Source organism: Actinomadura meyerae (assembly GCF_900188445.1).
In the GTDB taxonomy this organism is placed as follows: domain Bacteria; phylum Actinomycetota; class Actinomycetes; order Streptosporangiales; family Streptosporangiaceae; genus Spirillospora; species Spirillospora meyerae.
Genome location: NZ_FZOR01000028.1, coordinates 55,962 through 110,104 on the forward strand (window position 1 = coordinate 55,962; position 54,143 = coordinate 110,104).

Sequence of the window (54,143 nt, forward strand, 5' to 3'; positions counted from 1 at the left end):
TCCCGCTGATCGATCACGCCTTCAGTCTGCCCGGCGTGCGTCGCCGCCGGACCCCCTCAGACGGGGGATCGCGGCGCGGGCGGATCCCCGCGTCCGCGGGATGGGGCGGGCGCGGCCGGGCGGCGAGGCTCGGCGGCATGGACATCGCGATCATCGGGGCGGGCGCGGCGGCCGTCGCGCTGCTGGACGCCCTCGATCCCTCGGACGTGCGTACCGTCACCGTGTTGGACCCCTCGGACGCGCCGTGGCGGGGCCGCCCCTACCGGCCCGACCTGGACTCCGTCCTCGTCAACGCCCCGCCGCCGATCATGTCGATCCGGGCGGGGGACCCGCACCACTACGCGCGCTGGCTGGACGGCCGACCGGCGAGCTACCTCGACGAGCGGCTCGGCAGCCCGATCCCGCCACGCGCCGCCTACGGGCGGTACCTGGCGGACACCGCCGAGGCGGCACTCGCCCGCTTCACCGAGGCGGAGGTCGTCCCGTCGGCGGTGACCGGTGTGTCCCTGGCCGGCCGGCCGTCCACACGGCGGACGGCCGGACCCGAACGGCCGACCAGGTCGTGCTGTGCGTCGGAGGCGGCACGCCCCGCGACCTCTACGGGCTGGCGGGCGCACCCGGCTTCACCGCCGACCCCTACCCGCTGGAACGGACCCTCGAAGGCGTCCCCTCCGAATGCGACGTGGCCGTCATCGGCGGCGGCCTCACCGCCGTCGACATCGTGGTCTCCCTCGCCGCGCGCGGGCACACCGGCCGGATGAGCCTGGTGTCGCGGAGCGGCGCGCTCCCGTTCGTCTGGCAGCGTCCGACCGAGACGGGCCTCCGGCACCTGGCGCCCGAGCGGCTGCGGTCCCTCGGCGGCCCGGTCACCCTCTCCGGATTCGCCGACCTGATCCGCGCGGAGCTGGCGGAGCGCGGCGAGAGCTGGGACGAGCTGGCCGCCTGGATCACCGCGGCGATGCGCCGGGACCCGGCCGCGAACCTGCGCGAGCAGCTCGCCATGGTGGACGCCCCGCAGCTCGGCCGCCGCATCGTGCAGGAGGCCGCGCACACCGCCGGCCCGATCGCCTGGCGGCTGCTTCCCCCGAGCGACCGGGAGCGGCTCCGCACCCGCCATCTCCGGACGGTCACGAGCCTGGCCTCACCGATGGTGCCCCGCAACGCCGCAGTGCTCCTGGAGCTGTTCGAGGCGGGGACGCTGGAGGCGCTGCCGGGGCTGGAGAAGATCGAGCCCGGCCGCCGGTTCCGGATCACCCACGCGGCGGGCGTCCGCACGGCCGGCGCCGTGATCAACGCGGTCAACCCGCCGCCGCACGCGATCCCGCGGGCTGCGGAGGCGCTCGCCACGTCCCTCCTGGCCCAGGGCGCCGCGCAGGATTCGGACGGCGGCCTCGCGACCGATCCCGGCACGGGCCGGCTCCTCATCGAGGGCCGCCCCGATCAGCGTCTGCACGTCGTCGGGGACCTGGCCGGCGGAGGGCCGTTCCTGGTCTCGGGGATTCCGGGCGTGGCCGCCCAGGCGCACCGGGCGGCCCGCTCGATCAGGAGCCGTTGAGGACGTCCGAGGCCGTGGGGCTGCTGTCGCGCAGGAACGTCTTGCAGCGCTCGGCCTCGTCCTCCTCGCCGATCGCCGCGGCGGCGCGGCCGAGGGCGTGCAGGGCGCGGAGGAAGCCGCGGTTGGCCTCGTGCTCCCACGGGACGGGCCCGTGGCCCTTCCAGCCGGCCCGGCGGAGCTGGTCCAGGCCGCGGTGGTAGCCGGTGCGGGCGAAGGCGTAGGAGTCGATGACGGAGCCGTTGGCGAAGGCACGGTCGGCCAGCTCGGCCCACGCGCCGGGGTAGTCCGGGTGGCGCGCGGCGACTTCGAACGGGTCGACGCCGTTCTCCAGGGCCGTCCGGGCTTCGGGATTGTCCGGGAGTTCGGTCGGAGGAGGGCCGCCGAGCAGGTTCTGGGTCATGCGGGCCATCGTAAGCAGGCCCGTCGCGCGCCCGGCAAGCAGGGGCGGGCGCCCCGGGGAACCGGAGCGCCCGCACGTGAGCCGTCGGTTACTTGCGGGCCTGGAAGAGGCGGGCGACCTGGTCGCTCAGCTTCGGCGCCTCAGTGGCACGCGCCTGGGTCCGCATGGCGGGGAACAGCTCGGTGTAGCTCTTGCTCGCCAGGTACATCTGGAAGTTCGCGGCGTTGCCCCCGGACGCCGACGGCAGCCCGGAGCGGAAGTCGACGAGCCAGCCGAGCCAGCCGCAGCTGCTCGCGGGCACCGAGAACGTCGTGTCGTTCATCTTCATGGCGATGGCGTTGTCGAACCACTCGACCGAGTCGTTGTCGCCGACGAGGTTGAGCGACACCGGCGCCTTCTTGGAGCCGATGTAGCAGTCGTCGCCGAGCAGGTCGTTCTTGAGCTTGATCCTCATGTCCATGGTGGAGGCGTACTGGCCCTGCTCCGTGGTGAAGAGCCGGAAATTGCCGACGTACTTCGTCTTGACCTTGAGGTCGAGCAGGGGGATGCCCTCCGATCCGGGGATGCCGAGCGCGCCTCCCGGCACGGTCATCGCCTTGGACTTCATGCTCACGAAGTTGTTGATGGGGTCGCCGACCGCGGGGTCGTAGCCGCTCTGCACGGTGATCGTGATCGGCTCGGTGATCTCCTGGGTCATCGAGCCGAGCTTCATGGTGCCGCTGCCGAGGACGATGATCGCGCACTGCCAGTTGGCGGGGTTCGCGCCCACCGGCAGCTGGTCGGGGCAGTCGCTGTAGTCGAAGGTGACGGGCGCGTTCTCGCCGGGAGCCGCCGCCGCGGGAGCGGCGCCGAGGCCGACGACGGCCGGCACGGCCAGGGCGAGGGCGGACAGCAGGCGGGCGGAGCGCCGCAGGGGCCGCATCAGGGCACGGGGTGAGGATGTCACGAGGTGGGGTGCCTTTCTTCTCGCAAGCGCCCGAGCGGCGCGTGAGAACGTTCCAGTAGGCACTGTAAAGATCCACTCGCCCGTGCTCAAGATCCTTTTTGTCACGGAGAGATGAAGCTACTGACCGGTACCGGCCGCGCGCCGGGATGCCGTCAGACCATGGCGGGGCCGGGGAGCGGCAGGCTGAAGTGCGCCGACTCGCCGTCCAGCCGGGAGCGGGCTGCCGGCCAGCCCCGGTGGACGAACGAGATCCCCTGCCGGTTCGTCAGGATGACGTCCGCGTCGAACCCGGTGATGCCGCGCCGCGCCGCGAGCTGGGCGAGGTAGCCGACCAGGGCGCTGCCGAGCCCGCGGTGCTGCCAGGGGTCGGCGACGAGGACGGCGACGTCCGCCCGCCAGGGCCGCTCGGCGTCGCGGACGTACTCGGCGATGCCCGCGATCTCGTCGCCGTCCAGGCCGACCATGGCCTCGCGGTCCCAGTGGTCGAGGCGGTCGAGCATGCCCACGTAGTACTCGGGGATGCGCGGCGTGCCGGAGAAGAAGCGCGTGTAGAGGCTGGCGGACGAGAGCCGGTCCGACATCCGCCGCACGCGCGGGCCGTCGGTGACCCCGTACGGCCGGATCCGCACGTCGGCGAGGCCGCGCGCATCGAGTTTCTTCATGCAACTCATTGGACCGCAGAAGGTTGCGTGAAGCAACCCAAAAGTTCGTCAGGCGGCCGGACCCGGCCGGGGATCAACGTCGGACGGACCGAGGCGCGCGCCGCAGGAGTCGCAGGTGAAGTCGGGGGTCAGCCGGCCGTCGCAGCCGCGATGGCCGATGATCAGCGGTGGTCCGTCCGGCGCGTAGTGGCGGTCGCCCCACATCAGCAGCGTCATGACCGCGGGCCACAGCTCCACGCCCTTGCGGGTGAGCCGGTACTCGAACCGTTCCGGCCGCTGCTGGTAGGGAACGCGGCGCATGATGCCCTCGTCGCACAGCCGGTTCAGCCGGTCGGTGAGGACGTTGCGGGCCACGCCGAGCACGTCCTGGAAGTCGTCGAAGCGCCGGACGCCCTGGAAGGCGCTGCGGATCACCAGCATCGTCCACCGGTCGCCGACGACCTCCAGCGACCGGGCGACGGAGCAGTTCTGCGACTCGTACGTCCGAGGTAGTGCCACATGCCGGACACTACCCGAGTTTCATGAAACAACGCGGCCCCAGGGGCGTCCCCTGGGGCCGTCGTTGCGGCTTCTTTACTTGAGCTTCTTGCCGGCGGACTGGAGGTGCTCGGCGGCCTCGGTGACGCGGGCGGCCATGGCGGCCTCCGCGGCCTTGCCCCACGAGCGCGGGTCGTACTGCTTCTTGTTGCCGACCTCGCCGTCGACCTTCAGCACGCCGTCGTAGTTGCGGAACATGTGCTCGGCGACCGGGCGGGTGAACGCGTACTGCGTGTCGGTGTCGATGTTCATCTTCACGACGCCGTAGGAGACGGCCTCGCGGATCTCCTCCAGCGACGAGCCGGAACCGCCGTGGAAGACCAGGTCGAACGGCTTGTCCTTGCCGTACTTGGCGCCGACCGCGTCCTGGATCTCCTTGAGCACCTCGGGGCGCAGCTTGACGGAGCCCGGCTTGTAGACGCCGTGCACGTTGCCGAACGTCGCCGCGAGGATGTAGCGGCCCTTGTCGCCCACGCCGACGGCCTCGGCGGTCGCGAGCGCGTCGCCCGGCGTCGTGTAGAGCTTCTCGTTGATCTCGTTGGCGACGCCGTCCTCCTCGCCGCCGACGACGCCGATCTCCATCTCCATGATGATGCGGGCCTTGGCGCACTGCTCCAGCAGCTCGGCGGCGATCTGCAGGTTCTCGTGCAGCTCGACGGCGGACCCGTCCCACATGTGCGACTGGAACAGCGGCTCCTCGCCGCGGGCGACCCGCTCCTGGGAGATCTTGATGAGCGGGCGCATGAACCCGTCCAGCTTGTCCTTCGGGCAGTGGTCGGTGTGCAGGGCGATGTTCACCGGGTACTTGGCGGCCACGACCCGGGCGTACTCGGCCAGCGCGGTCGCGCCGGTGACCATGTCCTTCACCGTGGAGCCGGACAGGTACTCGGCTCCGCCGGTGGACACCTGCACGATCCCGTCGCTCTCGGCCTCGGCGAAGCCGCGCAGCGCGGCGTTCAGCGTCTGGCTGGACGTCACGTTGATCGCGGGGAAGGCGAAGCCGTCCTGCTTCGCACGGTCGAGCATCTCCGCGTAGACCTCGGGCGTTGCGATGGGCATTGTCAGCGTCCTTTCATACGCAGCGGTGCCGCCGGGCGTCCCGCCGGGCGGTAGCACCCGGTCCTCCGCGTACCCGGGCGAGCGCCCTGGTCACGCGTTTTCCGGGTCGGGCATGCCGTCCACCCCCAGTATCCCGCCTCTACGGAGCGGGTTGAAAGGTACGCTCGCCGTGTGGATCTCACGACCCTTCCCCTGAACATCACAGAGTGGCTGCACCCCACCGCATGGTTGCAGCTCTTCGGCACCTTCGCGACGATCGGCGTGCTCGCCATCATCTTCGCGGAGACCGGACTGCTCTTCGGCTGCATCCTTCCGGGCGACTCGCTGCTCTTCACGGCGGGGATCCTCACGGCGGTCTCGACCGTCAACGGGCAGGAGTTCCAGCCCCTGTCGCTGCCCTGGCTGCTGGTCGGCGGCCCGGTCGCGGCGGTCGCCGGCGCCCAGCTCGGCCACTGGCTCGGCGCGAGATACGGCCGCAAGCTGTTCGACCGGCCCGACTCCCGCATCTTCAAGCAGGAGTGGGTGGAGAAGGCCGAGCACTACTTCAACCGGTTCGGCCCCGCGAAGGCGGTGGTGCTGGCGCGGTTCATCCCGATCGTCCGCACGTTCCTGAACCCGCTCGCCGGCATGCTCGGCATGGACGCCAAGCGGTTCTTCATCTGGAACGTCGTCGGCGGCGTGCTCTGGACGGACGCCCTGTTCCTGCTCGGCCACTTCCTCGGTTCCGAGGTCCCGGACATCGAGAAGTACATCCTTCCGGGCGTCGCGGTGATCCTCATCCTGTCGGTGATCCCGATCATCCGGGAGGTGCTGAAGGGGCGTAAAGCGGACCACGGTCCAGATAAGAATGGTCCCGAAGAGTCACGTCCGTCGCTCAGCGGTGACAGTTATCGCTAACCTCCCCATGTGGGACGTCATCGGTCGGACCCTAGGGGTCTCGCGCGCATACTGATCGCGGCATTGGCCGTGGTGGCCGCCTTGGCCCTTCTCGTGGTCGGCGGCATGGCCCTGGTCAATGCGATCACGGGCGAACCCGACCAGACCGGGCCGTCGACGGCGGCCTCGCCGTCGAGCGGCAAGGCGACCCCGAGCCCCGACGAGAAGACGACGCCCGCGTCCGACGTCCCCCTGGTCATCAGCGTGACGGGCCAGCCCACCAACGTCGTGGTCCGCGTCGCCGACACCGGCGGCAAGGTGCTGACGAACACCACGCTCAACACCGGGGACACGCTCAAGTACGAGCAGGCGCCCCTTCAGGTCGTCGCCGGCAACGGCGGCTCCCTGAAGGTCGTCATCTACGGCGAGGTGCAGCCGCGCAAGGCCGCCGGCCAGCGCGGCCAGTGGTTCGTCAAGGCGAAGAACTGACCCCTCAGCCCAAGCCGAGGTCCGCGACGTCGTAAGGGTGGCGGTAGACGAGCCCCTCCTCGGCGATCCGCCCGGCCGCGCCGCGCTCCAGGATCGTCGCGACCGCCACGACCTCCGCGCCCGCCTCCCGCAGCGCCTCCACCGCGGTCAGCACGGACCCGCCCGTGGTGGAGGTGTCCTCGACCGCGAGGACGCGCCGCCCGGCGACGTCCGGCCCTTCGATGCGGCGCTGCAGCCCGTGCGCCTTGCCCGCCTTGCGGACGACGAACGCGTCCAGCGCCCGCCCCCGCGCCGCCGCCGCGTGCAGCATCGCGGTCGCCACGGGGTCCGCGCCGAGCGTGAGCCCGCCGACGGCGTCGTACTCGAGGTCGGCGGTCTCGTCCAGCATGACCCGCCCCACCAGCGGCGCCGCGGTGCCGTCCAGCGTCACCCGGCGCAGGTCCACGTACCAGGACGCCCGCTTGCCCGACGACAGCACGAAGTCGCCGTGCACCACGGCCTTGTCCTTGATCTTCTGCAGCAGCTCGTCACGATCGCTCACGCTCAGAGCCTATTGACCTGTACCCGCGCCCTGGCGCCGCGGTCCTCCCGCGCGCGTGTAGGTTCGGCGGCGTGACTCCCGGAACCGTCGTCCTGCTGCACGCCCCGCACGCCACCGCGGCCTCCTGGGGCGATCTGCCGGAGATGCTCCGCTCCTACGGCCTGGACGTGGTGGCGCCGGACGTCCCGGACGAGACGGGCCCCCGCTACATCGCCCGCGTCTCCCTGATCATCACCGCGACGGCCCCGACCCCGCCGCTCGCGCTCGTCGCCCACGGCGCCGCGGGCCCCCTGTTGCCCGGCATCGCTCTGGCGCAGCGAGCCGCCCACCGCCCCGTAGCGGGCTACGTCTTCGTGGACGCCGACCTCCCCCGCCGCGGCCAGCACGACCACGCCGACCCCTCAAACGACCTCCCGCTGGCCCCAGATTGGCCTGAGGCGCCCTGCGGCTACCTCCAGACCCATTCGGACCGCACAGCCTCCCCCAACCACGCGGAAGCCCTCAGAGAGGCGCACCTACGCGGCTGGCGCACAACAACCCCCGAACCCCCCACCACAGTCGCCCAGTCCCTAAGCGAACTGATAACCGAGCTCTAACACCCAGACCAACAACCCCAGCCCCCATCACGGGCAGGCGCGCGGAGTGAGCGCTAGCGAGCGCAGCGGGCATGCCCGCCGAGCCGGGCGACCGCAGCGACACGTCGGGAACTCGCACGGTCGTAGCAAGCCGCACCGTGGCGTGAGGATCGACCGGCTCGCAACGGGGGTTCCAGGGGGTCGCCCCCCTGGGCCAGCAACGGGCAGGCACGCGGAGTGAGCGCTAGCGAGCGCAGCGGGCATGCCCGTCGAGCCGGGCGACCGCAGCGACACGGTCACAACCCGCACGGTCACAGCAAGCCGCACCGTGGCGTGAGGATCGACCGGCTCGTGACGGGGGTTCCAGGGGGTCGCCCCCTGGGCCAACACAGTCACGCGTTTTTTAGTAGATCATCCAGCAGTGCGTCGTAGTCGTCCTCGCTTCTGCCGAGGTCCACGCGGGCGCGGTAGCGGAGGCGGAGGAGGGCTTCGAGGCTGTCTTCGGCGATGGCGGCGTCGTCGGGGCCGGGGGTGAGGGTGTCGGCGTCGGGGGCGGGGGCTTCGTCGGGGCCGCCGCCCATGCCGGTGCCGACGGCGCGGTCGCGGATGGCGAGGACGACGTCGGCGCCGCTGGTGGCCCATTCGTGGGCGCCGGTGGCGTCGCCCTGGGCGTAGAGCACTTCGGCGACGGCGCGGTACACCTCGGGGTCGCGGGGGCTGTCGGCGCGGATCTGGTCGAGGAGGGTGCGGGCCTCGTCGGCGCGGCCCAGTTCGAAGAGCGCGTCGGCGAGGTAGGCGCGGGGGTCGCCGTAGGTCTCGCCGCCGTCCTCCATGGCCCTGCGGTACAGCTCGGCGGCTTTGGCGTGGTCGCCGGCGTGCTGCCACTGCTCGCCGGCCCGCAGCAGGACGTTGGCGCGTGACACCCCACCGGAGACCGACTCGGCCAGCTCGGACAGCCGGCGTGCCGCCGAGATGTGATCGCCGGTGCGCAGGGTGTCGAACTCCAGGTCGTCGAGATCGTCTTCCGTCACATGCGTCACGCTTCAACGCTACCCGGCGCCGCACGGCCGAAGCGGGCGAATCGACGATGATCGTCGAATACCGCCGCGTACCTGTCAGCTCACCTGCGGGAACGTTCTAGCGCGTCCCAGAATCCGCGGCGCAGGGCGTGCCGGACCTCGTCGTGCAGGAGGAAGTCGATCGGCAGGGAGGAGCCCTGGAGGAGCCGCGCCTCGAGGTCGGACGGCATGCGCGGTTTGCGGGCGAGGACGGCTTCGAGCCACAGCGCGGGCGCGTCGCGGGCGACGGATTCGCCGAAGTCCTGGCCTTCCTGGTGGGCGGACTTCACGGCGTCGGCGAGGGTCGGGGTGCTCTGCGCCGGGACGGGGAGTTGCTGCGGCCCGGTGTAGGGGCCGTGCTGGCCGGTCGGCTGCTGCGACGGAAGCGTCTGCGGCGGAGGAGGCGGGGACGGCGCGGGGATGGGCGACGAGGAGTACTGCGGCCCGGTGTTCGGCGGCGGCGCGGGTGAGGGCGCGGGCGGTGCGGAGGGGGCCGGGGCGGAGGGGGCCGGTGCCGAGGGCGCCTGGGTGGAGGACGGCCCGGACAGGGGGGACGGGCCGGTGGTGGAGGCGGGCTGAAGCGGGGCCTGCTGGCCGCCGGTGCCGTAGGACGATCCGCCGAGGCCGCCGCCGGAGCCGCCGGGCAGCGACATCGGGCCGGTGGTGCCGCCGCCGGAGCCGCCGCTCAACCCGCCGGTCATGGCGGGGCCGAGGTCGCGGACGGACGGCATGGGCGGCGCGGAGGAACTCGGGACGGGCGGCCCGGTGACGGGTGACGAGGGCGGTGGTCCGCTGTGCGCGGCCGGGGCCAGGGGGCCGAGGGAGCCGCCGTGGCCGTTCCCGCCGCCGCCGTGCCCGTTGGACAGGGGGCCGGACCCGAGGGAGGAGCCGGACGTGCCGTCCATGCCGGCGAGCAGGTTGACGTAGGGGCGCAGGTGGCCGGACCCGATCTCGATGAGGTCGTCGCACTCCTGCCGCAGCACCCGGGAGATCGTCCAGTTGCCGTCGACGGCGACGTGCACGACGGTGACGCGGACGCCGAGGTCCTGGGCGTCGGTGACGATCTGCGCGAGGTCCTCGTCGCCGCTGACCAGGACGGCGTCGGCGAGCGCGCCGTTGCGGGCGAGGGTCATCAGGTCGCGGTGGATCTCGGTGTCGACGCCCTCGCGGCGGCCGGGCCGGACGCGGCCGAGGCGCAGCTTGAGGCCGGGGAGGTCGGCGAGCGCGTCGTGCTCGGGCGTGCGGCGGCCCTCGACGGTCGCCTCGTACCAGTAGCAGCGCAGCAGCGGCATGCCCGTGCGTTCCCTGGCGAGGTTGCCGAGGAGTTGCAGGAGGCCGCCGAAGTCCCAGGAGACCGTTTCGCGATGGCGCGTGCCGTGCACGGCCATGGCACCGTCCGCCAGCAGATAGCCGGCGTCAACGAACAGCGCGCAACGATCCATGCGGCACCGTCCTTCCTCAACACGGGAGCCCGCAGCGTGCCCACTCGGCGTAGCGACCCCGGGCGCTTATAGCGTAGTGAAGCCCTGCAGCCCAGTAGGCCAATACGGCGATTCGCCACTCTTTCATGACGACCCGCCCGTTGGCGACTCCCCGGTAACTATGAAATGGGAGCCGCGGCCGGACGCTACCAGCCGTTTCGCGCCGGCCCGGCGCTTCCGGCGGATCTTTACGGGAAGAAGCAGCTCACGGGTTCGAAACCGGTATCCGAACCCTACTCGAAACCTTTCCGGAACTCGCGCGTTGTGGTCGCTTGACCACAGACGGTCATACATTTCGGACGCGTTTTCCTTTTGCCAGGCCGCGGGCGGGCGGCGGGCGTGTCAGGTGATGCGGGCGCGGCCCATCTCGCTGAGGCGGCCGTCGTCGTGCGGACTCTCCCAGCGCACGTTGCAGTCGCGCCCCGACACTTCGACCGTCGCGATGGCGTTGTGGAACCAGGGGCCCTCGGTCATCCGCCACCGCAGGGGCGGGGCGGGCACCTTCGCGAGCTTCGCCAGCAGCCGGAACGGGGCGCCCGCCGCCCGCGAGTACGCGATGCGGTTCGCCCACCTGAACCTGCCCTGCAGCGGGTTCCGCAGCGGCGAGCAGACGATCTGGGACACCTTCGACTGCGTGCCCGGCTCGGTGACCCGCGCCAGGTAGGAGTAGTGGATGTCGCCGGACAGGAAGGAGATGCTCGCCGGCGCCGGGCCGCGCTCGCCGCGTCCGACGGCGACGACGTCGGCGGCCACGTCGCGGAACGACTCCTCGAACGCGGCCCAGTGCTCCAGGTCGGCGGCCTGCCTGATCTTCTCGCCGACCGCGGCGCCGCGCTTGCCCCAGGCGCCGCCGGCGACGGCCTCGTTCCACGACTCGGCGTGGTGGATCGCCCTGGGCAGCAGGTAGGGCAGGGAACTGGCGATGAGCAGGTGGTCCATGCCGCCCTGGCACTGGCCGTCCAGCCAGTCGAACTCCTCGTCGTCGAGCATCCCGCGCCGGTCGGCGGTGAGCAGCCGCGAGCACCGGCTGTCGACGACGATGAGGCGGGTGCCGCCCCAGTCGTGGGCGTAGCTCCAGCGCATGCTGGCGGGTTCCTTGTCGGCCCGCTCCGCGAACTCGTCCAGCACGGCCCCGGCGTCGCCCGTCGTGTCGGACGCCTCGCGCAGCGCCGCGAACAGCGGGTCGGACGCCCGGTCACGCGGCGACATGTTCCCGAGGTGCTGGTAGATCCAGTACGAGCCGATCCCGCCGGTGATGCGGTCCTTCCACCAGGGCTGCGACCACATCTCCCGGCGCCAGGCGTAGGAGGTGTTCCAGTCGTCCCGGATGTCGTGGTCGTCGAAGATCGTGAGGGTCGGGACGGTCGACAGCAGCCACCGGACGGCCGGGTCGCCGTGCCAGGCGAGCTGGTAGAGCTGCGTGTAGTCCTCGAAGTCGGCGGCCTCGTCGGCGGGCTGGTCGTCGGGGCCGCGCCGGCCGCCGATGAACGCGCGCATCTCGTCGCTCAGCTCGTCGGCGTACACCTGGTCGCCGACCATGAGCAGGATGTCGGGCCAGGCGACCGCGTCGCCGCCGGTCCGCAGCCGCTCGGCGAACGCGGCGAGCGCGTCGTGCCCGAACTCCGCCACGGTGCCGGGCGAGCGGCGGCAGGACCCGAACGAGATCCGCAGCCGGCCGCTCTCGTCCAGCGTCCGGAGCTGGGAGGGCGGGAAGCCGTCGTCCTCGGGCCAGACGGTCTCGCCGTCGGTGCGCACCTCGTAGGGGATGCGCGAGCCCGCCGGGAGCCCGTCGACCTCGACGAGCGCGTAGTGGTGGCCGTGGGCGGTGAACGTCCGGGCGGACGCGTCGACGCCGTGCACCTCGTTGACGACCCGGACCTCGCAGGGCCGCTCGGTCTCCACCCAGATGGTCGCGGTGTGGTGACTCACATGCCGGAGATGTGGCCCGAGTACCAATGCGCTCATAGGACGTCTCTCTAGCGGACGGGACCCTGTCGCGTCCACCCGGTGCCGAGCGTCTCGGCCTCCTTCTCGGGCGCCAGGCCCACCACTGGACGGTCCGGGCGCTGCGGTGCGCTTCCGCCTATCGACTGGAGCCAGTCCCAGGTGTCGGCGACCGTCTCCTGGACGGGCTTGCAGCGCAGCCCGGCGGCGAGGGCCTTGTCGACGTTGGCTTTGTGCAGGGTGTCGTGGGCTTCGCCGGGCGGAAGCCAGATGGGAAGGTCCGTCCATGGCTCGATGCCCGCGTCCAGGATGGTCTCGGGGGGCGTCCAGACGAGGTTGGCCTTGGAGCCCGTTACGCGGATGCAGGCTTCGAGCAGCTCCTCCATCGTCGTGTGGGCCGGTGGGCTGACCAGGTTGTAGGGGCCGCCCAAGCCTCGCTCTGCGGCGTCCAAGGTCCAGGTGGCCAGGTCGCGTACGTCGCTGTACTGCAAGCCCAGGTCGCGTGGGCCTGGAGCCAGGACGTCACCGCCTCGGGCTATGCGGTTCAGCCACCACGGCAGGCGCCCGATGTTCTCGTACGGCCCCAGGATGAGACCGGCCCGCACCAGCAGCGCCTTGTCACCGAAGGCGTCGAGTGCAGCGAGTTCGCCGCCTCGCTTCGCGGCGGCGTAGTCGACGTCACCGGCGTCCGGAGAGCCGTCCACCACGGCCGCCTCCTCGGTGAGGCCGGGCGCCGTGGGGAACCGGTAGACGGAACGGCTGGATATGTAGGCATACCGCTCGACCCGATCCGCGAGCAGGCGAGCGGCGTCGCGCACGGCGGACGGTGCGCCCGACCAGGTGTCGACCACCGCGTCCCACTCGCCGTCCGCCAGGGCCTTGAGGCCGCCGCCGGCGGTGCGGTCGCCGTGCAGCGACCGCGTCCCGGCGGGCGGGTCGTGGCGTCCGCGGTGGAAGACGGTCACGTCCCAGCCGCGCGCGAGGGCGTCCTCGGTGATGGCCCGCCCTACGAACTCTGTCCCGCCCAGCATCAGAAGCCTCATGCGGAGAACTTTGCCTTCTGTACGTTCCGTACGGAATGCCCTCACGCTCACAGCGGAACCGCCCCGCCCCCGAGGAGTCGTGCCGGTCCCCGCGGGGTCGTGCCGGGCGGTTGCGGGTGGGACGGAATCGGCCCGGACGGGCAGGCCGATTCTGCCGCGACGTCGTGAAAACGGGCCTGACCATTCTGCATACGCGACGGTATTCATACCCCGATCGGGGGATGTCGACTTAATTCGACTAATAGGTGTTGCAGGGTGGAAAGTTGTCGCTACGGTCGAGTTCCTGCAACTCTCATTCGGTGGGGGAATGAGTGCGGATCGACGACTGCCTTGCCATGATGATGACGATTCCGGGGGCCCGGCGGGTGACGCTGGTGGACTGCGCCAGCGGGCTCGCCGTGGCGGCGGCGGGCCGCGAGGACATCGTCGACCAGCACGAGGACGCGGCCGGCACGACCGACGTGGTGCGCGCGGTGCTGGAGTCGCCGGCGCTCAGCGCCACCGCGGCGGGCGACGAGGTCCAGGAGATCATCGTGTGCGGCGCGGCCGGATATCACCTCTTGGTCCTCTCGGGAGCCGACCTGGACGGGCATCTCTTCGTCCATTTGCTGCTCGACCGGGAGAACGGCAATCTCGCGCTCGCGCGGCTGCGCATGCAGAGCCTCGTCGGCGAAATGGCGGCCGGGTGACATGGGCGGCGACATTCGCTCCGTGCTCGGCGCGCTGGAGCGGGAAAGGCGCACCGGCGTGCTGCGGGTGGGCGGCGACGGCGCGTTCCATCTCGCCGCCGGGGCCGTCGTCCGCGCCGAGAGCAGGCACGTGCCCGGCGCCGGCGAGCTGCCCGGCGGGCCCGACCCCGGGCTGCCGGCGCTGCTCGCGCTGTTCGACGCCGCCTACTTCCTGCTCGCCTCGCCGGCCGAGCCGGAGTTCGCGGAGGAACCGGCGCGGCGGGCGGACGGCGCGCCGCGGATCGGCGTGGCGACGCTCGTGCACGAGCAGCGGCGGCGCCGCGCCCGGCTCGACGCGGCCTGGCCGGGCGGGGACGTCGATACGGCGCCCGTCGTGCCGGTCCGCCGGGTGCGGCGGCAGCGCGTCATCCTCACCGGCGTCCAGGCGGAGATCCTGCTCAACGCCGACGGGCGCCGCACGCCCGCGCGGCTGGCCCGCGACCTCGGGCGGACGGCGTTCGGCTGCCTGCTCGCCGTCCGCGGCCTGGCCGCGGCGTCGCTGGTCGAGACGGCGCCGGTGGAGTCGCCGCCCATGGAGCCGGCGCGATCCGTGAACACGTCCCCGCGGGGCTGGGAGGACGGGCCGGTCGAGTGGGCCGCGCCCGATCACGCGCTGCTCGACCGGTTGCGGGCGGCGCTGGTGGAGCTCGGCTGACCGGACGACCGGTGAGACGACTGATCGAAAGGCTGGCGAAGGTGGCGAAACGAGCGGGGACGGGGACCGCGGCGCGGGTCCCCGAGGCCGAGGTGGCGGCGGAGCTGCGCGCGCTGCGGGCGCGCGTCCCGCAGCTCACGGGCAGCCTGGTCGCGTCGGCGGACGGGCTGCTCGTCGCGCACGACCTGGCCGCGGACGTGGAACCGACCGGGATGGCGGCGGTGACGGCGACGGGCCTGTCGCTGGCGCACCGGATCGCGCTGACCGCGCACGGCGGCGCGTTCCACGAGGTGGTGATCCGCGGGGTGGACGGCTACGTGGTGATCTACGCGGCCGGCCCGACCGCGTCCCTCACCGTCCTCGCGGAACCGACCGTCAACGTGGGGCGGCTGCATCTGGAGTCGCGCCCGGTCGCGCGCGCCATCGCCGCCCATCTCTCGACCCCGCGCCGAAGGCCATGACACCGGCCCGACGACAGGCACCACAGGCACGACAGGCACGACGACAGCAACGACGAAGGGATAGCACGTGTCCAACCTCGACCTCTCGCTGAAGGACATGATGACGATCGACGGGGCGATCGGCGCCGCCGTCGTCGACTACAACAGCGGTATGGCGCTCGGGCACCTGGGCAGCTCCAAGGCCCTCGACCTGCAGGTCGCCGCCGCCGGGAACACCGAGGTGGTGCGGGCCAAGCTGCGCACCATGGAGCAGCTCGGCCTCAAGGAGGAGATCGAGGACATCCTCATCAGCATCTCCAGCCAGTACCACGTCATCCGCCCGGTGACCGGCCGCAAGGGCAAGGGCCTGTTCCTCTACGCGGCCCTCGACAGGTCCCGCGCGAACCTGGCCCTGGCCAGGCACCGGCTCCGCGAGATCGAGGAGAACCTGGAGGTCTGACGCAGACGGGCCCGTCCACCGGCGCACACCCGGTGGACGGGCCACCCCGTCATGGGCAGGGGTCGTCAGGCGTTGAGGAGGCGCAGCATCTGGCTGATCTCCGCGCTGCGCGACTCCACGACGCGCTTGGCGAACGCCTTGGCTTCGGGGTTCGCGCCCTTGCTCTGCTCCGTCCGGGCCATCTCCACGGCGCTGCCCTGGTGGCCGATGAACAGGTTGAGGAAGGCGGGCTCGAAGCCGCCGCCCTTCGTCTTCCGCAGGGTGCTGATCTCCTTGGCCCCGGTGGCGGGTGCGGCGCCGTGGTGCAGGTGCGTCTGCGCCGCCGCCTTGGACGTGGTCGGCTTCGACCACTTGCCGAGCCACGCCTTCATGAGCTTCAGCTCCTCCGACTGCGTCGCGTCGACGGCGGCGGCGAGCGTCCGGACCTCCTTGCGCGGGGCGCGCTCGGCGGCAAGGCGCACCATCTCCAGGCCCTGCTGGTGGTGGGCCACCATCATCTGCAGGAAGACCACGTCCTCGTCGTTGTAGCCGGAGGCCGGGGCGCTGGAGGCCGCGCTCGCCGCCTTCGTCTTCGCGGGCTCGCCGTTGCACGCCGTCAGCAGGACGGGTGCGGCGAGGGCCGCGGCCAGCAGGAGCGCGCGGCGACCCGCCGTCACAGCGGCAGCCACAGGGCGAGGGTGAACTGCGACGGCTCCCAGCCCTGGAGCGCCGTGTGGCCCTGGCGGCAGCGGAACCGGGCGCCGTTGAAGGACACGACGTCGCCCGTCTTGTACGTTTCGCCCGCGCGCCACGTCCCGCCGGCGGTGGGCTCACCGGTCGCCGCGGGCGGGCGGCTGCTCGGCGGCGGCGCCGGTGCGGTCGGCGCCTGCGTCGTCGGGCTCGGCGCCGGTTCCGGCTCCGTGGTGGGCTCCGGCTGCGAACCGCCGCCGCCACCGTCGCCCCCGCCGCCGCCCACGTTGAGGTCTATGCAGCTGTAGAACGCGTTCGGGGTGTCGCCGATGTTCCACACGGCGAGGACGGTGCGCTTGCCCGGGAACTTGCTGAGGTCGACCTTGTGCGTGACGACGGCGTCGGGCTGCTGGTTGCCGCCGTCGAACGTGGCGACCTTGGTGTTTCCGATGAAGTACTCCCAGTTGGACGTGCGGTGCCGCGCCGTGAACACCCACCGGAAGTCGACGCTGGTGCCGACGGACGCGGCGGGCCAGTTCCGGCTCTCGTCGGCGAGGACGGCGAACTGGCTCAGCCCGCCGTCGCAGCTCTTGAGCCCCTTCGGGCCCTCGACGCTCTGCGGTTCGAACTGGATGGGGCCGCAGTCGGGGACGGCGCCCGTCGCGCACAGCGCCTGCCGGCTCGGGGGAGCCGAGACGTAGCCGTGCGCCGAGGCGGGGGCGGCGACGAGCACCGGCGCCGCGACGGCCGCCGCGGCGGCGAGGGGGTAGGCGACGGACCTGCGCATGAGGAACTCCTCCAACGGTCGTCCGCGGCCGCCGGATTTCGGCGTGCCGCAATGCCGTCGGACGCTAGCGGGGGAATCCCTAAAGAAACTTTAATAATTCTCGAAGGGACCGTGAAGGTGCCTCCCACCGCAGGTCACGGGCCCGCACGCTGGAGACGCGAACGGGCCGGCGCGGTGTGCGCCGGCCCGTCGAGACCCGTGCCCGGGGGAGTGACCGTTACTTGGTGAGGCTCAGACCGCTCTTCGGCGCGACCGTCAGGCGGTCCGCGGCCTCGTCCAGATCCACCATGATCTCGTCGCCGTCGCGGATCTCGCCGGACAGCAGCTCCCGGGCGAGCTGGTCGCCGATCGCCGTCTGCACGAGGCGGCGCAGCGGCCGCGCCCCGTACAGCGGGTCGTAGCCGGTCAGCGCCAGCCACTCGCGGGCCGCCGGGCTGACGTGGAGGGTCAGCTGCCGGTCGGCGAGCCGCTCGGCCAGCCTCTCGACCTGCAGGTCCACGATGCGGGTCAGCTCGCTCATCGACAGCGCGTCGAACAGGATCACGTCGTCGAGGCGGTTCAGGAACTCCGGCTTGAACGAGTTCCGGACGGCGTTCCACACCGACTCCCGCTTCGCCCCGTTCTCCAGCGTCGGGTCGACGAGGAACTGCGACCCGATGTTGGACGTGAGGATCAGGATCGTGTTGCGGAAGTCGACCGTGCGGCCCTGCCCGTCGGTCAGCCGGCCGTCGTCCAGCACCTGGAGGAGGATGTCGAACACCTCGGGGTGCGCCTTCTCCACCTCGTCCAGCAGGACCGCCGAGTACGGGCGCCGCCGGACGGCCTCGGTGAGCTGCCCGCCCTCCTCGTAGCCGACGTACCCGGGCGGCGCGCCGACCAGCCGGGCGACGCTGTGCTTCTCGGAGTACTCGCTCATGTCGATGCGGGTCATCGCCCGCTCGTCGTCGAACAGGAACTCCGCGAGCGCCTTCGCCAGCTCGGTCTTGCCGACGCCGGTCGGGCCGAGGAACAGGAACGAGCCGGTCGGGCGGTCCGGGTCGGAGATGCCCGCGCGGGCGCGGCGGACCGCGTCCGACACCGTGCGGACCGCGTTCTCCTGCCCGATCAGGCGGCGGCCCAGCTCGTCCTCCATGCGGAGCAGCTTCGCCGTCTCGCCCTCCAGCAGCCGGCCGGCGGGGATGCCCGTCCAGGACGCGACCACGTCGGCGACGTCGTCCGGGCCGACCTCCTCCTTGACCATCGCGTCGCGGTTCTCGGCCGCCTCCGACGCCTCCTCCAGCCGCTTCTCCAGCGCCGGGATCTCGCCGTAGGTGAGCCGCGCGGACGTCTCCAGGTCGCCGTCGCGCTGGGCGCGCTCCGCCTCGCCGCGCAGCTGGTCGATCCGCTCCTTGATCTCGCCGACCTGGTTCAGGCTCGCCTTCTCCTTGTCCCAGCGGGCGACGAGCCCGGTGAGGTGCTCCTGCTTGTCGGCGAGGTCCCTGCGCAGCCGCTCCAGCCGCTGCCGGGACGCCTCGTCGGTCTCCTTGGCGAGGTTCAGCTCCTCCATCTTCAGCCGGTCCACCGCGCGCTGCAGCTCGTCGATCTCCACCGGACGGGAGTCGATCTCCATGCGCAGCCGGGACGCGGCCTCGTCCACCAGGTCGATCGCCTTGTCCGGCAGGTACCGGGAGGTGATGTAGCGGTCCGACAGCGTCGCCGCCGCGACCAGCGCCGAGTCGTTGATCTGCACCTTGTGGTGCGCCTCGTAGCGGCCCTTCAGCCCGCGCAGGATCGCGATCGAGTCCTCCACGGTGGGCTCGCCGACGAAGATCTGCTGGAAGCGGCGCTCCAGCGCCGGGTCCTTCTCGATGCGCTCGCGGTACTCGTCCAGCGTCGTCGCGCCGATCATGCGCAGCTCGCCGCGCGCCAGCATCGGCTTCAGCATGTTGCCGGCGTCCATCGCGCCCTCGGCGGCGCCCGCCCCGACGACGGTGTGCAGCTCGTCGATGAAGGTGACGATCTGCCCCTCGGACTCCTTGATCTCGTTCAGCACGGCCTTCAGCCGCTCCTCGAACTCGCCGCGGTACTTCGCGCCCGCGACCATCGCGCCGAGGTCCAGCGAGACGAGCCTCTTGCCGCGCAGCGACTCGGGCACGTCGCCCGCGATGATGCGCTGCGCGAGGCCCTCCACCACGGCCGTCTTGCCGACGCCGGGCTCACCGATCAGCACCGGGTTGTTCTTCGTGCGGCGCGACAGCACCTGCACGACCCGGCGGATCTCCGCGTCCCGGCCGATGACCGGGTCGAGCCGCCCGTCGCGGGCCGCCGCCGTCAGGTCGACGCCGTACTTCTCCAGCGACTGGTACGTGCCCTCCGGGTTCTCGCTGGTGACGCGGGCGTGCCCGCGCACCTTTTCGAACGCGTCCAGCAGCGCCTGCGGCGTCGCCCCGAACTCCTTCAGCAGGCCCGCCGCCGGGCCGCCGTCCGCGGCGAGGCCGACCAGCAGGTGCTCGGTCGAGACGTACTCGTCCTCGAGCTGCTGCGCGCGGTTCGCCGCCGTGTTGATCGACCGCTGGAGCAGCCCCGACAGCCGCGGGGACGACACCGTCGACCCCTGCGCCTTCGGCAGCGCGGCGAGCTGCTCCTCGGCCCGCCGCCGGATCGCCTGCCAGTCGGCGCCGACCGCTTCCAGCAGCGGTACCGCCGTCCCGTCCTGCAGCGCGATCAGCGCCACCAGCAGATGCTGCGGCTCGACCTCGGGATGCCCCTCGGCCGCCGCCCTGCGGACCGCGACCGACACCGCCTCCTGGCTCTTCTGCGTCAGCTTGTAGTCCATCGTCCCCAGTCCCCGTGGAAAGAAGTCCTCATTCGGAGTTGCGCTCGCGCCAGACCACGACGCTCGTGTGCCTGATCGGCACCAGGTCGGAGCCGGGCGCGCCCGGCTCCCCGTGCCGCCGCTGCTGCGCCAGCCGCGCCGCGACGGACCGGGTCGATTCCAGTTCGTTCGCGAGCTCCTCCAGCGCCGCGTGCGCCTTCGCGAGCTCCTCCCGGAGCCGCACGTTGTCGCGCTGCAGCTCCAGGATGTGCTTGATGCCGGACAGGTTGATGCCCTCCTCCTGGGAGAGCCGCTGGATCTCGCGCAGCAGCACGATGTCGCGCATCGAGTAGCGGCGCCCCCGGCCGGCCGTGCGGCCGGGGGACACCAGCCCCATCCGGTCGTAGGTGCGCAGCGTCTGCGGGTGCAGCCCCGACAGCTGCGCCGCCACCGAGATCACGTAGACCGGAGTGTCGTCACCGAACGGGTCCATCGCTTCACTCCTGTCTGGCCTGCTGCAGGATGTCGGCGCGGAGCTCCTCGCCGCCGCCCGCCTCCCGGAGCTTGGCCAGCGCCTCGCGGGACTGCTCGTCCAGCTTCTGCGGGACGTGCACGTCGACGGTGACGAGCAGGTCGCCCTTCGTGCCGTCGCGGCGGGTCGCGCCGCGGCCCTTCACGCGGAACTTGCGGCCGTTGGGCGTGCCCTCCGGCAGCTTCAGCGTGACGGGCTGGCCCTGGAACGTCGGGACGCGGATCTCGCCGCCCAGCGCCGCCTCGGGGAACGTCACCGGGATCGTCAGGGTGAGGTTGTCGCCGCTGCGGCCGAACACCGGGTGCGGGAGCACCTTGATGTTCACGTACAGGTCGCCGGCCGGGCCGCCGTTCTCGCCCGGGGCGCCCTTGCCCTTCAGCCGGATCTTCTGGCCGTCGGCGACGCCCGCCGGGATGCGGGCCTGGATCGTCCGGGTGCCGGTCGCGCGGCCGCTGCCGTGGCAGACCGGGCACGGGTCGTCGACGACGAGGCCCCGGCCGCGGCACTCGTGGCACGGCTCCTGGAAGCCGAAGTTGCCGAGGTTGCGGGTCTCGTGCCCGGTGCCCTCGCAGTTCGGGCACACCCGCGGCACGGTGCCGGCCTTGGCGCCCGTGCCCCGGCACGCCTCGCAGCCCGCCTCGCTGGTCAGCTTGATCGGGACGGTCACGCCGTTCATCGCGCGGCCGAACGACAGCGTCACCTCGGTCTCCACGTCCGCGCCGCGCCGCGCGCGCCGCGTCGTCCCCCCCGTGGTGCGGGTGCCGCCGCCGCGGCCGAACAGGCCGCCGAACAGGTCCCCGATGCGCTCGCCGGCGCCGCCCTGCGTCCCGGTGCCGCCCTGGCCGAACAGGTCGCCGAGGTCGAACCCGAACCCGCCGCCCTGCTGGCCGCCGCGGAACCCGCCCGGCATCGACCGGACGGCGTCGTACTCCTTGCGGCGCTTCGTGTCCGAGAGCACGTCGTAGGCCTCGGAGACCTCCTTGAAGCGCTCCTCGGCCTCCGCGTCGCCCTTGTTGGCGTCCGGGTGGTACTTGCGCGCCAGCTTCCGGTATGACTTCTTGATCTCCTCCTGCGAGGCCGTCTTCGCCACACCGAGGACCTTGTAGTAGTCCTTCTCCAGGTAGTCCTTGGTGCTCACGGCGCCCCGCCTTCCGCTATCGCCACTTGCCACATGTCCTCACGCCCCGGCCGGGCCCGCCCCCCGGAGGAGGCGGGCCCGCGCGGGCTCATTCGCCGTCGTCGCCCGGCCGCTCGCCGGACTCGCCGGTGCCGGCGTCCGGGCCGGCGTCCGGGTCGGGGTCGGCCACCGCGACCCGCGCCGGGCGCAGGATCCGCTCGCCGATCCGGTACCCGGGCTGGAGGACGTCGACGACGCTCGTCTCGGTCACCTCCGCCGAGAGCGAGTGCATCAGCGCCTCGTGCACGGTCGGGTCGAAGGGCTCGCCCTTCTCCCCGTACCGCTCCAGGCCGAGCTTGCCCGTGACCGCCTCCAGGCTCTCCGCGACGGACTTGAACCCGCCGGTGAGCTCGTCGTGGTCGCGGGCGCGGCCGATGTCGTCCAGCACGGGGAGCAGCTCGGACAGCACCTGCCCGAGGGCCTGCTCGCGGACCGCGACCCGGTCGCGCTCGACCCGCTTGCGGTAGTTGTCGTACTCCGCCTTCAGCCGCTGCAGGTCGGCGAGCCGCTCCGCGAGCTGGGTCTTGACCGAGGACAGCTCCTCGTCGGAGACCTTTCCAGCGCCCCCGTCGGCCGCGGCCTCGGGGGCGGGCTGGTTCTCCGCCCGCTCCCGGACCTCGCCCGTCTCGGGGTCGATGCGCCGCTTGTCGCGGATCACCGGGCCCTCCTTCTCCTCGTCCTCACCGGGGGAGGACGTCACGATGCATCACCCTTCTTGTCCTCGTCCACGATCTCGGCGTCGACGACCTCGTCGTCCTGCGGGCCCTGCGCGTCGGCCGTCGGGCCGTGGTCCTCGGCGCCGGGCTGGCCGCCCTCCGGGTTCTGCGCGTACATCGCCGCGCCCATCTTCTGGGAGACCTGCGCGAGCTTCTCGGCGCTGCCCTTGATCGCCTCGACGTCGGTGCCCTCCAGGGCCTTCTTGACCTCGGCGACCGCGTCGTTGACCTCGGTCTTCAGGTCCGCGGGGACCTTGTCGTCGTTCTCCCGCAGGAACTTCTCGGTCGAGTACGCGAGGGTGTCGGCCTGGTTGCGGACCTCGGCCTCCTCCTTGCGCTTGCGGTCCTCCTCGGCGTACTGCTCGGCGTCCCGGACCATCTGCTCGATGTCCTCCTTCGGCAGCGCGCTGCCGCCGGTGATGACCATCGACTGCTCGCGTCCGGTGCCCTGGTCCTTCGCGCTGACGTTCACGATGCCGTTCGCGTCGATGTCGAAGGTGACCTCGATCTGCGGGACGCCGCGCGGCGCCGGGGGCAGACCGGTGAGCTGGAAGGTGCCGAGCTTCTTGTTGCGCGCGGCGATCTCGCGCTCGCCCTGGTAGACCTGGATCTCCACGGACGGCTGGTTGTCGTCGGCGGTGGTGAACGTCTCCGACCGCTTGGTCGGGATCGTGGTGTTCCGCTCGATGATCTTGGTGAAGATGCCGCCCTTGGTCTCGATGCCGAGGCTCAGCGGGGTCACGTCCAGCAGCAGGACGTCCTTGACCTCGCCCTTGAGCACGCCGGCCTGGAGGCTGGCGCCGATCGCGACGACCTCGTCCGGGTTGACGCCCTTGTTCGGCTCCTTGCCGCCGGTCAGCTCCTTGACCAGCTCGGACACCGCGGGCATCCGGGTCGACCCGCCGACCAGCACCACCTGGTCGATCTTGTCGACGGTGATGCCGGCGTCCTTCAGCACCGACTGGAACGGCGCCTTGGTCCGGTCGAGCAGGTCGGAGGTCATCCGCTGGAACTCGGCCCGGGTGAGCTTCTCGTCCAGGTGCAGCGGGCCCTCGGCCGACGCGGTGATGTACGGCAGGTTGATCTGCGTCTCGGACGAGCCGGACAGCTCGATCTTCGCCTTCTCCGCGGCCTCGCGGAGCCGCTGGAGCGCCATCTTGTCCTTGGACAGGTCGACGCCGTTGGCGTTCTTGAACTTCTCGACCAGCCAGTCGACGACCTTGTTGTCCCAGTCGTCGCCGCCGAGGTGGTTGTCACCGCTGGTGGCCTTGACCTCGACCACGCCGTCGCCGACCTCCAGCAGGGAGACGTCGAAGGTGCCGCCACCGAGGTCGAAGACCAGGATGGTGGCCTCCTTCTCCTTCTCCAGGTGGTAGGCCAGCGCCGCCGAGGTCGGCTCGTTGATGATCCGCAGGACGTTCAGGCCCGCGATCTGGCCGGCCTCCTTGGTGGCCTGCCGCTGGTGGTCGGAGAAGTACGCGGGCACCGTGATGACCGCGTCGGTCACGGTCTCGCCCAGGTACGCCTCGGCGTCCCGCTTCAGCTTCTGCAGCACGAACGCGCTGATCTGCTGCGGGTTGAAGTCCTTGTCGTCGATCTTGGTCTTCCAGTCGGTGCCCATCTCGCGCTTGACCGACCGGATGGTCCGGTCCACGTTGGTCACCGCCTGGCGCTTGGCGACCTCGCCGACCAGCACCTCTCCGTTCTTGGCGAAGGCGACGACGGACGGCGTGGTCCGCGACCCCTCCGCGTTCGCGATGACGGTGGGCTCGCCGCCCTCCAGGATCGCGACGACCGAGTTGGTCGTCCCGAGGTCGATGCCGACCGCACGTGCCATGTTCTCGTCCTCCGTCGTTTCCGGTGTCAATCGCAGCCCCGGTCGCCCCCAGGGCGCGGCCGGTTCGTCTTTCCGTCGCCAGGTTGCCCGGACCGGCGCCCCCGTGTCAAATGACTTGAGTCGGCCCGGCTCAACTTTGCTGACGACCTCTACAACAGGACGAGTGAGCCGCCTATTCCGGTTCCCGGCACGGCTTCCGGGATGCGAAGTTCGCCCGGCCGGAGGAGGGCCGGGCGGGACCCGTCCTCCGCGAGAAGGACGTGCCGTGCACCGCTCAGAGGGGGTCGGGGCGGCGGCCCGGGACGACGATGCCGTGCTCGTAGGCCAGCACGACGGCCTGGACGCGGTCGCGGAGGTGGAGCTTGGCGAACACGCTGCCGATGTGGCTCTTCACCGTGGCCTCGGTGACGACCAGCCGCGCGGCGATCTCCTGGTTCGACAGGCCCTGCGCGACGAGCAGGAGCATCTCGCGCTCGCGGGGGGTCAGTGCGGCCAGCAGGTCCGGCGCGGGCCGGACGGGGTCGGCGCGGCCCGCGTAGTCCTCGATCAGGCGGCGGGTGATCGACGGGGACAGCAGCGCCTCGCCCTCGTGGACGACGCGGATCGCCTCCAGCAACCGCTCGCGCGGCGCGTCCTTCAGCAGGAATCCCGACGCCCCGGCCCGCAGCGCGCCGAACACGTACTCGTCGAGGTCGTAGGTGGTGAGGATCAGCACGCGCGGCGCCCCGTCGGCGGAGGTGAGGCGGGCGGTGGCCTCTATGCCGTCCATGCGGGGCATCCGGACGTCCATCAGCACGACGTCGGGCCGCAGCTCGGCCGCCCGCGCGACGGCCTCGCGGCCGTCCGCCGCCTCGCCGACGACCTCCAGTTCGGGACGCGTCTGGAGGAACAGCCGGAAGCCGATCCGGATCAGCTCCTGGTCGTCGGCGATCAGCACGCGGATCGTCATGCCCGCTCCCCGACCGGGAGCCGCGCCGCGACGCGGAACCCGCCGCCGGGGGCCAGGCCCGCCTCCAGCTCGCCGCCGAGCACCGCGACCCGCTCCCGCATCCCCACCAGGCCGTGCCCACCGGGGCCTGCGGGCCCACCGGGGCCCGCGGGCTCGCCGGGCCCCTTCCCATCGTCGTGCACCCGCACCTCCAGATCGGCTCCGCCGTAGCTCAGCTCCACCGTGACCCTCGTCGCCTCGGCGTGCTTCAGCGCGTTGGTCAACGCCTCCTCGATGATCCGGTACGCGGACAGCTCCACCCCGCCCGGCAGCTCCGGCCGCTCCCCGGCGACCTCCAGCCGGACCGGCAGCCCCGCCGCGCGGTAGTCCGCGACCAGCTCGTCCAGGTCCGCGAGCGAGGGCTGCGGGCGCGTCTCCGCCGGGTCCTGCCCGCGCAGCACGACGAGGATCCGGCGCAGCTCCGCCAGGCTCTGCTCGGCGGTGGTCTCCACCCGCTCCAGGGTCCGCGCGGCCGCTCGCGGCTCGGTCTCCAGGACGTCGCGGGCGCCGCGGACCCCGATCAGCATCACCGTCACCGAGTGGGCGACGATGTCGTGCAGCTCGCGGGCGATCGCGCCGCGCTCCCGCTGCGCCGCGATCAGGTCGAGCTGCTCCCGTTCGCGTTCGAGGGTGGCGGCACGCTCCTCCACCGCCCGCACGTAGCGGCGGCGCGTCTGCAGGTAGGCGCCCAGCATCCACGCCCCGACCGGCGCCGGCGGGGCGCTGATGCTGGCGGCGGCCAGGAACAGCACCACGGGCACCAGCACCGTCAGCGAGACCCGCCGCTCGCGTGTTTCAGCGAGTGACCACAGCGCGACCACGACCGGCGCTCCGCCGGGCGAGTACCCGTCGGCGGCCAGCGCGGCGGCCGACGCGACCGCCACGGCGACCACGGCGACCCCGAACCGGCGGCGGGCGAGCAGCGCCGCGCCGGTCAGGGCGGTCACCGCGATCGGCAGCGGCACGGCGCCGGTGCCGTCGTTGAACAGCAGGCTCACTTCCACGACCGTCGTGGTCAGCGCGAGCGCGATGTCGAACAGCACCGGGCGGTGCGCGGCCCGCAGGCCCCGCACCGCCCGGATCCTCCCCGCGACGTTCACGCCAGGTCGCGCCTTCGCTCGCACACGACCGCGACGAGGACCGCGAGGACCGTCCAGACCGCGAGCACCGCGCCCGCCTCCGTGGCCGTGAGCGTCGTGTTGTGGGTTCCGCCCGTCATGACGTTCGCCGCTCCGAACGGTGAGAGGTTCGCCTCCCGCTCCCACGCCCCGGCCACCACGGGCTGCACCACCAGGGCCAGGATCAGCATCGTCGCCGCCCCGGTGACCGGGCTGCGGATCAGCGCGCCGCACGCCGCGCCCAGCAGCGCCGACAGCACGAGCGCGGCGACGTTGCCCGCCACGACCTCGGCCACCTGGCCGGACGTGAGGTCCGGGCCGGGCTGGTCCGCGAGAAGCGGCAGCGCCACGCCGACCAGGACGGCGTTGACCAGCAGCGCCAGCCCGAGCCCGGTCAGCCCGTACGCCGCGATCCGCACCGCCAGGACGGTCCCGCGGCCGCGCCGGGCCACCAGCGCCGCGGGCGCGGCGGTCCGGTGCCGGTACTCGCCCGCCGCGCCGACCAGCCCCCACAGCAGGAGCAGGACGGGGAGCGCCGACAGCGCCTCCTTCTTCTCCGCCACCTCGTCGAGCGTGCCGGACGCCTCGGCGATGAGCACGGCGTACAGGGCGGAGAAGGCCGCCCCACCGGCCGCGAACCCCCACACGGCGCGGGTCGTCACCGACTTGAGCAGTTCCGCGCGAAGCAGGCCGGTCATCGCTCCATCCCTCCGGTGAGCCGCAGGAACACGTCCTCCAGCGACTCGACCTCGCCGATCGGCCCCTGGTGCACCAGCCTGCCACGGTCGATGACGACCACGTCGTCCACCGTCTGCGCCGCCTCCGCGAGCAGGTGGCTGGACAGCAGCACCGTGCCGCCCTTCGCGGCGCGCTCGCGCAGCATCGTCCGCAGCCAGCGGATGCCCTGCGGGTCGAGGCCGTTGGCGGGCTCGTCCAGCACGAGGATCTCCGGGTCGCCGAGCAGCGCGGCGGCGAGCCCGAGCCGCTGGCGCATGCCCAGCGAGTAGGCGCCGACCCGGCGGCCCGCCGCCCCGGCCAGCTCGGTGATCTCCAGGACCTCGTCGACGCGGCGGCGCGGCAGGCCCGCCGCCAGCGCCAGCACCCGCAGGTGCGCGCGGGCCGACCGGCCGGGGTGCGCGCCGCACGGCTCGATGTGGACGCCGATCCGGCGCGCGTCCGGCACCATCCCGGCGACCGGCGCGCCCAGTACCGACACCGTGCCCGCCGACGGCCGCGCCAGCCCCACGAGCGCCTTCATCGCCGTCGTCTTGCCGGCGCCGTTCGGGCCGAAGAAGCCCGTCACCGCGCCCGGCCGGACGGTGAACGTCAGATCGTCGACCACCGTGCGGCGCCCGTACCGCTTCGTCAGCCCCTCCACCCGGATGGCCGGGGCGGTTTCCGTCTGTGCAGTCATGGCGCCCAGCCTCGGCCGCCCGCGCCTCCCGGTCATCAGACCACGGTCGAGACCCGGTCTCCGACCGCGGCATGACATCCGGCGCGACGGCCCGCCGTGAACCCGATCGGCCGCTGCGGGTGATCAACATCGACCGTCCCGGTGCGGGACGGCGACGCAGAGGAGACTCGATGACGCACAGACGCCGGAGCCGGGCACTGCTCGGCCTGCTGCTCGCGGCCGGGACACTGGCCGCGATCCCACCGGCCGCGCATGGCGCGCCTCCCCCGGCGGGCGGCCTGGACCCGGGCAAGGCATGGAAGGTCACCCTGCTGACCGGGGACGCCGTGAGCGTCCGGACGGTCAAGGGCAGGCCCCCGCTCGTGTCGGTGACCCCCGCCCCCGGCCGGGAGAAGCGCTCGTTCCGCAAGGAGATCCGGCCGGACGGGCACGTCGTCGTCACCCCGGTCGACGTCGCCGGGCTGGTCGGGCGCGTCCTCGACCCCGGGCTATTCGACGTCACCGCGCTGATCGCGCAGGGCTACGACGACGCGCGCAGCAAGGACCTGCCGCTGATCGTGCAGCGGGACGAGGGCGCCCGTTCCCTTTCGGCGCTAGTCGGGACGCTCGGCGAGGCCAGGGACCTGCCGAGCATCGGCGCCGTGGCCGTGAAGCAGCCCAAGGACGGCGCGTCCGGCCTCGGCGAGAGCCTGGCGGCGATGCACGGCCCGTCCCCGAAGGCGACGGGCGGCATCCGGCACATCTGGCTGGACGGAAAGGTCAAGGCGAGCTTCGCCCCGTCCGCCCCCGGAACCCAGCGGATGGACCGGAACCTGCGGCAGGTCGGAGCCCCGGCGGCGTGGCGGGCCGGATACACGGGGAAGGGCGCGAAGGTCGCCGTCCTCGACACCGGCATCGACGCCGGGCACCCCGACCTCAAGGGCCGGGTCGCGGAGACGGAGAACTTCTCCGAGGCTCCCGACGCCGTCGACCGGTTCGGGCACGGCACGCACGTCGCCTCGACCATCGCCGGGACCGGTGCCGCCTCCGGAGGGGCGCGCAGGGGCGTCGCGCCGGACGCGGACCTGCTCATCGGCAAGGTCCTCGACGACGACGGGTACGGCACCGACTCCAGCGTGATCGCCGGGATGCAGTGGGCCGCGCCGCGCGCCGACATCGTCAACATGAGCCTCGGTGGCGCCCCCTCCGACGGCGACGACCCCCTCTCCGTGGCGCTGGCGAACCTCACCGCCGAGCACGGGACGCTGTTCGTCGTCGCCGCGGGCAACGAGGGCGTGTTCGCGTCGGTCGGCTCGCCCGGCACGGCCGAGGCCGCGCTCACGGTCGGCGCGGTCGACGCCCGCGACCGGCTGGCGGAGTTCTCCAGCCGCGGCCCGGTCGGCGTCACCGCCAAGCCGGAGATCGTCGCGCCGGGCGTCGACATCGAGGCCGCCCGCGCCGCGGGCACCGCGGAGGGCACCCCGACCGGGGCGCACTACACGCGGATGTCGGGCACGTCGATGGCCGCGCCGCACGTCGCGGGCGCGGCGGCGCTGCTCGCCGCGAAGCACCCCGATTGGACGCCCGCACGGATCAAGGCGGCCCTCGTCGGCACCGCCGACCCCGCCACCGGCGGCGACGCTTACCAGCTCGGCGCCGGACGGCTCGACATCGGCGAGACCGTGAGCAGCCCCGTCCTCACGGCGGGCGGCATCGTCGGGCTCGGGACCTCGAAGTTCCCGGATCATCCCCGGCTGTCCGCGGAGATCGGCTGGACGTCCAACACCGGGCGTCCCGTCGACCTGCGGCTCAGCGTCAAGGTCACCGATCGGGACGGGCGTGCCGCCGACGGCGTCGCGACCGTCCCGGACGGCGTCCGCGTTCCGGCGGGCGGCACCGCGAAGGTGCCGCTGACGGTGGAGGCGTCGCGTGTCGCCGACCGTCCCGGCCTCTACACGGCCGTGGTCACGGCGAAGGGAGGCGGCGCGACCCTGGAAACGCCCGTGACGTTCTATGTCGAGCCCCCGACGCACACCCTGACGGTCAAGGCCACGCCGCTGCCGGACACCGATCCCGCGAACTTCTCCGCCTCCGCCACCGTGGTCAACCTCGATGACCACTCGCTGTACTACGAGTGGGTCGAGGCCGGCCCCGAGGGCGACGCGAAGCTCCGCGTGCCCGCCGGCCGCTACGCGGTGCTCGGCAACGTGGACGACTTCGGCACCTGGCGCTCGGCCCTCGCCGGCGACCCCGAGGTGACCGTCGACCGGGACGCGACCGTGACGCTCGACGGCGCCGCCGCCGCGAAGGTCGAGGCGAGCGTCGAGGGCGTCGAGACCGCGACGGCGATGGCGGCCGCGGACATGGTGCAGGACGCCGGCGACGGGCTCTGGTACTACTCGGTGTTCGCCTTCGACCCCGCGAACGCGCCCGTCTACGTCCAGCCGATGGACGGTGTGACGAAGGGGACGTTCAAGGCGTCCACCCAGCTCCGGCTGACCGCGCCCGGCACCGTGTACGACATCGTCCACCCGCTGGGCGACGGGATCCCGGCGAACCCGGCGCACACCGTCACCGCCGCCGAACTCGGGCGCATGGCCCGCGTCGACCAGAAGTTCGCCGCGTTCGACGGCGACACGGCCGCGCCCATGAGCGAGAAGCGGTACGGCATGACCCGGGAGGGCCTGCTCACCTTCGAGGCGGACGCCGCCGTCGAGCCCGGCACGTCCCGGACCGACTACGTCTCGGCCGGCTCCGGCATGCTCTGGGGCGACCTGGCGTTCGTCCGGTTCGGTGAGGAGGACTGGGTCGACCAGGGGGCCTTCACGGAGTTGAAGCCGGGCGAGCGGACCGCGCACCGCTGGGGCCGCCAGCCGCTGCGGCCCGGCCCCTACTCCGGTACCGGCGTCACGCCCAGCACCTGCGCCCGCTACCCCACGGCCCGCACCGGGCAGAACATGCGGATCTCGCTCGTCGACCTCCAGGCCCGCCCGGACGGCTTCGACTGCGCGATCCACCCGGTGAAGGGGCACATGGAACTGTTCGCGGACGATCGCAAGCTCGGCGAGAAGGACGGCCCGTTCGGCGACTTCACCGTCCCGTCCGGCCCGGCCGAGTACCGGCTGACGTACGAGAACGACGCGTCGGCCGTCCTCCCGGTGTCGACCCGCACCTCCACGTCCTGGACGTTCCGTTCCCGGGCACCGCGCGGGAACGGAACCGCGAACCTCCCGCTGCTGCTCGTCGACTACGACCTGAACCTCGACATGCGCAACCAGCCCGCCGGTGAGCCCGCCGTGCTGACCGTCGCGCGGGAGGCGGGCTCAGGCGAGGCGAAGGTCACCGGGCTGCGATTCTGGACGTCCCTGGACGACGGCAAGACCTGGCAGCCCGCCGACGTCACCGACCTCGGCGGCGGCCGGTACAGTGCCCCGCTGCCGCCGCCCGTGAAGGGCCAGGCCGTGTCGCTGCGGGTCAGCGCGCAGGACGCGGGCGGCAGCCGCATCGACCAGAGCATCATCCGCGCCTACCGGGTCCTGCGCTAGATATGGCAAGGCGTGAAGGCGAACCGGGGCATCGGTTGAGAACGGGGTGACCGAGCAATCGAGCACTCCCCCCAAGCGAGGATCACCCTCATGGCCCACCACCATCCGCCGGACCCCGGCGGGGACGCCCCGGACGTTCCGGACGTTCCGGACGCCTCGGACGCGGCGGCGATCGTGCGCTCGCGGCACGATCCCGCCGCGTTCGCGGAGATCTTCCACCGGCACTTCGCCGCGATCCACGGCTACGCGGCGCGGCGGCTCGGCGCGGACGCGGCGGACGACGTCGCCGCCGAGACGTTCCTCGCCGCGTTCCGCAAGCGGGACCGGTTCGACCCGGAGCGCGGGACCGTCCGCCCCTGGCTGTTCGGCATCGCGACCCGGCTGATCGGATCGCACCGGCGCGCGGAGGGCCGCCGCTTCCGGGCGCTCGCGCGCACCCCGGCTGAGCACGCCCACGACGGCCACGAGGACCTCGTCACGTCCCGCGTCACCGCCGGCGGCGCGGGCACGGCCCTCGCCGGCGCGCTGGCCCGGCTGCCGCGCGGGGACCGGGACGTCCTGCTGCTGGTGGCGCTGGCCGACCTGTCCTACGAGGAGGTCGGGCAGGCGCTCGGCCTCAAGACCGGCACCGTGGCGTCCCGCCTGCACCGTGCCCGCCGCCGCCTGAGGGAGTCGCTCGGCGGAACCAACCCCGCGCTGATCGTTGAGGAGACGCCCGCATGAACATGAACGAGATGGACCGGGTCCGGGACCTGCTGAGCGAACCCCCGCCCCCGTCGGCGACGACCACGGCGAAGGCGCTGGCCCGGCTGGAGGACGAGATGGCGGGCCGCCCCGCCCGGACGGGACGGCGGCGGTCGCGGTTCGGCCTCGGCTGGCCCGCGGGGCTGGGAGCGGGGCTGGTCGCCGCCGGTGCCGCCGCGGCCGTCGCCGTCGCCCTCACCGGCCAGGGGACGCCGGCCACGCCGGACGCGCCCGGCGGCGTCGACCTCGACAAGCAGGCGGTGCTCGCCGCGGCCGCCAAGGTCGAACTGACCCCGACCGGCAAGTACTGGTACACCGACCGCATCGACGGGCAGTCGTACATCATCCGGGCGAAGACCGGCACGTACGCGATCGTCGGCGCGGCGAGCGAGTCGTTCAACTGGACCGGCATGAAGAAGGGCACCGGCGAGGCGTACTACGGGCGCGACCTGCCCGCCCGCCCGCTCACGGCACAGGACGAGGCGCTCTGGAAGAAGGCCGGGTCGCCGTCGGAGTTCCGGGTCTGGTCGAACGACCACTACTACACCTACGCCGCCAAGGCCACGAAGTGGCGGTCGGACGGCCCCGAGGTCGGCATCGAGCCGGACGGCGGCGGCGAGTTCCTTGGCAAGCCTGCCGAGGAGTGGCAGAACCTCCCGACCGACCCGGCCGCGCTCGCCGAGAAGTTCCTGAGCGCCGAGGAGGCGCGCCGGGCGATGGGGGCCCCCGCGGAGAAGGGCACCGGGAGGCCGACCGAGGCGCAGGCCGCCTCCGCCGGGATCTGGCGGACGTCGTCGATCCTCGGCGGCACCCCCGTCCCGCCGAAGGTCCGGGCGGGCCTGATGCGGGCGCTGGCGTCCCAGCCGGGCATCACGGCGATCGGCCGCGTCGCCGACCCGCTGGGCCGCGGCGGCGTCGCGCTCGCCGCCCCCGAGCGCACCGCGACGATCACCGGCGAGTACGGCGGCCCGAAGGCCGAGCGGGGCTCCTACGGCCACCGCCTGGTGATCGTCTTCGACGGGAAGACCGGCGGCGTGCTGGCCGTCCAGGACACGCTGACCAAGCCGGGCGGCCCGTACGCGGAGATGAAGCCGGGCTTCATCATCAACTACGTGGCCGTCCGGTCGTCCGGCTGGACCGACACGAAGCCGAAGCCGCCCGCGGAACTGCCGTTCTGATCCCTCCGACTGGGGGTGAGCGCTGCCGTTATCCCTTGGCGTGACCGCCCCCCCGCCGATGCCCTCCGCCCGCCGTCCGGGCGGAGGGCATCGTGTCAGGCGGTGAGGATCGTGTCAGGCGCTGAGGTCGGACGGGACGGTGCCGGTTTTGGTGAGGGGGAGGGCGAGGGCCGCGCGTTCGGTGAGCCAGGCGCTCGGACGGTAGCGGGGGTCGCCGGTGCTCCCGTGGAGGCCCCGCAGGATCCGCAGGACGCGGTCGGCGCCCTCGTGCTCGCCCCACTCCAGCGGGCCGCGCGGGTAGCCGAGGCCGAGGCGGACGGCGGTGTCGATGTCCCGCGGGCGGGCGAGGCGCTGCTCCGCGATCCCGCAGCCGACGTTGACGATCGAGGCGAGGAGCCGCTGCGCGACCGGGGCCGGGGCGTCGCGCACGACCGTGACGGGACGTCCCGTGGCGGCGAGCGCGGCGAGCGCGGCCCGGCCCGCGTCCTTGTCGAGGCCCGGGTGCACTGCCACGGTCAGCCGGGTGAAGAACTCGCCGAGCGGATCGACGCCCAGGGTCCGCTCTACGGGCAACCCCTGGGCGGCGGCGACCGTGCTCTGCCCGAGGGGCGCGACCAGGGCGACGGCCCTGTCGGACGGCTCGTCGCCTGACTCGACCTCCACCCCGGACGCGGTGAGCAACGCGCCGAGCCCGTCACGAACGTCTCCGTGCACCCAGACTGGGCACGGCTCCACCGCAGGGACGGTGACCTCCGGCGGCTCCTGCTTGGCGCCGTCCACGTACTTATAGAAGCCCTCGCCCGTCTTGCGGCCGTGCAGACCGGCCTCCAGGCGCGCCCGTCCGAGTCTGGACGGACGGAACCGCGGCTCGGTGTAGAAGCCCGTCCAGATGGACTCCATCACCGGGTGCGACACGTCCATCCCGGTGAGGTCGAGCAGCTCGCAGGGCCCCATCTTCAGGCCCAGGACGTCCCGCGCGATGCGGTCGATGTCGACGGGCTCGGCAACCCCTTCGGACAGGATCTGCAGGGCCTCCGTCACCAGGCCGCGTCCAGCGTGGTTGACGAGGAACCCCGGCGCGTCCGGCGCGAGCACGGGTTCGTGACCCAGGCGCCGCACGAGATCGGCGAGCGCGCCCGGGATCCAGTCCGCCGTACGCGCACCCGGGATGACCTCGACGAGACGCATCAGCGGCACCGGGTTGAAGAAGTGCAGACCCGCCACCCTGGACGGATCCTCCAGAGCCGCCGCGATCGCCGTGACGGGCAGCGAACTGGTGTTGGTCACCAGGACCGTGTGCTCCGGGCAGACCTTCTCCAGGGACGCGAACAGCTCGCGCTTGGTGTCCATGTCCTCCCGGACGGCCTCCACCACGAGGTCGCAGTCCTGGAACGGGGTGAGCGGCTCCCCGACCGGCCGGAGCCGCTCCTTGGCCGCCGCGGCCTCCTCGGCGGTCATCCGCCCCTTGCCGGCGAGCTTGTCGAACATGCCGCCGATGTACTCGGCCGCGCCGACCACGGCCTCCATGCGGATGTCGGCCAGCTCCACGGTCAGCCCGCCCGCCGCCGCGAGCTGCGCGATCCCGCGCCCCATCGCCCCGGTGCCGATCACGCGGATCGTCGTGACCCGCCGCGCCCAGTCCTCCACCGTCGCCTCCTCGCTCGTCCGCCTCCACCGCATCCGGCTACACCGCATCCGGCTTCCCCGCATTCAACCCTCCCGCGCCCGCGGGCCCGAACGCCGCCCTCACGGACGGAGGCCGTAGCCTGCCGGGTACCCGGTACCCCAGCCTGGAGGAGCCACCATGCGCGACGCGGTGATCTGCGAGCCGCTGCGGACCCCGATCGGCCGGTTCGGCGGGGCGCTGAAGGCCGTCCCGCCCGCGGAACTCGCCGCCACCGTCATCCGCGCCCTGGTCGAGCGCACCGGGCTGCCCGGCGACGCGATCGACGAGGTGATCCTCGGCAACTGCTACCCGACCGCCGACGCCCCCGCCATCGGCCGCGTCGCCGCGCTCGACGCGGGCCTGCCGATCTCGGTCGGCGGCTCGCAGGTCGACCGGCGGTGCGGGTCCGGGCTCCAGGCGGTGCTGGACGCGGCCATGCAGATCCAGACCGGCGTCAGCGACGTGGTCATCGCGGGCGGCGCCGAGAGCATGAGCAGCGCACCCTTCTATACGACGAGCGCGCGGTGGGGCGTGCGCGGGCCGTCCCTCGAACTGCACGACGCGCTCGCGCAGGGCCGCGTCACCGCCGGGGGCGTCAACCACCCGGTGCCCGGCGGCATGCTGGAGACCGCCGAGAACCTGCGCCGCGAGTACGGCATCGGGCGCGAGGAGCAGGACGAGCTGGCCGTCCGCTCCCACCGGCGCGCCGTCGCCGCCCAGCGGTCGGGAGTGTTCGCGGAGGAGATCGTCCCGGTGACCGTCGCGTCCCGGAAGGGGGACACGGTCGTCGACACCGACGAGCACCCGCGGCCCGACACCACGATGGAGAGCCTGGCGAAGCTGCGTCCCGTCCTCGGGAAGAAGGACGCCGAGGCCACCGTGACCGCCGGCAACGCCAGCGGCCAGAACGACGCGGCCGCCGCCTGCGTCGTCACCACCCCCGAGCGCGCCGCCGAGCTCGGGCTGCGGCCGCTCGTCCGGCTCGTCGCGTGGGGACGCGCCGGGGTGCCGCCGCGGACGATGGGCATCGGCCCCGTCCCCGCCACCGCGAAGGCCCTCGCCGCCGCCGGGCTCACCCTCGCCGACATCGACCTCATCGAGCTGAACGAGGCGTTCGCCGCGCAGGTCCTCGCCGTCACGCGCGAATGGGACCTGAAGGACGCCGACTGGGACCGCGTCAACGTGCACGGCTCCGGCATCTCCCTCGGCCACCCCGTCGGCGCGACCGGCGCCCGCATCCTCGCCACGCTCGCCCGCGAGATGCACCGCCGCGACGCCCGCTACGGCCTGGAGACGATGTGCATCGGCGGCGGCCAGGGCCTCGCCGCCGTCTTCGAACGCGTCTGATCCCCCGGCCCGCGCGGGCTAGGTCAGCGTCGGCGCGGCGCCGGGGGCGGCGAGCAGCACCAGCCCGAAGACGATCATCGCGGCGCCGACCGGCCGGCTCAGCGCCTCCCCGTGCCGCCAGACCTTCTCCGCGAGGATCACCGCGGCGACGACCCCCATCCAGACCAGGCTCATGACCCCCGCGGCGAGCAGCACGGCCATCAGCGCCCAGCAGCAGCCGAGGCAGAAGGCCCCGTGGTGCAGGCCCGCGATCACCGCGCCGCGGGGCCCGGCCGCGATCCGCTCGCCGTGCCGGACGACGACGGCGAGGGGCGAGCGGCACAGCCGCAGGCACGCCCGTTTCAGCGGGCTGAGCTGGTAGGCGCCCGCGAACAGCAGCACCACGGCGCCCGCCCGCACGGCGACCGCCGCGTCGCCCGCCGCCGCCAGCGGCTGGAGGACCAGGAACAGCCCGTATGCCGCCACCCCGGCCGCTCCCCACACGGCCAGGTAGCCCGCCGCGAGCAAATAGGCGGTCGTCGCCCGCCCGCCGCGCCGCCGCATCATCCGGTCGATCCGGACGATCACCGGCGCCACCGCGGGCAGCATCATCGCGGCCATCATCACCAGCCAGGTGCCGAGGAACAGGCCGGCGCCGACGGACGGCTCCATCGGCATGCCCGCCATCCCGTCCCCGGAGCGCTCGGCGCCGCCGGTCAGGATCCCGGCCTCCATGTCGGGCATGGCCAGCCAGTGGACCGCCAGCCAGGCGAGGGCGGCCAGCGCGAGGAGGACGAGGACGAACACGCCTTCCCGAAGCCGCCCGCGGGCACCGGGCGCGGCACCGGTCGGGGAATGGGGCGCGGGCTCGGCCGCGGGTGTGCGCCGTCGCGCCGGGCCGTGGCCGAAGTGGCGCGGATGAGTCAGCATCGCCGGCCCCCTCAGTCGGGTCCGCTCCAGTCGAACGGGATGTGCTTGCTGGAACGGCCGTCCCACTCCCAGGTGAACCCGTAGGCGTCGACCCGGTCAGTAAGGGCGCGGCCCCAGGTGGCGACCTGGCCGGGACCGGTCTCCGCACCCGGCGGGTTGAGCGTCTGCACGCGCGCGCCCTCGGGCGTCGTGGGCCCGGTCAGCGCCTCGGCCCGCGCCACGACCCGGCCGGGCACCTCCGCGCTCCAGGTGGCGAGGTCGTCGTCGACCGAGATCGCGACGGGCGAGAACTCGATGCCGCGCACCTCGGGGGCGAGCATCCCCACCAACTGGGCCGGCCATCCGCCGGCCTCCCCGCCGAAGATCTTCCCGAGCGCCGCGCGCTGCGCGTCGTCGGCGCGCTCGTCCAGGAAGACGGCCGCGTAGGCGTCGGAGTGCTCGCCCCACACGTTCCCCACGAACGAGCCGAGCATCAGGACGTTGAGGCCGTCGAGCACGACGTCTCCGTACCGTCCTTCACGGATGCGCCACGCCAGCACGCCGTCGCAGTCGCCGTACGAGGGGGGCTGCGCGAAGGTGCACGGGCACGGGACGTCGCATTTGCAGACGTCGAACCAGTCGCCGGTGACGTGCCAGCGCGGTATCTCGGTGGTCTCGGTCATGATCCCCCCTTGGATCGGGACCGGACGCACCCTCCCCACAATCCTCACGCAACGCCTGATCAGCGGCCAGGCAGCGGAGGTAAAACCTGGGACCCGCCGGGGCGGCGGTGTCAGGCGCGGCGGTGTCAGGCGCGGCCGGGGGGCGTCCAGGACGGGTCGCGGCCGGTCATGGAGATGAGCCGGTCGAGACCCGACGCGCCGTCCCGCATCGGCACGGCGGGGCCGAAGAGGCCGGGGACGCCCTTGCCGCCGCTCTGCTCGACGGTCGGGGAGACGAAGGCGAGGCACGACTCGATCTCCTCCGCGCCGGCCTCGTAGGGCTGGCCGCTGGCGCACGCGATGTCCCAGCCGTGGACGACCAGCTCGTTCATCGCGACGTTTCCGGCGTCCGCGCCCGGCATCGTGATCCCGCCCGCCTCGGTCATGCCGCTCCAGGCGGCGGGGGAGCGCCAGGCGGCGGCGAGCGCGTCGAGCCGCTCGGGGATGCGGGCCCGCCAGTCCGGAGGAAGGTCCGGCGCGTCGGACGGCGGCTGCGACCCGCCCTCCGGGAAGTTCTTCTCGGCGGCCCGGGTGAAGGCGAGGACCAGCCCGTCCACGTGCCCGATCAGGGCGCCGAGCGTGGTGCCCTCGCACGGCGTCGGGGCGGTGAGCTGGGAGTCGCGGACGCCGGCGAGCAGCCGGGCCATCCGTCGGGTGGCGGGTGTGAGGTCTGGCGTGGCGGTCATGAAGGCTCCGTTCGGCATACCGGTGGTTGGGAATCGCCCTGGACGGACGGCCCGTACTGGTATGGACTCGGGAACCCGCCGATACTCATCGGCGCACGGGATCTCTAAGGTGGACGGGCGGCACGGCCGCGGGTCGTGACGCTTCCGGGCGCCGGGAAGGGGCCGGGAGCGTCCTGACCAGCGCAGGTGACGCATAAGCTACTACCGAGTAGTATTCGGGCCCCGGGTGAAGAGCAGTCTGTCGCGAGCCCTACGCTGACTGCCAGCACCCGTACCCCAGGAGGACGGAACAGTGTTCTGGATCACGTTGGTCATCGGGCTCGCCGGTACGGCGGTCGCTTTGGCGCTCGCCGCGCGGCGGGTGCTGTTCCTGTACACCATCGCCAAGAGCGGGCAGCCCGACCCTGAGCGGACGCTGCAGCTCAAGCGGGAGCCGAAGAAGGCCGTCGAAGGCCAGGCGGTGGAGGTCCTGGGGCAGCGCAAGCTGCTGAAGTGGACCGTGGCCGGCGCCGCGCACTTCGCGGTCATGTGGGCGTTCTTCCTGCTCGCGACGGTCTACCTGGAGGCGGCCGTCCAGCTGCTGTTCGGGCTGGAGGCGCACATCCCGGGCCTGCAGACCTGGGGGCCGATCGGGTTCGTGCAGGACACCATCGCGCTGGCGTGCCTCGCCGGCCTGATCGTGTTCACCGCGATCCGGGTGAAGAACTCGCCGAAGCGGATCGGCCGCAAGTCGCGGTTCAAGGGCTCGCACCTGTCCGGCGCGTGGATCACGCTGTTCATGATCTTCAACGTGATCTGGACGATGTTCTTCTTCCGGGGCGTCGAGGTCGCGCGCGACAACTTCGGCTACGGCAAGGCCGGGTACTTCTCCTACCTGGTCGGGCAGCTGTTCGGCGACGGCATCAGCGACGGCACCCTGGAGGTGCTGGAGTCGGTCGGCCTGCTGCTGCACATCGGCGTCGCGCTGGTCTTCCTGGTGTTCGTCGTCCACTCCAAGCACCTGCACATCTTCCTGGCCCCGCTGAACGTCATGTTCAAGCGGCAGCCGGACGGCCTGGGCGCCGCGCAGCCGATGATGTCGGGCGGCAAGCCGCTCGACTTCGAGGAGGCCGACCCCGACGAGGACGTCTTCGGCCGCGGCAAGATCGAGGACTTCACCTGGAAGGGCTTCCTCGACATGGCGACCTGCACCGAGTGCGGTCGCTGCCAGTCCCAGTGCCCCGCCTGGAACACCGGCAAGCCGCTGTCGCCGAAGATGGTCATCCTGGAGCTGCGCGACCACGCGCTGGCCAAGGCCCCCTACTTCACCGCCTCCGAGGAGCAGCGGGAGAAGTTCACCGACGAGCAGAAGCTCGCCATGGAGGTCGACAAGGCGCTCGTCGGCGACGACGGCGTCATCCACCCCGACGTGCTGTGGTCGTGCACCAACTGCGGCGCCTGCGTGGAGCAGTGCCCGGTCGACATCGAGCACATCGACCACATCCTGGACATGCGCCGCTTCCAGGTCATGATCGAGTCCTCGTTCCCCTCCGAGGCCGGCGTGATGCTGAAGAACCTGGAGAACAAGGGCAACCCGTGGGGCATGTCGGAGATGAAGCGCCTCGAGTGGATCGAGGAGCTGGACTTCGAGGTCGAGGTCGTCGACGACAAGGTCTCCGAGGACACCGAGTACCTGTTCTGGGTCGGCTGCGCCGGCGCGCTGGAGGACCGGGCCAAGAAGACCACCAAGGCCGTCGCCGAGCTGCTGCACATCGCGGGCGTGAAGTTCGCGGTGCTCGGGCCGATGGAGGCGTGCACCGGTGACCCGGCCCGCCGCCTGGGCATGGAGTTCGTCTTCCAGATGCTCGGCCAGCAGAACGTGGAGACCCTCAACGACGCGGGGGTGAAGAAGATCGTGGCGACCTGCCCGCACTGCTTCAACACCCTGGCCAACGAGTACCCGCAGATCGGCGGGAACTACGAGGTCGTCCACCACACCCAGCTGCTGGCGCACCTGGTCGAGTCGGGCAAGCTCACCCCGGTCACCCCGATCGAGGAGAACATCACCTACCACGACCCCTGCTTCCTGGGCCGCCACAACAAGGTCTACAAGCAGCCGCGCGACATCATGGCGACCGTCCCGGGCGTCAAGACCCAGGAGATGCACCGGCACAAGGACCGCGGCTTCTGCTGCGGCGCCGGCGGCGCGCGGATGTGGATGGAAGAGCGCATCGGCAAGCGCATCAACACCGAGCGCGTGGACGAGGCCCTGGAGACCAACCCCGACACCGTCTCCACCGCCTGCCCGTTCTGCCTGGTGATGCTCGGCGACGCCATCAACGAGAAGAAGAACGAGGGCGCCGCCAAGGAGTCGCTGGAGGTCGTCGACGTCTCCCAGCTCCTCATCCGCTCCATCAAGGGCGACGACGGCGGCAGGGCCGCCGAGGAGAAGGAGCCCGTCGCCGCCGAGTAGGGCGCGCGCACGAAGCACCGGGAAGGACCCCGGGCCCCGCAGGGCTCGGGGTCCTTCCCGTCTTCGGGGTCAGGGGCCGGGGGCGGGCTCCACGGGCGAGGACGGCGCCGGCTCTGGGGAGGCGGCGTCCCGCGCCCCGGCCGCGCCGGCCGCGTCGGCGGCGTTCGGGACGGCGATGAGCATGTCGCGCAGGGCGTGCACCACCTGGTAGGGGAGGATGTCCCGGGTCGCGAGGTCGTCCACCGAGACCAGCGGGCCGTGCGCCGCCCGCGCCAGCACGATCAGCTTCGCGTGGTGCGGGTCCACGCCGGGCAGCGCGGCGAGCAGGTGCTCGGGCGCCGAGTTCACGTCGACCAGACCGCCGTCGTCGAACGTCCGGGGCCGGTCGGGGCGCCCGATGCCGAGAGCGCGGGCGATCGCCGGGTGGTGCGCGGCCAGCGACCTGGCCTGCTCCCTGCGGACCCGCCGCTCGACCAGCCGGACGTCCCGCATGGGCGCGCCGCCCGGGTACGCGTACGGGTCGACCGTGAGGATCACCATGTGGACGGCGCCGCCGAACATCGTGATGAGCATCGCGAGGAAGATCGGGCCGTCCCACGGGGTCGGCTCCTCCGCGTTGGTGCTCATGATGCAGATGAAGGCGAGACCGGACAGCGCCAGGTAGCCGGTCGCCGTCAGCGCCAGTGCGCGGCTGCGCCGCCGCGCCGCGTAGTAGGCGACCAGGGCGAAGGTCACCATACCGAAGGTGACCACCGGCAGGGCCGCGAGGACGGTCCGCAGCGGCCAGGGCATCCGCCGTACGGGCGGCGGCGCCCAGAAGGCGTGCGCCGCCCCGAGATGGTGGCCGGGGGCGGCGCCGAGGGCGGCATGCGCGTCGGCGTGCGGTAAGTGCGGGGGAGGGTCCGCGACCGGCACGGACGGGATCACCTCCAGCGCGGGCGGCGGAGGGGAGGCGAGCGGCGGATCGGGCGGGACGAAGGCCGGCGCGATCACGTCGCCGCGCGCCGCGCCAGAACGCGCCGATTCGGAGGTAGCCCGTTCGGAACGAGCCGGTTCGTCGCGCGTCGGCTGCTCGCCGGCGGCGGCAGGGGCCGGGGCGGCCAGGGAGGGGTCGGAGCGCAGGATGCCGAGATGCAGGTTCTGGAGGCGCTCGCCGGGCTCGACTCCGAACTCGGCCGCGAAGAAGTCGCGCGCGTCCCGGTAGGCGGCGAGGGCCTCGGCCTGCCGGCCGCACCGGTAGAGCGCCAGCATCAGCAGGTACCGGAACCCCTCCCGGAGCGGGAACTCGGCGACCAGCCGGAGCAGCTCGGGGACGAGCCGGGCGTGCTCCCCCGCCTCCAGCCCGGCCTCGGCGCACGCCTCCAGCGCCGCCGCGCGCGTCTCCTCCAGGCGGTCGCGCGTCGCCTCGAAGTACGGGCCGTTCAGGTCGGCGAGCGCCGGGCCCCGCCACATCGCGAGCGCCTCGCGCAGCATCGCCTCGGCCCCGGCCGCGTCGCCCTCGTCCCGCACGGACCGGGCCGCCTTCACGCGGTCCTGGAAGACCTCGGCGTCCAGGCCGTCCGGCGGGACGTGCAGCGCGTATCCGGCGCCGGTCAGCACGAGCAGCCGTCCCGGAGCGCGCGGCGAACGGTAGGGCTCCAGCACGCGGCGCAATCCGGCCACGTACTTCTGCACGACGTTCGCGCCGTTGTCGGGAGGCTCGTCCCCCCACACCGCGCGCACGATCGACGCCGTCGGTACCGGCCGTCCGGGCGCGAGCAGCAGGACGGCGAGGACCGCGCGCTGCTTGCCCGGCCCGAGGTCGAGTTCCCGCCCGTCCCGCCACGCGGACGTCCGGCCGAGGATCTCGAAGCGCAGTGACGGTGCCTCGTCCGGCAGCGCGACCACCTCCACTCACCCGCCCGGGGCGCGCCGCGGCAGCCGTTCGGCAGCCCGGACGCAGTGACCGCAGCATAACGACAGTGATCCGGCATGCGCCTCGAACAGGCTCGTTGTGGACATCGGGGGCGATGTCCCACGAAGCGTGTGAGAGAGAGGGGGCCAGGGATGTCGCATCACCGACTGCGGGCCGGCCGGATGTCGGCCGTGCTCGTCCTGGCGATCGCGTCCGGAACGGCGGCCTGCGGGCCGGCGGAGGAGACCGGCACGACGGAGAAGGCGGCGGCGACGGCGAAGAGCTCCACGGCGACCGGCGCCGCCACCGGTCCCGCGGCGGCGCCGGCCAACGGGGTGGAGAAGCTGCCGGCGGCCGAGGTCCTGCGCCGCGCCCGCAAGGCGACGAACGGCGCGCGCTCGCTGCGCATCCGCGGGCAGGTCGAGGACGGCACCGACAAGTTCACGCTCGACTTCCGCTACGAGGGCAAGTCGAAGTCGACCGGATGGTTCCAGCAGGGGCGCGAGCGCGTCGAGATCACGAGGATCGGCAAGGTCGTCTACCTCAAGGGGAACGACGCGTTCTGGAAGTCGATGGGCGGCAAGGGCGCGATGCAGCTGTTCTCCGGCAAGTACCTCAAGACGACCAGCGCCACCGACGGCTACAAGGACCTGGCGGCCTTCACCTACCGCACGGCCGTGCTCAACGAGGCCGTGAAGTCCGCGGGCCCCTGGCGGACGGGCAAGACCGGGACGGTCGGCGGAACGCCCGCGGTGACGCTCGGCACCGCCTCGACCGAGGACGAGATCCACGTGGCGACGCGGGGGGAGCCGTACGTGCTGGCGCTGACGTCCGGCCCGGAGAACCGCATCGAGTACATCGACTACGGGAAGCCGGTGACCGTCCAGCGCCCGCCCGCCGGGAGCGTCGTCGACGCGAACGCGTTCGACTGACCGGCGACCACCGAACGGCCGTCCGCCCGGCGGCGCCCGGGGCCGCGGGTGCCCGCCGGGCGGACGGCGCCTCGCCCGCCCGAGCGCGGGCGAGGTTCTGATCGCGGGGGGCTTGGTAAGACACGGGAATGGCCGTGCTCGTGTCCGTCCTCGCGTTCGTGATGACGCTCGCCGGGGGCCTCGCCGCGATGCGGGTACGGGACCGGCGGCACCTCGTCCTCGGCCTGGCCGGCGGGCTGATGCTCGGCGTCGTCGCCTTCGACCTGATCCCCGAGTCGCTGGAGATGACGCGGCACCGCCCGCTCGGCGTCCCCGCCCCGATGATCGGCTTCGCGGCCGGGTTCGTCCTGCTGCACGTCGTCGAGCAGGCCGTCGCGATCCACCGCGCCCACGAAGAGGAGTACGCGCCGCACGCGCACGCCGGCCACGGCGCGGGTGCGGCGGGCGCCGGAGCGGGCGGGCTGCTCGCGGCGTCCGCGCTGGTCCTGCACAGCCTGGTGGACGGCCTCAGCATCGGCCTCGGCTTCCAGTCCGGCACCGACGTCGGGATCTTCGTGGCGCTCGCCGTGGTCACGCACGACTTCGCGGACGGCTTCAACACCTTCACCGCGGCCTCGCTGCACCGCGCCGACCGCCGTCCCGCCGTCCTGCTGCTGCTGGCGGACGCCGCCGCGCCCATCGCCGGTGCCGCGCTCGGCATGCTCGCGACCGTCCCCGACGCGGTCCTCGGCCCCTACCTCGGGACTTTCGGCGGTGTCCTGCTGTACCTGGCCGCCGCCGAGATCCTGCCGGAGGCGCACAGCGTCCACCCGCGCGTCATGACGCTCTGCGCCACCGGCGCCGGGCTCGTCGCCGTCCTGCTCATCGCGGGCCTCGCCGGGTGACCCCGGCCGGTGCCCGCGCGGACGGCGAAGGGCCGCCCGGCCATGCCGGACGGCCCTTCCACCCGCTACCGGGTCAGCTCGTCAGCGACGTCGCGTAGCTCTGGTTCGTCTTGAGCCACTCGTCGACGGCCTGCTCGGGCTTGCCCTTGTACTTGTTCTCCATGAGGTCCTCAAGGGACCCCAGCTGCTTGTCGTCCATCTTGAACTTCTTCAGCCAGCCGGAGACCTCCGGCTGGTCGCTGCCGAAGTCCTTGCGGGCGACGGTGAAGATGGTGTCCGGCTGGCCCATCGCGCCCTTCGGGTCCTTCAGGTCGCGGATGGGGTACTTCGCGTACGCCCAGTGGGGACGCCACAGCGTGACGACGATGTCCTTCTTGGCGCTGACGGCCTTGTCCAGCTCGGTCAGCATCGCCGCCGTCGAGGACGTCGTCACCTTGAACTCGTCCTGCAGGCCGTACGCGGGCAGCATCTTCTCCTGCGAGACCCGGTACAGGCCGGAGCTCTTCTCGATGCCGACGATCTTGCCGCCGTACTGGCCGCCCTTGCCCTTCAGGTCCTCCAGCGACTGGAGCGGCGAGTACTCCGGAACCGCGATGGTCAGCGGCGCCGAGTCGTACCAGCTGCCGACCTTCTCCAGCTTGTCGCCGTACTGCTTCCAGTAGTCCTCGTGGGTGCCGGGAAGCCAGGAGTCCAGGAAGAGGTCGACGTCGCCCTTCGACATGCCCGCGTACAGGGGGCCGGTGTCGAGCGTCTTCACGTCGACCTTGTAGCCCTTGTCGGTGAGCAGGCGCTTCCACAGTGCGGTCGCGGCCTCGCCCTCGGCCCAGCCCGAGACCACGCCGATGGTGATGTTCTTGTCGTTCTCACCCCCACCCGAATCCGAGTCGCCGCACGCGGCGGAGGTCAGCCCCAGCGTCAGCGTCAACGCCGCGACCGTCAGACCCTTCAACTTGAAACGCATGCCCATCCCTTCGTTGGCTTGCATGGTGTGGGGGGAGCGGCGCCCCGCGGCCGGACGGGCCGGACCGGCCGGAGGCGCAGGCCATGGTTCAGACCGGGTCGGCCACGCGGCGGCGCCACAGGCCGCGCATCAGGCTCGGCCCCTCGCCGAGGGCGCCGGTGAGGCGGTCCAGGTAGATGGCCAGGATGACGACCGCGATGCCGCCCTCGAAGCCCTTCGCGACGTCCACCCGGTTGATGCCCTCCAGCACCTCGCCGCCGAGGCCGCCCGCGCCGACCATCCCCGCGATGACGACCATCGACAGCGACAGCATGATCAGCTGGTTGACGCCCGCCATGATGGACGGCATGGCCAGCGGGATCTGGATCCGGGTCAGGATCCGGTTCGGCGGCGTGCCGAACGCCTCGCCCGCCTCCACCATCTCCGGGTCGACGCCGCGGATGCCGAGCTCGGTCAGCCGCACCCCCGGCGGCATCGCGAAGATCACCGTCGCGACCACGCCGGGCACGGAGCCGATGCTGAAGAAGAAGATCGCCGGGATCAGGTAGACGAACGCCGGCATCGTCTGCATGAAGTCGAGGACGGGCCGCACGATCCGGCTCACCACGTCGCTGCGCGCCGCCGCGATGCCGATCGGGATCGACAGCACCGTGGCGACCACCGCCGACACCAGCACCAGGGCCAGCGAGTCCATCGACGCCTCCCACAGCTCCATGCTGTCGACCAGCGCGAAGCCGAGGACCGTGAACACCGCGAGCCGCCAGCCGCTGACGACCAGCGCGATGACGGCCAGCACCAGCGTCAGGCCGAGCGGCGGCAGGACCGTCAGGACGTCCGTGAGGGCGTCCACCGACGACTCGATCGCCGTGCCGATCCCGTCGAACAGCCACCCCAGGTTGTCGGTGCACCAGTTCACCAGGCTGTCGAACCACTCGCCGACCGGGGTCCGGGGCAGCGCGATCAGGTCACTCACCGTCGCCGCCCTCCTTCGCCAGCGCGAGTTCGGGCTCGGCCTGGACCGCCTCGTGCGAGTTGATCGCGCCGAGCGCCGCCAGCAGCGTCACCCGCGGGATGACGCCGAGCAGCGTCCCCTCCTCGTCCGCGACCGGCACCGGCAGGTCGCTCTCCGCGCACCGCGTGAACAGGTCGGCGACGGGGGTGTCCGGCGGCACCGGGTCCAGATCCTCGGGGTCGAGCAGGCCGTCCAGCGTCTGGACGTTCTCCTGCACCGCGTCCGCGATCCGCGCGGCGCGCACCTTCCCGACGAGCCTGCGGTCGCGCCCGACCACGAACGCCGCCGACGTCTGGTGCTCGCGCATCGTCCGCAGCGCCGTCCGCGGCCCGGTCGACGCCAGCACCGTCACCAGCGGCTTCTCCATGACCGACGACGCCGTCAGCACCCTGGCACGATCCACGTCGGCGACGAACTGCGCGACGTAGTCGTTCGCCGGGTCCGTCAGGATCTCCTCGGCCGTGCCGATCTGCACGATCCGGCCCTCCCGCATCACCGCGATGCGGTCGCCGATGCGCATGGCCTCGTTCAGGTCGTGGGTGATGAAGACGATCGTCTTGCCGAACCGGCCCTGCAGATCGAGCAGCAGGTCCTGGACCTCCCGCCGGATGAGCGGGTCCAGGGCGCTGAACGCCTCGTCCATCAAGATGATGTCGGTGCCCGCCGTGAGCGCCCTCGCGAGCCCCACGCGCTGCTTCATACCGCCCGACAACTGACCGGGAAGCTTGTCCTCCCAGCCTTCGAGACCCACCAGTCCCAGGAACTCCCGGGCCTTCTTCTCGCGTTCTTCCTTAGCGACACCGCGGACCTCGAGCCCGTACGCCGCATTGGCGAGAACCGTCCTGTGGGGGAACAGCGCGAAGTGCTGGAAGACCATACTGATCTTGTTCTGCCGGAGCGCCCGCAGCGCCTTCGGCGACATCTTCGCGATGTCCTGGCCGTCGATCTCGACGCTCCCCGAGGTGACGCCGAGCAACCCGTTCAGCGTCCGGATGAGGGTGGACTTCCCCGACCCCGACAGGCCCATGACCACGAAGATCTCGCCCTGCCGGACCTCGAACGAGGCGTCCACCACGGCCGGGGTGACCCCGAGCTCGCGGACCGCCTTGAGATCGGCGCCCGCCTTGAGTTTCCGCTGTGCCTCAGCCGTCCTGCGACCAAAGAGCTTGGTGACGCTTTCCGCGCGGAGTACTGACACGATCTCCTTCCGGGTTCCCGCGTCCGTGCGCGGAAACGGCTCGCTCAATCCGTCCAGACGCCCGGACGCGACGAGCCTCAGGCAAAGAGACTGTCAACCAGACGCCAAAGCTGTGCGTCGCCTGAAACTACCCGCCCAGAGAACATGTTTCATCTTTTGGTGACTTCCGTCACGTTGAGGTCACAAAAGGGCTACACCTTGGTCTGGTGAAAGTTGAGATACGACCGCGACGGCGTCGGTCCCCGCTGGTCCTGGTACCGCGACCCGTACTTCGCCGACCCGTAGGGGTACTCCGCCGGCGAGCTCGTCCGGAACAGGCACATCTGCCCGATCTTCATCCCCGGCCACAACTTGATCGGCAGCGTCGCCACGTTCGACAGCTCCAGCGTCACGTGCCCGGCGAACCCCGGATCGATCCACCCCGCCGTCGAGTGCGTCAGCAGCCCGAGCCGCCCCAGGCTCGACTTCCCCTCCAGCCGCGCCGCCAGGTCGTCGGGCAGCCCGAACACCTCGTACGTCGACGCGAGCACGAACTCCCCGGGATGCAGCACGAACGCCTCGTCGGGCTCGACGTCCACCAGCCGCGTCAGATCCGGCTGCTCCACAGCGGGATCGATGTGCGGGTACTTGTGGTTCTCGAACACCCGGAAGTACCGGTCCAGCCGCACGTCCACACTGGACGGCTGGACCATGCCGGGCTCGTACGGGTCGATCTTCACCCGTCCAGACTCGAGCTCGGCCCTGATGTCGCGATCGGAGAGCAGCACGCTGAAAAGCTATCCCACCCCACACCCACACCGGCGATCCGGTACAGTATCCACAGCATGGACGGCCCTCACGGGCCCCACGCGGGTGTAGTTCAATGGTAGAACTTCAGCTTCCCAAGCTGACAGCGCGGGTTCGATTCCCGTCACCCGCTCGCAGCGCAAAGGCCCAGGCCAGGGACAAGATCCCCGGACCTGGGCCATGATCGTTTCTAGGGCGCGATCAACGACGGGCCATCAGCGGGCCATTAGGCCACTGGCACCAGCGTCCCATGCGCTCCACCGCCGTCCTCCTCGTCGCCCTGGTCGTGGTCCTCCCGGACGAGGGCATCACGGCCATCGCGGATCATCCGGTCACCCTTGGCCGACCGGTGTTGGTAGCGCAGCGCCGCCCGCTCGTTGTCGTGACCCGTGCGTGCCATCAGGTTCTTGGTCGAGACGCCCATGTCGGCCGCAAGTTGGTTGCCAGTGTGCCGAAGGTCATGGAAGTGCAGGTTCGGGACGCCGAGCGCCTCCACCACGTGCCGCCAGTGGGTGACCTTGTTGAACCCGCTACGCCGAAGGGGTCCGCCCTTGAGCCCGGTGAAGACCAGGGCGTCAGCCTTCCTTCGTGTACTTGTTCATATGCGCCGTCAGGTGCGGGATGATCGCGGCCGGTATGGTGACCGTCCGCACCCCCGCCTTGGACTTGGGCGGCCCCAGCAGCATCTGACCATTGGCTCGTTCGACGTAGGCGTGACGGATCCGGACAGTACGCGCGGGCAGGTCGATGTCACAGCGGCGCAGGGCCGTGATCTCGCCCCAGCGCAGGCTGGTGAAGGTTCAAGAAGGATGAACGCGTGCAGCCGGCCAGCCTTGGCTCGCGACGTGCACCGCCCCCGGCGTTGTCGAGCGGGCCGCGCGGCAGGCGCACGGTGCTCCACCGACTGCCAACCGCGCGGCCGTCAAGGCCATGGCCACCCGTCGGGATGCGTAATGGCCATGGCCAGCTCCTGTACCGACACCGCTTCAACCAGGCGCCATCCGTCCCTACTGCGGACCAGCGCCCAATACGTCCGGGTGTACGGCCCCACCCAGCACAGGACGCCGAAGTCTTTGGCGATATCCTCCAGGGCCGCGCCGGCGTCCATCAGGACCCGTCCGTCTCCCCGGACGAGCCCGCGGCCGAGATCCAACGGTCCAGCGCTGTCGTCACGCGCGACACGGCCAACTCGATATCCGCGCACGGTGCGAGCAGTTCGCGGGTGCTGGACCGGTACCACCAGCCGCCGTCCCCGGCTGCAACGGTGATGCTGTTGCCCTGGCACGGCGCATCGGGGAAGAAGACCCGCAGTATGGGCCGGGTGTCGGCGTACCGGCGGTCCACCGTCCAGGCCCGTCGCGGCAGTGTCCGCGCGAGCCGGTTGAGGTGCCGCAGTGCGGTGAACGGCCGAGGCAGCGCGACGAGTGCATCCGGGGGGATAAGCACCCGCCGCGCTGCCTCAGCCTTCCCCAGGGCCGTCCCACCCAGCGCGGGGACGACCCCATCCGGTGATGGCGGCGGGGTCCACGCCACCATCACCAGGCCCTTTTCATCACCGGACGGCCCGCGCGCTGCCGCTCCTGCTTCAGCGCCTCCCGCAGGGACGCCGGGTCGGAGCGGATCACGGTCGGCTCGACGCCGGCGGCCGGGTCGCGCAGGGTGGCGACCCAGTCGCCCAAACGCCCGTCCCAGCGCCGCGCCCGCCAGATCCGGTGACCGGTGAACTCTTCCCGGAGCTGCCGCAGCGTCGGGTCCTCACTCTGCGCACGCGTTTCCATGGCAGGTTTCCTCACTCTGAGTCCTTCACCTCAGGCCGCCCCGCTCTCACGGGTCGGACAGGTCGATTCAGCCCCGTGAACCCGAGCCGTGATCTGCCGCGTTCGTGCGTGGAGTTCATCGAGTTCCGCAGTGATCCCGGCGAGTTCCGCGAGCAGGAGCTGAGGCTCTTCCTCGGTCAGTCCGACCGCCTTCTTCCTGGTCATCGATCGCCGTGCAGGGGGAATGCGGACGACGGCGGCCCGCCGGTCACCAGTCATCGCGCGTCCTCCGATCCGGTGAACCGGTCGAGCCGGTTGCGCAGCTCAGCCGCGCTCTGCCCGTACAAGGCACCCCACCCGCACCGCTTGGCGACCCAGCGGCCCGAGCACTCACGCGCGATCGACCAGCCGGGGAAGTCGGCTTGCAAGCCGTTCAGCAGCCGTTTGATCAGCGTCGACGTTCCACTACGGGCGAGGCCGTTCACGACGTCACCACCTCGGCGCCGCCCGGACGGACCTGCTCGGCGATCCGCCGAGCCGCTCCTGGCATGTCGTTGACCGGGTGCTGGCGCCCGTCCTGGTCCCAGGAGAAGTACCGCCCGGAGTAGCCGACGAAGACCCAGACGATGACGCCGCCCCCGTCGGTGAAGACGGCTAGGCCGGCGAGGTCGTCACGGACCTCGGATCGAATTTCGTATTAGGTCAACTCGGCTCGCAGCCCCGCCAACAACTCGATCTCAGGAGTGGTGTCGGTGTTCACGTTTCTAAGGTGGCCGGGAGGCACGTCTCGTCGCATTACCGCCTGTATCGCATCCAGGACGGATCATTCTCGTCTTGTCTCGTTTGATGCTCGTCTGTGTTACGTTTCTGCCGTCGGAAGGTTGGTGATGGCGAATCCCCCCGTACGGCTGAAAGTGCTCCTCCGAGAGAAGCACTGGCAGACGCACCAGACGTTTTGTGGCGAATACGACAAAGCGGCAAGGGGTATTGACCCCGGCCTTGTCGGGAGTTGGCCCAGCCGAGCACAGTTGCACCGCTGGCTCAGCGGTGAACTGAAGGGGCTTCCGTACCCGCATCACTGCCGCGTGTTGGAGAAGATGCTCCCCGGATGGACGGCGGAACAGCTCTTCGAGCCGTGCCCGCCGGAGGAGTCCAACCAGCCGCAGAGCGACCCGGACGAGCCCGTTGCCCCCGACGTCGCCGAGCTGCTCACCACCCTTGAACACCACATCGACACCCCTCAGACCTGCGAGATCAGTTGGGGGACGACCACCCGCACGATCCCCGCCGCCAAGGCCCGGCTCGCAGCCGTCAGAGCAGTCGCCAGCGACCACGCCCAGGACCTCGGCCGCAGGCTCCTCCAACTTCAGTGCGACCGCCGCCTGAACGACGCCGACATCACCGAACTGGCCGGCCTTTCCGGCCACGTCGTCGAGCTGGCGAAGACCATCGGTCTAGAGATTGCCGAGGACGGCGCCGCGCGCTTGGAATACCGCTTCGACCTAATGAACCTCAGTGATACGCCTCAGGCGCGCATGTCGCGTGAAGTGTGGTTCGAGCACACCACCGGCCCACTGTCCATCAAGCCGGTCCCCGACATTGACCGGCGCATCGCCATCCAGCGGATCCACGACACGACAAACCTCGCCAAGTTCGCCTTCCAGATCTCCCCGCCACTACGGCCGGGGGAGTGGGCCCGCGTCGGCTATGTCTGCGAGGGCGGCAAGTTCGACCTGAACCACTACTGGCGCGAGGCGATGCCTCGCTACTGCCGCCGGTACGAGATCAGCGTCCGGCAACGCCGTGTCGACCTCGGCGGGTGCACCGCGACCGAGGAGCACCCGGACGGTTCGGAGAATTCCGCCACGGATAGCCTCGTCTGGGACATCGAGGACCAGGATGCCGTCATGTCGTTGACTCGTGACCACCTGCGTCCGAACCAGTACGTGACGCTGCGCTGGGAGCCGATCCGTGAACCTGCGTGACGAGATCGAATCGACCCTACGAGCCTGGCACGCCTACGAGACCGGCCGCGGATCAGCCGCCGTCATCGACTTCGATTGCGCCCCCACCACCACGGCCCCCGAACCGGCCAGCAGCCGCCTGGCCATCCACCGGCGCCTCACCGACCTCCACACCCGCGCCACCGAGACCGGAGCCGCCCGCCTCACCGCCCGTCTCAACGCCGACTTGGCATACCTGGGCGCTCTCCTCGGCGAGCACCCACCGCTCACTGACTACGTCCGGGCGACCCAGGGATGCCCGGCCGCCGGATGGCAGGACGGCTACATCACCCACCGAGGCGACCAGGCCCGCCAAGCCCTGACCGCCCTAGGCATCCAGTGGGGCTCCGACACCGCACGCGACCTCAACGCCATCGAAGGCCCCATCGAAACCGACGAGGCCCCCGACGCGATCCGCCAGGCCGCCGCCGACTACGAACAAGCAGTCCGCCAGGCCACCGGCAGCACCGCCGCGTTCAACCTCACCATCGAGACCACCGAGGTAGACGCCTACTGGGCGTACTGGCTGGATGGCGCCGGCGACAAGGTCCGCCTACGCCTCAACCTCCGCCGCGCCAGCTTCACCAAGGTCGCCGCCCGCCAATTCGCCCTACACGAGGTACTCGGCCACGGCCTCCAAGGCGCGAGCTGGTCAGCCCGAGCAGCAGCCGAAGACGTCCCCTGGGTACGCCTGATGTCGGTACACGCCACCCAACAAGTCCTCCTCGAAGGACTCGCCCAGGCCCTACCCCTCTTCATCACCCCAGACGACGAGCTACTTGTCACCCGCACCAAGTTCGACCACTACAACCAACTAGTGCGCGCCGAACTGCACATCGCGCTCAACCAGGGCGCGACCATCGCCGAGCTGGCCGACCACGCCCGCTTCCGCATGCCCTGGATCAAGGACGCCGCCATAGCCGACCTCCTCACCGACCGAGGAGCCAACCCACAACTACGCTCCTACCTCTGGGCCTACCCCGCAGGCATTGACTGGTTCGCCAACCTCGCCGACGCCGACAAGCCCACCAGGACCACCGTCCTACAGGCCGCCTACCGCGACCCGCTCACCCCGAACGACCTAGAGACTCTCTGGCCAGCAGGCCCCACCATCGGCGGCCAAGGCACCTAAGACCTAGGGTCAGCCAGCAGCCCAACCGCCGGATGAGAACTTTCTTTACGTCTTCAAGGGCGCCCGCTACGCGGCTGCCGGCGGCCGCCCGCCCCAGCGCGCCGGGCATGCGGCCTGTCCCGTCCGGTCCCGTCGCGCCGGGGCGTTCACCGCCAGCGTATGTTTGCGCCGATCAAGGATCCTCCGGAAGCCTTCCTTGCTGCCTAGCAAAGCCAGCAATCAAGTTATTGATCTGCTTATGGGGGATACGCATCTCTTCCGTGCGCGGTTCAGGAATTCGCATGCCAGCAAAAGGAGCGTCATGTGGGTGATGGAAAACGGCTTTCCTGGCATTGTGTAGCGTATAGCTATTTAGTTGCTTCGCTATCGCTGTGGTTCCTGGCAAAAAGCCATCTTCTGCTTTGTCTCCGAGTCCTCCCATGCACAGCCCAACACGACGACTTAGGGGAATAAAGAGCTGCATGGCAGTCCCTAGGCCCGTTCCGAGTCCCATTTCACGGTTCATTGGGTCTGGGATGAGAACAAGCGGAGTATCGGATGTTCCGAGCGCCTTGCGTTGGAAGGTTGCCAGCACCCAGGGCTGTCGAAAGAAAACTAGATTGATGGACCCTTCGAACATGTCCACAATGTTGCTTAGGTGCAAATGACGGTCGACCTTGAAGGTGTCGGCACTAGCGAGCATCCTCGCTCTCAGGCCTTCAATTTCGTCATCCGTAGTATCGGGTCCAAGACCTAGGCGCTCCCGTACTTGTTGGGTTGTGAAGGTTCCAACTTCTAGTTTGGCTATCGAGCGATATATCTCAATGCCGTTAAATTAAGCTGCTGGGCAGATCAATCGGATCGTGGCCGGCGAGTCGTGGGTGATGTTCTCGTCCGTCTCACGTTTAACTCGGTAT

General features: G+C 71.7%; 53 protein-coding genes, 1 tRNA gene and 1 pseudogene (1 of these 55 only partly in view). 19 read left to right on the forward strand and 36 right to left on the reverse strand.

Going from position 1 to position 54,143, the window contains the following annotated elements; genetic code table 11:
- Window positions 1-17, reverse strand: the start of a protein-coding gene (locus tag CHF16_RS25760; RefSeq protein ID WP_218826834.1) for a helix-turn-helix transcriptional regulator. The gene continues 1,081 nt to the left of window position 1, outside the view; the window shows 17 of its 1,098 coding nt (coding positions 1-17); its start codon is at window positions 15-17; its stop codon lies beyond the left edge, outside the window.
- 120 nt (window positions 18-137) lie between these two features.
- Between CHF16_RS25760 and CHF16_RS40955 the strand changes: the two genes are divergently transcribed.
- Both CHF16_RS40955 and CHF16_RS40960 read left to right on the forward strand, forming a co-directional pair.
- A complete protein-coding gene (locus CHF16_RS40955; RefSeq protein ID WP_218826835.1) occupies window positions 138-761 on the forward strand; it encodes an FAD/NAD(P)-binding protein in 624 nt (207 codons plus the stop codon).
- Window positions 683-1,555: an FAD/NAD(P)-binding protein gene (locus CHF16_RS40960; protein WP_218826836.1), complete on the forward strand. Its 873-nt coding sequence runs from the start codon at window positions 683-685 to the stop codon at window positions 1,553-1,555. The genes CHF16_RS40955 and CHF16_RS40960 overlap by 79 nt, the downstream gene beginning before the upstream one ends.
- On the opposite strand, the gene CHF16_RS25770 is transcribed toward CHF16_RS40960, so the two are convergent.
- The 5 genes from CHF16_RS25770 to fbaA form a co-directional block, all read right to left on the reverse strand.
- Window positions 1,542-1,964, reverse strand: coding sequence for a DUF3151 domain-containing protein (locus CHF16_RS25770; RefSeq protein ID WP_218826837.1), 423 nt, complete (start codon window positions 1,962-1,964; stop codon window positions 1,542-1,544). The genes CHF16_RS40960 and CHF16_RS25770 overlap by 14 nt on opposite strands.
- A 79-nt stretch (window positions 1,965-2,043) precedes the next feature.
- Complete coding sequence (locus CHF16_RS25775; protein ID WP_089328717.1) at window positions 2,044-2,877, reverse strand: hypothetical protein; 834 nt, start codon at window positions 2,875-2,877, stop codon at window positions 2,044-2,046.
- A 176-nt stretch (window positions 2,878-3,053) separates the two neighbouring features.
- Window positions 3,054-3,563, reverse strand: coding sequence for a GNAT family N-acetyltransferase (locus CHF16_RS25780; RefSeq protein ID WP_089328718.1), 510 nt, complete (start codon window positions 3,561-3,563; stop codon window positions 3,054-3,056).
- 48 nt (window positions 3,564-3,611) lie between these two features.
- The gene (locus CHF16_RS25785) at window positions 3,612-4,061 is read right to left on the reverse strand and encodes a winged helix-turn-helix transcriptional regulator (RefSeq protein WP_089328719.1); all 450 of its coding nucleotides are present in this window, start codon (window positions 4,059-4,061) and stop codon (window positions 3,612-3,614) included.
- Window positions 4,062-4,136: 75 nt separating this feature from the next.
- The gene (gene fbaA, locus CHF16_RS25790) at window positions 4,137-5,159 is read right to left on the reverse strand and encodes a class II fructose-bisphosphate aldolase (RefSeq protein ID WP_089328720.1); all 1,023 of its coding nucleotides are present in this window, start codon (window positions 5,157-5,159) and stop codon (window positions 4,137-4,139) included.
- Between the two features lie 171 nt (window positions 5,160-5,330).
- On the opposite strand from fbaA, the gene CHF16_RS25795 reads away from it, so the two are divergent.
- Window positions 5,331-6,056 (forward strand): DedA family protein, encoded by a 726-nt coding sequence (locus CHF16_RS25795; RefSeq protein WP_089328721.1) that lies wholly within the window; start codon window positions 5,331-5,333, stop codon window positions 6,054-6,056.
- 72 nt (window positions 6,057-6,128) lie between these two features.
- The gene (locus CHF16_RS25800) at window positions 6,129-6,524 is read left to right on the forward strand and encodes a RodZ domain-containing protein (RefSeq protein WP_245869217.1); all 396 of its coding nucleotides are present in this window, start codon (window positions 6,129-6,131) and stop codon (window positions 6,522-6,524) included.
- A gap of 4 nt (window positions 6,525-6,528) precedes the next feature.
- On the opposite strand, the gene pyrE is transcribed toward CHF16_RS25800, so the two are convergent.
- Window positions 6,529-7,065, reverse strand: a complete 537-nt coding sequence (gene pyrE / locus CHF16_RS25805) for an orotate phosphoribosyltransferase (RefSeq protein ID WP_089328723.1) — start codon at window positions 7,063-7,065, stop codon at window positions 6,529-6,531.
- Between the two features lie 71 nt (window positions 7,066-7,136).
- Between pyrE and CHF16_RS25810 the strand changes: the two genes are divergently transcribed.
- On the forward strand, window positions 7,137-7,661 hold the full coding sequence (locus CHF16_RS25810; RefSeq protein WP_089328724.1) for a lipase family protein: 525 nt from the start codon (window positions 7,137-7,139) through the stop codon (window positions 7,659-7,661).
- Between the two features lie 371 nt (window positions 7,662-8,032).
- On the opposite strand, the gene CHF16_RS25815 is transcribed toward CHF16_RS25810, so the two are convergent.
- From CHF16_RS25815 to CHF16_RS25830, 4 genes are all read right to left on the reverse strand, one after another.
- Window positions 8,033-8,680, reverse strand: a complete 648-nt coding sequence (locus CHF16_RS25815) for a tetratricopeptide repeat protein (protein WP_245869220.1) — start codon at window positions 8,678-8,680, stop codon at window positions 8,033-8,035.
- A gap of 80 nt (window positions 8,681-8,760) precedes the next feature.
- The gene (locus CHF16_RS25820) at window positions 8,761-10,140 is read right to left on the reverse strand and encodes an NYN domain-containing protein (protein ID WP_089328726.1); all 1,380 of its coding nucleotides are present in this window, start codon (window positions 10,138-10,140) and stop codon (window positions 8,761-8,763) included.
- Between the two features lie 381 nt (window positions 10,141-10,521).
- Complete coding sequence (locus CHF16_RS25825) at window positions 10,522-12,144, reverse strand: alkaline phosphatase D family protein (RefSeq protein ID WP_089328727.1); 1,623 nt, start codon at window positions 12,142-12,144, stop codon at window positions 10,522-10,524.
- An 11-nt stretch (window positions 12,145-12,155) separates the two neighbouring features.
- Window positions 12,156-13,166 carry an NAD-dependent epimerase/dehydratase family protein gene (locus tag CHF16_RS25830; protein ID WP_089328728.1) on the reverse strand — a complete coding sequence of 337 codons (1,011 nt, stop codon included), beginning with the start codon at window positions 13,164-13,166 and terminating at the stop codon, window positions 12,156-12,158.
- A 311-nt stretch (window positions 13,167-13,477) separates the two neighbouring features.
- Here CHF16_RS25830 and CHF16_RS25835 point away from each other — a divergent pair, with 311 nt between their 5' ends.
- The 4 genes from CHF16_RS25835 (at window position 13,478) to CHF16_RS25850 (ending at window position 15,449) form a co-directional block, all read left to right on the forward strand.
- Window positions 13,478-13,855, forward strand: coding sequence for a hypothetical protein (locus CHF16_RS25835; protein WP_245869225.1), 378 nt, complete (start codon window positions 13,478-13,480; stop codon window positions 13,853-13,855).
- Window position 13,856: 1 nt separating this feature from the next.
- Complete coding sequence (locus CHF16_RS25840; RefSeq protein ID WP_089328729.1) at window positions 13,857-14,549, forward strand: hypothetical protein; 693 nt, start codon at window positions 13,857-13,859, stop codon at window positions 14,547-14,549.
- Between the two features lie 41 nt (window positions 14,550-14,590).
- Complete coding sequence (locus tag CHF16_RS25845; protein ID WP_089328730.1) at window positions 14,591-15,010, forward strand: roadblock/LC7 domain-containing protein; 420 nt, start codon at window positions 14,591-14,593, stop codon at window positions 15,008-15,010.
- Window positions 15,011-15,107: 97 nt separating this feature from the next.
- Window positions 15,108-15,449: a hypothetical protein gene (locus CHF16_RS25850; RefSeq protein ID WP_425427512.1), complete on the forward strand. Its 342-nt coding sequence runs from the start codon at window positions 15,108-15,110 to the stop codon at window positions 15,447-15,449.
- A 65-nt stretch (window positions 15,450-15,514) separates the two neighbouring features.
- Here CHF16_RS25850 and CHF16_RS25855 read toward each other — a convergent pair whose 3' ends face one another.
- The 11 genes from CHF16_RS25855 to CHF16_RS25905 form a co-directional block, all read right to left on the reverse strand.
- A complete protein-coding gene (locus CHF16_RS25855; RefSeq protein ID WP_218826838.1) occupies window positions 15,515-16,117 on the reverse strand; it encodes a DUF305 domain-containing protein in 603 nt (200 codons plus the stop codon).
- Entirely contained in the window at window positions 16,102-16,905 is an 804-nt protein-coding gene (locus CHF16_RS25860; protein WP_089328769.1) for a lytic polysaccharide monooxygenase, read from the reverse strand. Before CHF16_RS25860 ends, CHF16_RS25855 begins: the two co-directional genes overlap by 16 nt.
- Window positions 16,906-17,122: 217 nt before the next feature.
- Window positions 17,123-19,720, reverse strand: a complete 2,598-nt coding sequence (gene clpB / locus CHF16_RS25865) for an ATP-dependent chaperone ClpB (protein WP_089328732.1) — start codon at window positions 19,718-19,720, stop codon at window positions 17,123-17,125.
- 28 nt (window positions 19,721-19,748) lie between these two features.
- Complete coding sequence (locus tag CHF16_RS25870; RefSeq protein WP_089328733.1) at window positions 19,749-20,192, reverse strand: heat shock protein transcriptional repressor HspR; 444 nt, start codon at window positions 20,190-20,192, stop codon at window positions 19,749-19,751.
- 4 nt (window positions 20,193-20,196) lie between these two features.
- Window positions 20,197-21,369, reverse strand: coding sequence for a molecular chaperone DnaJ (gene dnaJ, locus CHF16_RS25875; RefSeq protein WP_089328734.1), 1,173 nt, complete (start codon window positions 21,367-21,369; stop codon window positions 20,197-20,199).
- Between the two features lie 88 nt (window positions 21,370-21,457).
- Window positions 21,458-22,111, reverse strand: coding sequence for a nucleotide exchange factor GrpE (gene grpE / locus CHF16_RS25880; RefSeq protein WP_089328735.1), 654 nt, complete (start codon window positions 22,109-22,111; stop codon window positions 21,458-21,460).
- Window positions 22,105-23,961, reverse strand: coding sequence for a molecular chaperone DnaK (dnaK, locus tag CHF16_RS25885; protein ID WP_089328736.1), 1,857 nt, complete (start codon window positions 23,959-23,961; stop codon window positions 22,105-22,107). The genes grpE and dnaK overlap by 7 nt, the downstream gene beginning before the upstream one ends.
- A gap of 274 nt (window positions 23,962-24,235) precedes the next feature.
- Window positions 24,236-24,910, reverse strand: a complete 675-nt coding sequence (locus tag CHF16_RS25890; RefSeq protein WP_089328737.1) for a response regulator — start codon at window positions 24,908-24,910, stop codon at window positions 24,236-24,238.
- Window positions 24,907-26,049, reverse strand: coding sequence for a sensor histidine kinase (locus tag CHF16_RS25895; protein ID WP_089328738.1), 1,143 nt, complete (start codon window positions 26,047-26,049; stop codon window positions 24,907-24,909). The genes CHF16_RS25890 and CHF16_RS25895 overlap by 4 nt, the downstream gene beginning before the upstream one ends.
- Window positions 26,046-26,765, reverse strand: coding sequence for an ABC transporter permease (locus CHF16_RS25900; RefSeq protein ID WP_089328739.1), 720 nt, complete (start codon window positions 26,763-26,765; stop codon window positions 26,046-26,048). The genes CHF16_RS25895 and CHF16_RS25900 overlap by 4 nt, the downstream gene beginning before the upstream one ends.
- On the reverse strand, window positions 26,762-27,481 hold the full coding sequence (locus tag CHF16_RS25905) for an ABC transporter ATP-binding protein (RefSeq protein ID WP_089328740.1): 720 nt from the start codon (window positions 27,479-27,481) through the stop codon (window positions 26,762-26,764). The genes CHF16_RS25900 and CHF16_RS25905 overlap by 4 nt, the downstream gene beginning before the upstream one ends.
- A 170-nt stretch (window positions 27,482-27,651) precedes the next feature.
- Between CHF16_RS25905 and CHF16_RS25910 the strand changes: the two genes are divergently transcribed.
- From CHF16_RS25910 to CHF16_RS25920, 3 genes are all read left to right on the forward strand, one after another.
- Entirely contained in the window at window positions 27,652-31,005 is a 3,354-nt protein-coding gene (locus tag CHF16_RS25910; RefSeq protein ID WP_143228116.1) for a S8 family serine peptidase, read from the forward strand.
- Window positions 31,006-31,095: 90 nt separating this feature from the next.
- On the forward strand, window positions 31,096-31,728 hold the full coding sequence (locus CHF16_RS25915) for an RNA polymerase sigma factor (protein ID WP_089328742.1): 633 nt from the start codon (window positions 31,096-31,098) through the stop codon (window positions 31,726-31,728).
- The gene (locus CHF16_RS25920) at window positions 31,725-32,927 is read left to right on the forward strand and encodes a hypothetical protein (RefSeq protein ID WP_089328743.1); all 1,203 of its coding nucleotides are present in this window, start codon (window positions 31,725-31,727) and stop codon (window positions 32,925-32,927) included. The genes CHF16_RS25915 and CHF16_RS25920 overlap by 4 nt, the downstream gene beginning before the upstream one ends.
- Before the next feature lie 114 nt (window positions 32,928-33,041).
- Here CHF16_RS25920 and CHF16_RS25925 read toward each other — a convergent pair whose 3' ends face one another.
- Window positions 33,042-34,607 (reverse strand): 3-hydroxyacyl-CoA dehydrogenase, encoded by a 1,566-nt coding sequence (locus CHF16_RS25925; protein ID WP_245869228.1) that lies wholly within the window; start codon window positions 34,605-34,607, stop codon window positions 33,042-33,044.
- A 124-nt stretch (window positions 34,608-34,731) separates the two neighbouring features.
- Here CHF16_RS25925 and CHF16_RS25930 point away from each other — a divergent pair, with 124 nt between their 5' ends.
- Complete coding sequence (locus CHF16_RS25930; protein ID WP_089328744.1) at window positions 34,732-35,940, forward strand: acetyl-CoA C-acetyltransferase; 1,209 nt, start codon at window positions 34,732-34,734, stop codon at window positions 35,938-35,940.
- Window positions 35,941-35,958: 18 nt separating this feature from the next.
- On the opposite strand, the gene CHF16_RS25935 is transcribed toward CHF16_RS25930, so the two are convergent.
- The 3 genes from CHF16_RS25935 to CHF16_RS25945 form a co-directional block, all read right to left on the reverse strand.
- The gene (locus CHF16_RS25935; protein ID WP_179271700.1) at window positions 35,959-36,726 is read right to left on the reverse strand and encodes a DUF2182 domain-containing protein; all 768 of its coding nucleotides are present in this window, start codon (window positions 36,724-36,726) and stop codon (window positions 35,959-35,961) included.
- Window positions 36,727-36,860: 134 nt separating this feature from the next.
- A complete protein-coding gene (locus CHF16_RS25940) occupies window positions 36,861-37,511 on the reverse strand; it encodes a DUF1326 domain-containing protein (protein WP_089328746.1) in 651 nt (216 codons plus the stop codon).
- Window positions 37,512-37,636: 125 nt separating this feature from the next.
- Complete coding sequence (locus CHF16_RS25945) at window positions 37,637-38,236, reverse strand: TIGR03086 family metal-binding protein (protein ID WP_089328747.1); 600 nt, start codon at window positions 38,234-38,236, stop codon at window positions 37,637-37,639.
- Window positions 38,237-38,528: 292 nt separating this feature from the next.
- On the opposite strand from CHF16_RS25945, the gene CHF16_RS25950 reads away from it, so the two are divergent.
- Entirely contained in the window at window positions 38,529-40,688 is a 2,160-nt protein-coding gene (locus tag CHF16_RS25950) for a (Fe-S)-binding protein (RefSeq protein ID WP_089328748.1), read from the forward strand.
- Between the two features lie 69 nt (window positions 40,689-40,757).
- Here the strand turns inward: CHF16_RS25950 and CHF16_RS25955 are convergent, their stop codons facing one another.
- A complete protein-coding gene (locus CHF16_RS25955) occupies window positions 40,758-42,581 on the reverse strand; it encodes an AfsR/SARP family transcriptional regulator (protein WP_089328749.1) in 1,824 nt (607 codons plus the stop codon).
- 153 nt (window positions 42,582-42,734) lie between these two features.
- Between CHF16_RS25955 and CHF16_RS25960 the strand changes: the two genes are divergently transcribed.
- Complete coding sequence (locus CHF16_RS25960; protein ID WP_089328750.1) at window positions 42,735-43,514, forward strand: hypothetical protein; 780 nt, start codon at window positions 42,735-42,737, stop codon at window positions 43,512-43,514.
- Between the two features lie 128 nt (window positions 43,515-43,642).
- Window positions 43,643-44,398, forward strand: a complete 756-nt coding sequence (locus tag CHF16_RS25965; protein WP_089328751.1) for a ZIP family metal transporter — start codon at window positions 43,643-43,645, stop codon at window positions 44,396-44,398.
- 73 nt (window positions 44,399-44,471) lie between these two features.
- Here CHF16_RS25965 and CHF16_RS25970 read toward each other — a convergent pair whose 3' ends face one another.
- From CHF16_RS25970 to dcd, 4 genes and pseudogenes are all read right to left on the reverse strand, one after another.
- Window positions 44,472-45,359: a glycine betaine ABC transporter substrate-binding protein gene (locus tag CHF16_RS25970; protein ID WP_089328772.1), complete on the reverse strand. Its 888-nt coding sequence runs from the start codon at window positions 45,357-45,359 to the stop codon at window positions 44,472-44,474.
- An 88-nt stretch (window positions 45,360-45,447) separates the two neighbouring features.
- Window positions 45,448-46,164: pseudogene (locus tag CHF16_RS25975) on the reverse strand (ABC transporter permease); the annotation flags it as partial.
- A gap of 160 nt (window positions 46,165-46,324) precedes the next feature.
- The gene (locus CHF16_RS25980) at window positions 46,325-47,569 is read right to left on the reverse strand and encodes a quaternary amine ABC transporter ATP-binding protein (protein ID WP_089328752.1); all 1,245 of its coding nucleotides are present in this window, start codon (window positions 47,567-47,569) and stop codon (window positions 46,325-46,327) included.
- A gap of 191 nt (window positions 47,570-47,760) precedes the next feature.
- The gene (dcd, locus tag CHF16_RS25985) at window positions 47,761-48,336 is read right to left on the reverse strand and encodes a dCTP deaminase (RefSeq protein ID WP_089328753.1); all 576 of its coding nucleotides are present in this window, start codon (window positions 48,334-48,336) and stop codon (window positions 47,761-47,763) included.
- An 81-nt stretch (window positions 48,337-48,417) separates the two neighbouring features.
- On the opposite strand from dcd, the gene CHF16_RS25990 reads away from it, so the two are divergent.
- A tRNA-Gly gene (locus CHF16_RS25990) sits at window positions 48,418-48,488 on the forward strand.
- Between the two features lie 93 nt (window positions 48,489-48,581).
- Here the strand turns inward: CHF16_RS25990 and CHF16_RS25995 are convergent.
- From CHF16_RS25995 to CHF16_RS26015, 4 genes are all read right to left on the reverse strand, one after another.
- Window positions 48,582-48,926 (reverse strand): tyrosine-type recombinase/integrase, encoded by a 345-nt coding sequence (locus CHF16_RS25995; RefSeq protein ID WP_089328754.1) that lies wholly within the window; start codon window positions 48,924-48,926, stop codon window positions 48,582-48,584.
- Between the two features lie 536 nt (window positions 48,927-49,462).
- Window positions 49,463-49,891 (reverse strand): hypothetical protein, encoded by a 429-nt coding sequence (locus CHF16_RS26005; RefSeq protein WP_143228117.1) that lies wholly within the window; start codon window positions 49,889-49,891, stop codon window positions 49,463-49,465.
- Window positions 49,891-50,133 (reverse strand): hypothetical protein, encoded by a 243-nt coding sequence (locus CHF16_RS26010; protein WP_089328757.1) that lies wholly within the window; start codon window positions 50,131-50,133, stop codon window positions 49,891-49,893. The genes CHF16_RS26005 and CHF16_RS26010 overlap by 1 nt, the downstream gene beginning before the upstream one ends.
- A gap of 254 nt (window positions 50,134-50,387) precedes the next feature.
- A complete protein-coding gene (locus tag CHF16_RS26015; protein ID WP_089328758.1) occupies window positions 50,388-50,597 on the reverse strand; it encodes a hypothetical protein in 210 nt (69 codons plus the stop codon).
- A gap of 402 nt (window positions 50,598-50,999) precedes the next feature.
- On the opposite strand from CHF16_RS26015, the gene CHF16_RS26020 reads away from it, so the two are divergent.
- Together CHF16_RS26020 and CHF16_RS26025 are read left to right on the forward strand one after the other, a co-directional pair.
- A complete protein-coding gene (locus CHF16_RS26020; RefSeq protein WP_143228118.1) occupies window positions 51,000-52,097 on the forward strand; it encodes a hypothetical protein in 1,098 nt (365 codons plus the stop codon).
- The gene (locus CHF16_RS26025) at window positions 52,084-53,247 is read left to right on the forward strand and encodes a hypothetical protein (RefSeq protein WP_089328760.1); all 1,164 of its coding nucleotides are present in this window, start codon (window positions 52,084-52,086) and stop codon (window positions 53,245-53,247) included. The genes CHF16_RS26020 and CHF16_RS26025 overlap by 14 nt, the downstream gene beginning before the upstream one ends.
- 172 nt (window positions 53,248-53,419) lie before the next feature.
- Here the strand turns inward: CHF16_RS26025 and CHF16_RS26030 are convergent, their stop codons facing one another.
- The gene (locus tag CHF16_RS26030) at window positions 53,420-53,929 is read right to left on the reverse strand and encodes a DUF4238 domain-containing protein (protein ID WP_089328761.1); all 510 of its coding nucleotides are present in this window, start codon (window positions 53,927-53,929) and stop codon (window positions 53,420-53,422) included.
- Between the last annotated feature and the right edge of the window lie 214 nt (window positions 53,930-54,143).

Excerpts from the sequence above, each read along its gene's own strand:
- CHF16_RS40955 (WP_218826835.1), top strand. The coding sequence starts at position 138 with ATGGACATCGCGATCATCGGGGCGGGCGCGGCGGCCGTCGCGCTGCTG.
- CHF16_RS25770 (WP_218826837.1), bottom strand. The coding sequence starts at position 1,964 with ATGGCCCGCATGACCCAGAACCTGCTCGGCGGCCCTCCTCCGACCGAA.
- CHF16_RS25775 (WP_089328717.1), bottom strand. The coding sequence starts at position 2,877 with ATGCGGCCCCTGCGGCGCTCCGCCCGCCTGCTGTCCGCCCTCGCCCTG.
- CHF16_RS25780 (WP_089328718.1), bottom strand. The coding sequence starts at position 3,563 with ATGAAGAAACTCGATGCGCGCGGCCTCGCCGACGTGCGGATCCGGCCG.
- fbaA (WP_089328720.1), bottom strand. The coding sequence starts at position 5,159 with ATGCCCATCGCAACGCCCGAGGTCTACGCGGAGATGCTCGACCGTGCG.
- CHF16_RS25820 (WP_089328726.1), bottom strand. The coding sequence starts at position 10,140 with ATGGATCGTTGCGCGCTGTTCGTTGACGCCGGCTATCTGCTGGCGGAC.
- CHF16_RS25825 (WP_089328727.1), bottom strand. The coding sequence starts at position 12,144 with ATGAGCGCATTGGTACTCGGGCCACATCTCCGGCATGTGAGTCACCAC.
- CHF16_RS25830 (WP_089328728.1), bottom strand. The coding sequence starts at position 13,166 with ATGAGGCTTCTGATGCTGGGCGGGACAGAGTTCGTAGGGCGGGCCATC.
- CHF16_RS25840 (WP_089328729.1), top strand. The coding sequence starts at position 13,857 with ATGGGCGGCGACATTCGCTCCGTGCTCGGCGCGCTGGAGCGGGAAAGG.
- CHF16_RS25850 (WP_425427512.1), top strand. The coding sequence starts at position 15,108 with ATGATGACGATCGACGGGGCGATCGGCGCCGCCGTCGTCGACTACAAC.
- CHF16_RS25860 (WP_089328769.1), bottom strand. The coding sequence starts at position 16,905 with ATGCGCAGGTCCGTCGCCTACCCCCTCGCCGCCGCGGCGGCCGTCGCG.
- clpB (WP_089328732.1), bottom strand. The coding sequence starts at position 19,720 with ATGGACTACAAGCTGACGCAGAAGAGCCAGGAGGCGGTGTCGGTCGCG.
- CHF16_RS25870 (WP_089328733.1), bottom strand. The coding sequence starts at position 20,192 with ATGGACCCGTTCGGTGACGACACTCCGGTCTACGTGATCTCGGTGGCG.
- dnaK (WP_089328736.1), bottom strand. The coding sequence starts at position 23,961 with ATGGCACGTGCGGTCGGCATCGACCTCGGGACGACCAACTCGGTCGTC.
- CHF16_RS25890 (WP_089328737.1), bottom strand. The coding sequence starts at position 24,910 with ATGACGATCCGCGTGCTGATCGCCGACGACCAGGAGCTGATCCGGATC.
- CHF16_RS25900 (WP_089328739.1), bottom strand. The coding sequence starts at position 26,765 with ATGACCGGCCTGCTTCGCGCGGAACTGCTCAAGTCGGTGACGACCCGC.
- CHF16_RS25905 (WP_089328740.1), bottom strand. The coding sequence starts at position 27,481 with ATGACTGCACAGACGGAAACCGCCCCGGCCATCCGGGTGGAGGGGCTG.
- CHF16_RS25910 (WP_143228116.1), top strand. The coding sequence starts at position 27,652 with ATGACGCACAGACGCCGGAGCCGGGCACTGCTCGGCCTGCTGCTCGCG.
- CHF16_RS25915 (WP_089328742.1), top strand. The coding sequence starts at position 31,096 with ATGGCCCACCACCATCCGCCGGACCCCGGCGGGGACGCCCCGGACGTT.
- CHF16_RS25920 (WP_089328743.1), top strand. The coding sequence starts at position 31,725 with ATGAACATGAACGAGATGGACCGGGTCCGGGACCTGCTGAGCGAACCC.
- CHF16_RS25925 (WP_245869228.1), bottom strand. The coding sequence starts at position 34,607 with ATGCGGTGGAGGCGGACGAGCGAGGAGGCGACGGTGGAGGACTGGGCG.
- CHF16_RS25930 (WP_089328744.1), top strand. The coding sequence starts at position 34,732 with ATGCGCGACGCGGTGATCTGCGAGCCGCTGCGGACCCCGATCGGCCGG.
- CHF16_RS25940 (WP_089328746.1), bottom strand. The coding sequence starts at position 37,511 with ATGACCGAGACCACCGAGATACCGCGCTGGCACGTCACCGGCGACTGG.
- CHF16_RS25945 (WP_089328747.1), bottom strand. The coding sequence starts at position 38,236 with ATGACCGCCACGCCAGACCTCACACCCGCCACCCGACGGATGGCCCGG.
- CHF16_RS25960 (WP_089328750.1), top strand. The coding sequence starts at position 42,735 with ATGTCGCATCACCGACTGCGGGCCGGCCGGATGTCGGCCGTGCTCGTC.
- CHF16_RS25965 (WP_089328751.1), top strand. The coding sequence starts at position 43,643 with ATGGCCGTGCTCGTGTCCGTCCTCGCGTTCGTGATGACGCTCGCCGGG.
- CHF16_RS25970 (WP_089328772.1), bottom strand. The coding sequence starts at position 45,359 with ATGCGTTTCAAGTTGAAGGGTCTGACGGTCGCGGCGTTGACGCTGACG.
- CHF16_RS26005 (WP_143228117.1), bottom strand. The coding sequence starts at position 49,891 with ATGGTGGCGTGGACCCCGCCGCCATCACCGGATGGGGTCGTCCCCGCG.
- CHF16_RS26010 (WP_089328757.1), bottom strand. The coding sequence starts at position 50,133 with ATGGAAACGCGTGCGCAGAGTGAGGACCCGACGCTGCGGCAGCTCCGG.
- CHF16_RS26020 (WP_143228118.1), top strand. The coding sequence starts at position 51,000 with ATGGCGAATCCCCCCGTACGGCTGAAAGTGCTCCTCCGAGAGAAGCAC.
- CHF16_RS26030 (WP_089328761.1), bottom strand. The coding sequence starts at position 53,929 with ATGCTCGCTAGTGCCGACACCTTCAAGGTCGACCGTCATTTGCACCTA.